Genomic DNA, 55,446 nt, shown 5'->3' with positions numbered 1-55,446 from the left:
CTGCCAGTTTGCTTTGTAACAATTCCTGCAAGTACATCTTCCCGACAGCCATCTCATTTCTCCCCAGTATTCTGGCTTACCGCACTGCTTGCAGATTACGATTTTGTCCATATCAATCACTCCAATTCTTCGATGAGGTTTCTGATTTCCACCTGCGCTTCTGGCGGAAGTTTTTCAGCGTAAATGTCATACCATCTATTGAATTTATCCTTTAAGGTCATAACACTGGCGCATGGTATTTCCATAAGTGTTTTAATACGCTTTTCCTTTTCCTCTTTAAGCAGCTTCGCTACTCCGGATGGAACTACTACCGGATTTCCACCATATGCTTTGACTTTTTTCACATCTTCCTGTGAGTCTACTGGGATGGAGTATGGCTGTGGATTTTGACTATCAAACGATTCTATTAGCATTTCCTGTACTTTTTTCACATCGTTTTTGTAAGTATTGAACTCAAAATGATATACATCATCCGCACGTTCCTCAATCATTTTCCTAACCTGCTCTATTGGAATGTCTCCCTTTACCATTGCTTCAGCAATCATAAGAGATGTAATTTCTTCAACATTCCAACTATCGCAAGTCTTTCGGTCACGCTCCAGTCGTATGTATTTAGGCTTGAAGTTGTACCCGTATTTCAAATCACTGTTGCAATCCACGAACAATCCATTGACATATACTTCTCCGGCATATTCTTCATCCAAGATAATTTCGCCGTACCCTGTCTCGGCTTTGCTATAATCGCAGTTCTCCAAATGAAGCCACACCTTGTATAAATTATTGAATTCCTCGTGTGTAACATTTCCAACTTCGATACATAAACCAGAGTTATCTGTATCATGCTTGTACACATAAAATGCGAGGATCTTTTCCAACCATTTTTCAGAGTTTTTAAATCTGGACTCCCAGATTTCCCCTTTTTCATTGTTGTAAATCGTGAAGGTTTTCCCAAGTCTGTTCAAAACAAGAGCAGCAATTTTATACCCTTCTCCAAACTGTCCAACTGTGTCCTCATTGTTTGCTTTGCTGCTTCGTCCTAAAAGCAGGGTATTTATCTTAAGGACAGATTTTTGATTTACAAGTCTGAGTGTTTTTTCTTTTCCGTTGTAAATGATCTGGAACTTATTCTCCTTATCCAGTACCTCTTGGTCTGTGCCATTCTGGATTAATTCTCTAAGCGCATCATTAAAAGTCCAATCTGACACATAATTTGGTGTCAGTGTTAATTCATAGCATTTTACATCTATATCTTTCTTCATTAAAAATAATCCCTCCATGTATCCACGACTGTTTTTGCCAGATCCTCTTTCTTTGCCAGTGCTTTCAGCACCACTTCGTCTATCGTTCCCTCTGTGATGAGGTGGATATAAGTGCAGGCATTCTTCTGCCCGATACGGTGGATTCTGGCAAGGCTCTGACTATATGCTGCATAGTTGAAGTTGACCGAATAATACACACAGGTGTCTGCGGCCGTGAGTGTGATTCCCAGTCCTGCAGTATCGATCTGTGCGAGGAATACCATCGTTTCCGGGTTCGTCTGGAAGTCCTTGACGATGTCGCCCCTGTCCTCCAGTTTCACATCTCCATAGATTTCTCCGTAGCGGAGTTTCTTCTTTTTCAGCATCTGCCCGATGATGTCTATCTCCGGTCTGAAACGTGCGAAGATTACCAGTTTCTTTCCTGCGTCCACCACATAATCGTCCACGATTTCTTCCAGTGCGTTCAGCTTGCCCTTGCTGACCAGTTCCGGCTTTTCCTCGCCGTCTGCCACTAAAAATCCGCCAGTGAATTGCTGAAGGCGAAGCAGCTTTGTCAGCACGGTCGTTGCGCTGATCTGCCCGCCGCTTTCCAGTTCTGCGAAACTCTCACGCTTGATGCGGTCGTAGATGTTTTTTTCCTTTGCCGACATCGTTATGTATCTCTGCAGGAATGTCTGCTCCGGCAGGTCGAGTGCTTCGTCCTTGGTCACTCGGTATGCGATGGAGTGCTCTTTCTGGATTAACTGGTCGAGGTCTTTGTATCCCACGATCTGGTGTCTGTTAAATCCGCCCATGATGGCATATCTGTTTCGGAACTGATAGAAGTTCGTTCCGAAGATTGTCGGGTCAAGGAAGCGGTACTGGCTATACAGGTCGATTGCATTATTCTGTACCGGAGTTCCGGACAGGATAAGTTTGTACTTTGCCTGGTCGCCCAGTTTGTGCATTGCCTTGGACTGCTCTGCATCGTGGCTCTTGATTCTCTGGCTCTCATCGCAGATGATCATGTCTGCGTTCCATTCATACAGTGCGTCAAAGATGCCTTCTCTCCATGTGGATTCATAATTGATAACGGCTACCTTTAATGCCTTGAATGGGAAGTTGTCGAGATCGTTTAACAGCTTCAGCCTGCGGTTCTTGTCTCCGAGCAGTACCTTGATGTTTGCCTTGAAGTCTGCAAATTCTGCGAAGTCCTTGGGCCATACGGAGCAGACGGAGGTCGGTGCTACCACCAGTACCTTTTCCACCTTACCCATCTGGTAAGCCGTGCCTGCTATCATGATTGCTGTTAGCGTCTTTCCGCATCCCATTTCAAAAAGCAGACCGAAGCCTTTATGCGTTTCTGCCATTGGTTTTTACCTCCTTCCTGTGATTTTCTTTTGCTTTGCGGTGCTCCAAATCTCGCACCATCCTGTTCCAACCTGCCTCCTGCTGCTTGGTTGCTGCGGGGTTGCGACAGGATATGTAATCTCTGTTATTTCTGCTCATCTGCATCCTCCTCGCTTAGTATCATGGCAATGCCTTCCATCACAAACATTGCACACGGAAGTGCTATGCCGTTGCCCCACATCTTATATTTGGCTGAGTCGCTCTCCGGGTCTTTCAGCCATTTGCAGATCTGGTTGTCTGTCTTTTCCTTTTTGCTCTCGCCCATGGCTTCCATCTGCGTTCGGAACACCTCTCGCCAGTGATCGATATCTTCCTGCGTTGGCTCTGTTATCCCCAGTTCCTCTGCCCAGTTATCTGGGAAGCCTTGCAGTCTACAGCATTCCAATGGTGTGAGCCTGCGGATGATGTACTCCCAGAGAATGAGGTCGGTGCTGTCCTTATAATCCCTGCGTTTCAGACAGGAGGCTTTCTCCGATTCCTCATATTCCCCGATTGCTTGTTGTGCGAAGCAGGCTACTCCGTGCCTGTCTGCGGCCGTGAGTGTGTTGGCAGGTGCTCCCGGTTCTCCGATGCCAAGTCCATTGGCAGAGCCGTCATTGTTTCTGGTATCTCCGCCGCCCTTGTATCGGGTCGCCTTGTCTGCTATTGGAATCGGGTCGAATAAGGTCTGCGTGTTGTGTGTACTGAGCGTTGCGCTCTTATCTGTCTGCATCAATGCTCCCTTACCTCCTCCCTCACATCCGCTTCTGATCTGCAATGTGATTGGCTGAGGATGAGTGGTACATTGCCCCCCCCCGGTGCCCATGCGACTGGTTAGCGTTGGTACATTACCGTCCTCTGCTATCGTCACTCTGCTGTCCTGTGGGTGGTTTTCTAATACGATGGGTACATTGTTACCGCCGGTCCCCATCTTTGTTGTGAGCGTGGGCGATACCTCGCTCTTATCAGCTACCCTGCGTCTGTCGCTGATGTCATAGCACTCGACATCATCTGTGCCTGTCTTATGAGTGCCAGTCTTAATATCTCCGGCAGTTCTTTGCCACGCTTCTCGGCTCTCCGTAAAATTCCCAGACAAGCCTTCTCGCTCAAATAATATTTTTGGTGCGGTGTTTCCTCCAAAATCTGCGACAAGGTAGATACGCTTTCTTCTTTGGGGCACTCCCCAGTATTGGGCATCAAGCACTCGCCAAGCGATGGTGAAATGGTCGCCCATGATGCATCCGGCTGTCTGCCATTTTCCCTTCGGAGGGAGAGGTACATTGGATTCTTCATCTGTGATGCTGACGATTTCTTGGAGGACTGCCTGGAAGTCTTTGCCCTTGTTGCTACTGAATGCTCCAGGCACGTTCTCCCAGACCATGTATCTCGGTCTGATCTGCGTTCCTGTTCTGCCTGCTGCTCTGTCACTTTCTCTCATCTCCTTTATGATCCGTATCTGCTCACGGAACAGATTGCTTCGTGAACCGTCCAGACCCTCACGCTTTCCGGCTATGCTCATGTCCTGGCATGGAGAGCCGCCTGCGATGATGGTCACTGGCTCTAAGTCTGCGCCGTTTAATTTATTGATGTCTCCGAGGTGTTTCATTTCCGGGAAGTTCTTTGTGGTTACCAGTATCGGGAATGGCTCTATCTCGCTTGCCCATATTGGTCTGATTCCGAATATCGATCCTGCCAGTTCAAAGCCACCGCTCCCGGAGAACAAAGACCCCATTGTTATTTCCTGCGTCATTTGTTATCCCTCCCCATTTGCCACAAAAATTGAAAGGACTTGCTTTCCGTCTGGTCGTGAACCATCGCTGACACGAGCATTGCTGCCATGCGGAGTGAAAGGTTGATATTGCCTTTTGTGTACTTCATTGCTCTTTCATACGCATCGAAGAACAACTGCAGTATCGTTTCCTCGGCTTCTATTAATTCTTTCTTTTCTCGATCTGTCATCTTTACCACCCCAGTTTCTTTCCGCACCAGTGGCAGTGCGTATGATTTCGGGAGGTTCTCTTTCCGCAGGCAGGGCAGCAGTAAAAGTCCATACCTCTTTTAATTACTGGTGCTTCTGTCTCATATTTTTCAACCATCCGCTTATACTCATCTGTAATGCTCTGGTAGTCGTACACGATGTCCATTGCCTGCGTGAGTGCTTCCTCTATTCTTTCTGCCATCTCCACATCTTTTGGGTCGCCCTCAGTTATCTTCTGCGAGTATTCTGTCTGCGCTTCCTTCAGAAGTGGGATGATTTCTGTTTCCTTGATATGTATCACTTCTCCGCCTCCTTTGGTTTCGGTGGGTCTACCAGTCCGAATGTCATGAGTGCCATGTTGTATCCTCGCACCTGGTGCGTGAATGGCGACACTTTGACTGGCGGTGGGATGAGCGGCTCTGGCTTCGGGTTCATGCGTTCCCGGTCGACTGCTGCCATTACTTCGTTCAGCTTCTTTCGCTCTGCTTCGATGGACGGCGGCAGGTTTACCAGTCCTGCCAGTCTGTTCAGTAGTTCGATGTCAGCCGGTCCGCTTAGCGTTTGCGTCTGCCTGCTCCACTTCATCTTTCCCCAACTCTTTATGATTGTGAACTGGACATTGTCTGCTTCTCTTATGAGTATCTGTCCGTCCTTCATTGCCATTTTCATTGTTGGTTACTTCCTTCCTGTTAGTCCGTGTTTTCTTCGTATTCGTCTCTGGATATCACTCTTACCTTTTCAACCGGGACGTGGCAGAACTGCGCCATGCCTTCCTTCTGGCTCTCTGCGTATTTCGTGAAATCAGCCTTCTGTAATCCGCTGAGTGAAATATCTACAATCGTTGCTGCATATCCGACTGTGCCTTCTCCGCCATATATCTCTGCGTCCTTTACCTCGAAGTAAATTCCGAGCGACATTGTTATATTGTCCATGCTTGCTTCCCCTTCCTGCGACCGTTCATTTACTCTTCCGTGTAGAATGTGTGGTTGCCGTGTGTGAATAATTTTTTCAGTGTGGTGTTGTGCCATGTGGTTTCATCCGTGGTTCTCTCGAAGTATGTCGCTCCCAGGCTCTCATTCCAGTGTTCTACCTGCACCATTTCCAGTGCCTGGTAGCAGTCTGCGTCCGGTTCTACTCTGTCGTATCTTCCATTTTCGTATGCTGCGAACTGGGTATCCTCTGTGATCACTCCCTCGATGGTATCCGGGAAGTCATCGCTCCATACTCGGTTCAGCACTACCAGTATGACCAGTGCCTTGCCCTCGGTGTCCTCGCCCTCTGCTTCTGCCATGGCGATTTTCGCTAATCTGTAGGAGTCATCTGCATCCCAGTCCAGACTGCCGATTGCTGCGGTCGTTGTCGGTACTGGTGTCTCAGTGCTCTGGAGGATTGCGTTGTAGTAGGATTGTTCCTCTGCCTGCTCTGCTGCCTTGTATGCGTCACGCTCTTTGCACATCTGTTCATATTCTTCCTGCGTCAGCCATGTGTCCGAGCCTTCCACCTGCACCATGCCTATGTGGTTTTCCTCTATGTACTCGCTCCAGTCCGGCATCGGTTCGTTTGCCCATGCGATAAACAATCCGACAAACATTCCTGCTCCCACTATTACCGCTACTACATCCCCTGCTATGCGCTTCAGCTTTCTTTTCAGAATTCGCTTCTGTCTCCTACCGAGTTTCAAATCGTCATGCACCTCCTGCTTACTTCTCGACTGCTTCCAGTCTCTTTTCCTTCCTGTTATAGAGAATCATCTCTTTCTCATCCTCTGAATGGAGCATATAGTCATCTGGGTTCATTCCCTTCTTGACCAGTATCTCTTTCTGATTCCTTGTCAGTTTCTTTGGCTGTTTCATATGCTCTCTCCTTTATACTTACTTGACTTTTACCAGTACCTCATTATGCTCTCTAGGCTTCTTGGGTCTGGCATGGAACAGGTTCTCCAAGGCTTTGAAGAGTAACTGTTCCGTTCATGCTCCCTGAGTATTCTTTGGGGTAGCTGTACTAGTCGCCTGCAGTGCGGTCTTTTTCATTCCCCGCTACCGAGTGTTAAATCGCACCCACGCATCCATGCTCTCGGTATTCTCTCTCTGCGTGTTTCTCATCTGCCTCCGAACCGTTGTTGTTTTACTTGGGTCTGCGTTCCCTACCCCAATTACGACAGCTATTCATGCAGGCTCATGTCCTGCTGCCGGAGCGATTTACTGCGGCGGCTCGCTCCTACCTATCGGTTTTTATCCTGGTCGATGCTTGCCAGTGTGTTTCTTCGGTATTCAGTTTTTAGGTGTGATGCATACGCATCGTTCTGTTTTTTTGGTATCTGTTGCCTGCACCGGGCAGGTGTAGTTGATTTTGCCATTGTCAGTGCTGCTTCGAAGCATTCCGCTTTCGTACAGGTGCTTCCTTGCGTATCTGGCACTCACTCCCTTTGTGCTACAGAAGTGATTAAACTCCGGAACTCTGATGCGGTATTCTCCGTCCTCTAGTTCCTTACCCTTGGTCAGTTCTGTTACAAAGGTATCTGTGTCAATCAGTGCGGCCTGCTTGTCCAGTGCTCTCCATTCTGCCAGTTCATCAAGTCCGTTGATGTCAACCTGTGCCTTGCTGAACACATCCAGTATCATGGGGATTCTTTCATCCGGGGCCGCTGCCAGTATCTTTGCTATCTGTATGGCAGTCTTGATATCCAGTTCTTCCATTCCACTTGCTCCTCTCTGTTAGATGGAATGCTGTGCGACCTCTGCCTTGTACGGTTCTCCACCTCTGGCGAGTTCACGGTACATGGTAGCCGAGTGGACACCGATTGCCATCGCCATCTCATCTACTGTTTTGCCCTGTGCGTTCAGTGCTTCGATTTTCTTTCTGTCCTCGAATCCGATGCGCTTGTACGCTTTTCTCGGTCGCTTATTGGTTGCCATTGCTCTCCACCTCCTCTGTTTTTAGGCAAAAAAATAAATGCGCCAGAGTGATTATTCACTCTGGCGCATTTATCAATTTCTTATAAAAATTAAAAATGCGAAGTGAGTTATATCACTCATTTCGCATTTATCTTATTACTTCACGAAGTTTTTTAAGATTTGTTTTTCATCTGCCGCTTCGAGGATATCCCCTCAGAAGTTCTCTGTTTTTCAGGACAGATGACTCTGCGTATGTCTTACGCTGGACTAAACTATACCACCGCAGGCAGAACTTGTCAAGGAAATTTGTATCATTTTTTTAAACAATTTTTGAGTTTTCTTTCCAACTACCATATATGCCCATTTTTTTGCTCTGCTTCTACATCTTGTGGTCCTGGAAAATAATTGAATTTAAAGGCTTTTCAGAATAATTGTATTAATTGAATATAAAATATATATTGTTTATTTAATTTTCTTTAGCCCTGTTCTGTACTTTAGCTGCCCTCCCTTCTCCATCAGGCATTGGAACCCTCCGATTCCATACAGCTATTATTCTCCTGCTCTTTTCCTTTTATTCACAGATTTTCCTTTTTAATTTGACTGTATCTGTCACCAGGATATGGTGCCTGCCAAAACTGCACGGCCTTGTACCGTCATGAAAAAGCTGCCTGCCTTGCAAGAACTTGGTTCCACGCAAAGCAGGCAGCTTTCTTCATTGCAACTTTTTTCATTACAGCTTTCTTCATCACAGTTTTTTTGCTTTCTGTGACAGCCTGTCACTTCCCCTGCCGCCTTAAAAGATTCCGGCGATCAGCGACATGACGAATTTGGCCAGCAGGTTATTGTCATACAGAAATGACAGCCAGGAGCTGGACTCTATCATCCGGTTCAGATTCATTCCCCACTCTGTCGTGGAAAAGGCGGTAATCAGCAGAAACGCAAGCCACAGGAAGATCAGTCCCTCCGCGCCGCCCAAAGCGGCGCCGGCCAGTTTGTTGACCCCCGACAGTATGGGCAGCCGGGCCACGATATCCAGACATTTCGCAATGATTTCCAGTGCGCCGAAAATGACAATGAACAGCAGAATATAGACGGCCAGATTCATGATCTGGCTGACCAGGTATCCTGTTACATATCTGGAAAAGGTGTCTACTCCCATCAGGCTGTAAACCTCATGATTGTTGTTTTCCAAAAGCTCTGCCTTAAACAGCCCAGGCAGCTCCAGCTCCTCGATTTTCTGTCTTTGGGCCGCCGGAGTGTCTGCATCAGCGCTCTCGTCCATGCCAATCGCCTGGCGCACCGCCTCCTCTACAGTCTGGTAAACCTCTGTGTTATTCCTGAGATAGGAGGTCACCTGGGGCACAGCCATATTGACAGCCACCAGCGTCACCACCAGGGCGACAGCAGAGACTGCCATCCGTATAAATCCTCTGTAATGTCCTATTAAAACCATGGCAGCAAGATAGACAGCTGCTGCAATCGATAACCAATTCTGCATATTTAAACTTCCTTTCAAGGGAAGGAACAGGCCTTATTTCCTTCCTTACAGCACCAGCCTTTCTATAATTTCCGCCACCCCATCTGCATCGTTAGACGGCGCAATGTATGATGCACATTCTTTTGCCAGAGGGCTTCCGTTCTCCATGGCCACACCGACCCCGGCCAGCTCCATCATACTTCTGTCATTTTCCCCGTCACCGAAAGCCATCGTCTGGCTTACCGGAATTTTAAGCCGATCGGCGAGAAGGCGAATGGCGTCCCCCTTTGTGGCCCCCTCCCCGTTAATCTCCAGATTGTTGGGCATAGACGAGGTCACAACGAGCCCCTCTATTTCGGCCAGCTCCCGGCGAACCCTCTGCTTCGTCTCCCTGTCACATCCCTTAAAGTAAATATTCATTTTATCGAGAAGAGGCTGCTTTTTTGCCAGGTAGTCCTTTAACGACGGCAGAGGATCTCTCGTCTCCCGGATCAGCCTGCAGATTTCCGGCCGGATCTCATAGTACTCCAGGGTGTCAAGAAACCGCCGGTCCGCCTTTCCTCGCCCCTCTATATAACAGTCGTACATAAGAGTAAAGTCCTCGATCCGGTCAATCACCTGCATTGCCTTCTCCCAGAAGAGTCCCCTCCGTTCCAGGATCTCTCCCGTCTCTGCATCCTGGATACACGCGCCGTTTGTCAGAATCGTATATTTTATCCCATCGAGCATACGGACAGGCTTCGGGATTCCCTCGAACGTACGCCCTGTGCACGGCACGATATATATTCCCCTCCGGATGCACTCCTCCAGCGCCCTCTTATTGCGCTCTGAAAGCCTCTTATCGGAGGTCAGAAGTGTTCCGTCCAGGTCAAGGGCAATCAGTCTGATGTTCATAGCTGTCCTCCATTTTTCTTCACAAAAGAGTTTCCTTATCAAATAAATGCCCCTCCCGGGCCGTACAGGCCGCAGATGGGGCATCTTCTGTATTCGATTCCTATTGTCCTTCTGTATCAGTCGAAGAAATGCTTCTCCTTTAAAATCAGAAGTCCGTCCTTGTCATATTTAGATGAGAAGAATCCTCCGAAGGAAGGCTTCTCTGCGCGGTCTGCAGCTTCCTCAATCAGATCTTCTGCGGTTTCTCTGGTCAGAGGAATGCCATCCTCCTCCATCATCTCCGCCCGCTCATACAGGGCCAGCATACTTTTTCCTGAGATGCTGCAGTCAATTTCAGATGCATATTTGCAGGCATACTGGGCAAATTCCTCCACATCCATCTGGCGGTCATCGCCCTCTTCCCCGTAGTCATCCTCATGTCCGTCCTTATCCCATTCATCCTCATAAGGCTCCTGATAGCCGTCCTCTTCATCCTCGTCCCGGTAATCGTCCTCATAATCAGAGCCAGGCCTTTCATCTGTATGGTAGCCCTCGCCGGGATAGTATCCATCTCCATTCTGATAGCCGTCATCGTCTCTGCGGTCTTCAGCCATGTCATACTCTTCTTCCCTGTAACCGCTTTCTTCTGTATAGTCTTCCTGTCGGAAGCCGTCATTAGAGCGGCTATACTCTCTGTCTGCCTCTCCGGATGTGCCTGCGGCCTGCTCCATTCTGGCAGTTTCAGCGGCATATTCTGCCAGGCGCTGTCTTTCGAGCTCAGCATCAATCTCCGCCTGGCGGCGTTCCTCCTCGCGCTGGCGCTCCTCTTCCCTGCGCTTTAATTCCTCCTGCTCTGCTCTCTTTCTGGCGGCCTCCGCTTCGTATTCCTCTCTCCTGCGCTCTTCTTCTGCCTGAGCTTCGGCAATCCGCCTTCTCTCCTGCTCTGCCTCATACTCTGCCTGACGGCGGGCAGCCTCTGCCGATGCAGCTGCCTGTCTTCTCTTTTCTTCCTGCTCCTCCTGATCCTCTGCTCTCTCAGAAGCGCGGCATCCGATATACTGGAATTTATCTGCCAGCTCCGGGTTTCCATTGTGCAGGCGCTCCATCCTGAGCGGCGTGTCAATCAGAACTACAATCATGCCGCTCTTGTCAGCCTCCATCAGCTCGCTGAGATCCCTGATGGAGAATTCATCCAGATCTGCGGCGTGCTCCACGATCAGATCCTTGCCCACCAGCCTGTCTGCCACCGAGAAAATCCCTCTTTTGTTCAGATTCTGGGCGCTGATTTTTGCAACCGGATTTTTTGTGCCCAGTTCTCTGTGAATTTTCTTTAAAGAATCAAGGGCCAGCGCCAGACCGCTCTGAGGATCATCCGCCTCAATCATCAGATGATTGCTCTCACTCTCCTCAGGCTCTAAATCCCAGTCCTCGATAATCGTCTCCTCTTCCTCCTCGTAGGCTCTGGCAATCTGTTCCATCTGCTTCTCCCTGGCTGCTGCACTCTCTGCCTGGTACGCATCAGTATCTTTCTGGGGCGCTGCGCTCTGCCCCTGAAGCTGGTCTCCTGCCCAGGCAGCTGCTCCTCCCTGGCCGGCTCTGAAGCCTTCCTGACGGCCTGTTTCCTCTTTGTCAGCACGGGCTGCCGCCTTATCCGCCTGAATTGTTCTTACAGCTCTGATCCCGGCTGTTGTTCCAGTCTCAGCCTGTGCTTCCCTGTCAGGGTCTCCGCCGCCCTGCTCCTGCATATCTGACGGCTGCCGGTTCATTCTTCTGATATCTCCCAGGACTCTCGTTTCTCCCACAGAATCTTCCTCATCCCGATACTCCTCCTTCGGGATCTTGGAGATCTCATTGGCCAGATCCTGCTCTGCCTGCGCCTCGTGAAGCTCTGCAGAGTCCAGACGGCGTCCGCCTCGTCTTCCGTGAGTCTGCTCCGCCTCGTCTTCCTCGGGCTCAAAATCCTGATCCAGATCGTCATCTCTGTCTATGCGGCGCCCTGAGCTGTACTCTTCCTCCACAGCCCTGAGCTTTTCCTCATACTTCTCACGGTTTTCCACCAGATCCATCTGGTACTTGGTCAGAGGCGCATACTTCTTTTTTAATTCCATGGCCTTGTCCACATATTTTCCCAGTCCGAAGAGAAGCATAATCTTGTCGCAGATACGAACGCAGTCCTCCTCGCGGCCGGCCTGCTGGTAAAGCTCTGCCAGCTTGTAAAGCCACTTCTCGTCTAATTCCTCCTGGCAGTAGCGCTCCAGCGACACAATCAGCTGATCCAGCGGCGCCTTCTTCGCCTCCAGAATCAGGTACCGCAGCAGATTCTGCCTCGGATCATCCCCGCACAGCTCGCAGAACTCTCTGTAGTACGCCTCGGCCTCAGGCACATTTCCCTCCCTGAGCGCAAGATCCGTCAGCTTAAACAGAAGTCCTCTTCCGCTTGGAGCCCGCTCAAAGGCAAGAAGCAGAATATCCTTGGCCTCCTGATACTCCTCATTTCTCTCATATACCTGTGAGATCGACGCCAGAAGACTGGTGCTGCGCACACGCCTCCAGTCAATTCCGTCGGCAATCTTCATCGCTGTCTCATAATCCCCTTTGTTTACCAGCTTTTTAATCTGTTCAACCTTTATGTTAAACTCGTACTTATCCATTTCTTTCGCATCTCCTAACGCCTGACAGGCAGGCTTTCCTACTTACAGCTCAGTTCTGCCTTCCAGCGCCCTGAGCAGAGTCACCTCGTCGATATACTCCAGATCGCCGCCTACGGGAACACCGCTGGCAATCCTAGTCACCTTGATCCCCGTAGGCTTTATCAGCTTGCTGATATACATGGCAGTCGTCTCTCCCTCAAGGCTTGAGTTGGTGGCAATGATTACCTCCCTCACCTCTTCCTTCTGCAGCCTGGTCATCAGCTCCTTCAGCTTAATATCGCCGGGTCCGATTCCCAGCATCGGAGATATAGCGCCGTGCAGAACGTGGTAAACTCCCTCATACTTTCCGGTCTTCTCATATGCGGCCAAATCCCTCGTATTCTCCACTACCATGATGATGCCGTGATCGCGCCTTGCGCTCTCGCAGATGGGACAAAGCTCCTTGTCTGTCAAAGTGAAGCACTCCCGGCAGTAACGGACATTTTTCTTGGCATCCGTGATAGCCGATGAAAGGCGTTCAACCTGCTCAGCCGGCATGTTTATGATGTGAAAGGCCAGGCGCTGAGCTGATTTGCTTCCGATTCCGGGCAGCTTTGACAGCTCCTCAATCAATTTTGTTATCTGACTGCTGTAGTAATCCATCTTAGAACGGGAAGCCTCCGCCGAGACCGCCTCCCAGGCCGCCAAGACCTCCTGTCAGCTTAGCCATAGCCTGAGAGCTGGCATCCTCCATCTGGCGGAATGCCTCATTCGTAGCAGCCACGATGAGATCCTCAAGCATCTCGATATCGTCCGGATCCACAACCTCCGGAGAGAGCTTCACAGAGAGCACTTCCTTTTTCCCGGAAACTGTAACCGTAACGGCTCCGCCCCCCGCAGACGCTGTGTACTCCTTCTCCTCCAGCTCCTTGGTTGTCTCCTCCATTTGGCGCTGCATCCTCTGCGCCTGCTTCATCAAATTTGTCATATTTCCGGGCATTCCTCCCGGGAAACCGCCACGCTTTGCCATGGTGTTTTTCCTCCTGATTTTTAATTTCTGTCTTTTATATTTTGTCTGTTTTATTTTATCTTCAGCATTTTGTTCAGCACTTTGCAGATTCAAAATGCTTTTCTCCCGTCTCTTCGTCAGCCTCTCTAAGGCTCCACCTCCACCTCGCAGTGGATTACAGCCAGATCCTCCTCGCTGACATAGGCTGTATTGACAGGGACCGACGTTTCCCTGAGATGAGCCTTAAACTCAATGCTCTTCTGATAGTTCTGCTCCACCAGAGTGCGAAGCTCAGCCAGAACATTCTCCCTGTTCACGATGGTATAGTAATTCACATCCGTGAATTCGAGGGAAAGGCAGCCTTCGCCGGACGGTCTTGGCACGGCCTCCTGAAGGGCCAGACGCACCGATCCCCCCATCTGCCTGGCTATTTTCCCAAGCTCCTTCTTTATCATCATCAGATCTTCATACTGGGCCTTGGGGAGAATCACCGTCTCAGCAGGCGGGCTGTCTGCTCCTGCTTTGCCGGATCCTGTACCGGCTCCGTCCCTGTCTGTGCCGGGGGCGCCTCCAAAGCCGGCTCCCATGGCGCCGTTCATCCTGTCTGCTGCACCAGCCTGACCGGCAGCTGCCAGAGCCGCCAGCTCCTGGGGAGACGGTATCTCCTTTATTCTGTTTTCCAGCTCTGCAATTCGCTGGAGCAAAGAGTCAAAATTCTGCTCCATGGAAGGCCTGGTCAGCTTAATAAAGGCAATCTCGAGAAGCACCCGTTTCTGGCTCGCATACCGCATCTGCCCTGAAAGCTCTGAAAAAATCCTGATATAGCGCATCAGCGTATCTGCGTCTGCCAGGGCTGCCTCCTCCTTCAAAAGGCGGATATTTTCCGCGGACATATCCAGCATATTCTCCGCATCGTCTGCCGACTGCACAATCAGAAGATTCCGCAGATACCAGACAAAGTCGTTTACAAACTGGGAAAGCTCTCTCCCCTGGATGATAATCTCCTCTATTCTGCAGATACAGTCCCTGGTTCGCCCCTCCACGGCGGCCCGGAACAGCTCTGAAAACACGCTGTTGTCCACAGCGCCCAAAACCTCCAGAACATTGTCATAGGTCAGGGTCTCCCCGAAATGAAAGGCCGCGCACTGGTCAAGAAGGCTAAGGGCGTCTCTCATGGAGCCGTCTGCCGCCTTCGCCACATACCGAAGGGCCCGTTCCTCCACTCCGATATGCTCTGCCTCTGTCAGTTCCCGGAGCCTGTCGGCAATCGTATCCAGAGAAATGCGCTTAAAGTCATATCTCTGGCACCTGGACAGGATCGTGATGGGAATTTTGTGCACCTCCGTGGTGGCAAGAATGAAAATCACATAGGACGGCGGCTCCTCCAGTGTCTTTAACAGAGCATTAAAGGCTCCTATGGACAGCATGTGCACCTCGTCGATGATATACACCCTGTATGTCCCCTCTGTGGGGGGATACTGTACCTGCTCCCGGATTTCGCGGATATTTTCCACGCCATTGTTAGACGCGGCGTCTATCTCCACCACATTTAAGGAGGAGCCCTCCATAATATGGCGGCAGGTCTCGCACTCGTTGCACGGGCTGCCGTCCACCGGATGTTCACAGTTCACCGCTCTGGCAAATATCTTCGCAATACTCGTCTTGCCCGTTCCCCTTGTGCCGCAGAACAGGTAGGCGTGGCCGATGCGGCCTGATGTTATCTGGTTTTTCAGTGTCTTTACAATGGGATCCTGCCCCTTTACATCCCCGAAGGATACAGGACGCCATTTTCGGTAAAGGGCTGTATAGGACATGGCCTTTCAACTCCTCACTTTTTCATGGATCTATTTATCGCCGAAGCTGATTCCCACCGCCTTCGCCTCCCGGATCATGTCGCAGGACGGATCGACAGTTTTCAACTTTCCTGCAGCTTCAGACAGCGGAACTTTGACGATTCCGTTGTTCTTTACCGCTACCATGTAGCCGTATTCTCCCTTCTCTATCAGCTGTGCGGCGGATGCGCCCAGGCGGGTGGACAGCACGCGGTCATAAGGACAGGGCTCGCCGCCTCTCTGCATATGCCCCGGAACCGTGACGCGCACCTCCTGGCCTGTCTTTTCTGTGATCTTTGCTCCCAGCTCATAGGCGACAGAGGGGTATACCGGTCCCGTCTTTCTCTTCTCTTTCAGCTCTTTCTTTGTGAGGGCCGCGTCTTCCTTTGAGATGGCGCCCTCGGCAACTGCCAGAATAGTGAAATTCTTGCCGGCCTTCGTCCTCTTCTTAATGGCATCCACCACTACATCCAAATCATACGGGATTTCAGGGATCAGGATAATGTCGGCTCCTCCGGCGATTCCCGCGTGGAGCGTCAGCCATCCGACCTTGTGGCCCATTACCTCTACGATAAAGACCCGCCCGTGGGATGCTGCAGTTGTATGAATGCAGTCAATAGCGTTTGTGGCTACATTGACTGCGCTCTGAAATCCGAAGGTCATGTCCGTTCCCCAGAGATCGTTGTCAATGGTTTTTGGAAGGTGGATGACGTTCAATCCTTCCTCCCTCAGCAGGTTTGCAGTCTTCTGGCTTCCGTTTCCTCCGAGCACCACAAGACATTCCAGCTTCAGTTTATAATAGGTGTGTTTCATGGAGGCCACTTTGTCAAGACCATTCTCATCCGGTGTTCTCATGAGCTTAAACGGCTGCCTGGAGGTTCCGAGGATGGTTCCCCCCTGTGTCAGAATTCCTGAAAAATCGGAAGGCTTCATAATCCGATAATCCGCATACATCAGTCCTTTATATCCGTCTTCAAATCCGATGATTTCTACCTCGTCGTCGTAAGTCTTATAAAGTGCCTTCGCCACGCCGCGCATGGTAGCATTTAAGCTCTGGCAGTCGCCGCCGCTGGTAAGCATACCAATTCGTTTCATAATGACACACCCTTTCTGCTCTCACTTCTATCCTTTTGTATGGGTATTTCAGGTTACACTATACCCATTTTGTAATTATAATACAATCTTTTTCCGCGGGCAAGGAAAAAATCTTTACGGAAAACTTACTGAAAACCTTAACAGGCCAGTCTTCTGCGCCGGCAGCTTTTCTTCTCTAGCAGGAAACCAGACAGAGCAGAAAACCAGACAGAATTTCCGGCAAAATAGGAAAAGCCTCCGCGGCAATCTGCCGCGAAGGCTTAATCTCTGCATTCTCAGATTCCAGAGCAGGCTCTCCCGCTCTTAAACAAAGCTGTCAATTATTTTAATCCGCACATTCTGCTTTGAATGCTCCTCACAGACGTTACCCTCGCAGTTAACTCGGCCCAGGCGCCCTCACGGCACACAGGAGTTTCCACTTAGTGCTGCTGCATTCCTGCCCTGACACGGTTCATGGATTCCCATTGCGTAAGACCCAAGCTTCAACGCCACTTACGGGGGGCAGCTCTGCAAAAAAGCACCCGAGGCAGAATATCACCCCTGCTATAGCGGATTGCAGGTACAGGACACCGCTAACTTCCCGGCTGTGCGGAATCTTTATGACACAGTTATGATTTATTAACCAGTTCAGTATACATGGAGGATGTATTTTTGTCAAGGGCGTGTTTTTTCCGGACTTGCAGCGCTTCCGGGAAGAGTTCAGCCCGCCGGCTCCTGTTTCTCCCGTCCCTCTGCTTCAGCGGCCTCCTCCCGGAGAAGCCGCTTTTTCTCCTTCCCTTTGACCCTCAGCTCCCTGAAAAATTCCTTCAGCATAGAGGAGCACTCCTCCCCCAGAGTTCCCACCTCTGTCTCTGCCTGGTGGTTAAACCCCTCCTCGTGGAGCAGATCCAGCACAGAACCGGCACAGCCGGCCTTGGGATTCATACAGCCGATCACCACCTTTGGAATCCTTGCCTGAACGATGGCTCCGGCACACATGGGACAGGGCTCCAGCGTCACATACATGGTGCATTCTTCCAGCCGCCAGTCGCCTATGATCCGGCACGCCTTTCGGATGGCCAGTATCTCTGCATGGGCCAGAACATTTCCGTCTGTGGTGCGGCGGTTATATCCCCTTCCGATTATCTTTCCTCTATGTACAATCACACATCCGATAGGCACCTCCCCGAGAGCCCAGGCCTTCTTTGCCTGCCGGACCGCCTCTCTCATATACCGCTCATCTTCTGTCAGCTTTCTCATCTTTCTCTCCTGTCTGTTTTGGTTCCCGGCCGCGATCTCATCCCAGTATGTCCAGCCTCTTTCGCAGACACATTTTCCCGGTCGGCCATGGAAAAAAGGGGGGTACATGGAAGAGCCCCGCCCTGGCGCATGGTACCAGTATATCACAGGCACAGCCTGTGATCGCCATTCGCCGCTCGCTTGCGCTCATTATATCCTATCCTTCGGATATGACAGCCTCCGGCGGAATTTAGCGCCCGGCTTTCAGCAGTAAATGCTGAAACCGGTATGCGCAGATATAATGACTGCTTCGCAGTCATTATATCCTATCCTCTGTTTCTCTGGCAAGCCCGAAGAGAAAACTGACAGAAAGCCTCTGACAGGCTTTTGACGCCTCACGCAGCCTGAAACTTGCAATCCCGGCTCTTCTTCTTTATACTTACAGGTAGGTTCTGCCCACCGCTCTCTCCAGACGGGCATTTGCCGGTGTGCTCAGCCATAACTTTCAAAATCAGCGAGGTATCTGCCATGATCATATCAGGTTTACAGAAAACGACTCTTCTCGACTATCCGGGCCATGTGGCCTCCACGATTTTTTTGGGGGGCTGCAATTTCCGCTGTCCATTCTGCCACAACGGAGATCTGGTGAACGGTCCGTGGGAGGATCCCTTTGACCCGGAGGATGTCCTGGCTTTTCTGAAAAAGCGCTCCGGGCTTCTGGAGGGAGTCTGCATTACAGGCGGAGAACCCACACTTCAGCCTGATCTCGAGAAGCTGATCCACAGCATACGAAGCCTCGGCCTGTCTGTCAAGCTGGATACAAACGGCTACCGCCCTGATGTTTTAAAGGATCTCTGCCGCAGAGGGCTGATCGACTATGTGGCCATGGACATCAAGGCCGGCCACGGCAATTACGCAGCCGCAGCCGGCCTTCCGGGCATCGATATGGGAAAGATAGAGGAGAGCGTCTCCTTTCTGCTCTCAGGTTCTGTCGCCTGTGAATTCCGCACCACCGTCGTAAAAGAACTTCACTCAGAAAGTGACTTTTACGATATCGGCAGATGGATTCAGGGCTGCAGAGCCTACTATCTGCAGAGCTACAAGGATTCAGAGCAGGTTCTCGTTCCAGGGTTTTCCGCCTGCAGCCGCGAGGAGCTTCTCCATTTTATGGACATTGTGCGCCCCTTTGTGGAAAATGTGGAGCTCAGAGGCGTTGACTATTAAAGCACCTTTTGCTCACTCACCTACACGGATATCCGTATACCAGTACCCGAAGCAGTCATCTCCGGATGGCTGCTTCTTCGACAGTACGAAATCAGGGAAGCCAAACATGGAGGCCATGTATTTTTCATTTGGATGGTAATGGCCGGGGACCCCCAGCAGATACCTCGGCTCTCCATCCGGATTTTCCAGCCTGGCCAGAATCAGATAACGGTAGCTGTAATAGCCGTGAAGCAGAAAGCTGTTGTTTCCAAACACCCATACCTCTCTCGGAAGCAGACCGATATCCTGAGGCTTAATGGTCAGGATTTCGCAGCCGTCATCGTAGTCAAAAGCCAGAATCTTCGGATACTTTCTGCGAAGTCTCGCCCACATTCTCTGGTGGCTCAGAATATCCGGCTCCTCCAGCTCAAGGGGCGTAAATTCTTCCGCCTCCTGGGTATGGCTTCCCTTTTCCTCCCTTTCTCTGCCTGTCTGTCCGGATTCCTGAGTCCGGTCTGCTCCCGCTCCGACTCCATATATCACTTTTCCATTCAGCTGTCTTGCCCATTCTCCCGCGCTCATACTCTCCTGGGGTCTTTTCCTGGAACGGGGCCTTCCATAGGCAGCCTGTTCCCTTTGTTCTGCCAAAGGCTCCCTGGCACTGTCCCTGCCTTTCCCGGAAGTTTTATTTATCACAGGAGCTCCACTGACCGGAGGCACGGATCTTCCAATCAGGCGGGCTCTGATCCCCCTCTGCAGCTCCCCCGCCGCCGGGCCGACGGCCCGGCGGCCCGGCATGACAACGAACTCCTCTGAATAGTTTCTGCTCTCTCTCCGCTCAGGCGCAGCCTCCATCTGCCTCACGATTTCACCGTCTTCTTTTCTTACGTCCTTCTCCCTGTCTGCTCCCTTTGCCGCGGCCGCTTCCTCATTCCGGATATGCTCCTGCTCCTCACACTTTTCATCTGGCCCGCCGGCTTCTGCTGTCTGTCCGCCGTCCTGGGTCCGCACACTCTCTGCCTTTTCCTCATCCTCCTCTGTCCCCCCTGGACTCACCGGCTCTCCCTCTGTCTCCTGTACGGTCTGATCTTCAGGCTCATCCGGACTGCCCCCGGCATCTTTCTCACCATTCACCGAATCCCGCTCACCTGCGGCGAAAGGATCTGTCTCCTCTCTTTGAACGCTTTCCTGAGTCCCGTCTCCCTCTTCCGGCCCCGGCTCTGCCCCCCTGCTCTCAGCGGCAGCCTCCCTGGCAAGCTCCTTTTCAATCTCCCCGGAAATCGGAAGAACCAGCTCCGGCAGCACCTTGGCGCTCTGGTTTTCCTCTTCTCTCCTGCTTTTCTGCACATTTTCAGCCGTCACTCCCGCCAGGTCCACAGCCGCAGCGTGAGCCACCGCATCCTCCCATACGGTTGTATAGGTCCGCCAGCCGCTCTCCACGTCATGTATCGTCAGCCCGTAAAATTCCTCCAGGGTTTTCTGGCTTCCCTCCACATTGCCGGCATCCAGAACAGCCCGGAATTCTCCTGCTCCGTTTCTGGCAAAAAGCGTTCCTATTCTGAGTTCTCCGTCCCCTGACAGAAGGTAAACGCCCAGCGGATTTCCGCCCACAAAGATTTTCTTTACATTGACTGTAAGGCGGCATTGGCCGTTTCTCGTCTCCAGCTTGGCGAACCCTGTGTTTTTCCCCTTGATTCCGCCTTCGTATGTATAAATATATGATATTAGCCGCTGATAATTAGACATGCCATCACTCCTTTGCTATCTATTGTATGCAAAGGGAAAAGCAATCTATGACTGATGTTTGAAATTTTGCTGCGCGGCGGGTCGCAAAAGCGGCATTTTCCTTTTCGCCGCAGTGCGATCCTCGCGGAGCGTTTTTATATAACAGAGAACGAAGTTTCCTGTTATATAAAAAAAAGAGCTCTGCCAAAGCAAAGCTCTCATCTCAATGCCGCAGACCGGAATCGAACCGGTACGAAGTTTAACCCTCGCAGGATTTTAAGTCCTGTGCGTCTGCCAGTTCCGCCACTGCGGCATCCCATATGGTATCCCGTTTTGGGAATCAGCATCCTTGTGCTGAAATGGATGGAGGTGGATTCGAACCACCGAAGCGTGTCGCAACAGATTTACAGTCTGCCCCCTTTGGCCACTCGGGAATCCATCCAGGCTGATTTGTAACCGTGTTAGATAATAACACAATTTTATCAAAAAATCAAGCACTTTTCAAAATAAAATAGTAACCGTTCAGCCATGGGGAAAGCTTGGGCAAATTTTTCTTTCTGCAGGAGGCTCCATCCATAGCTTACGCCTCATCCTCCTGTTTTCTCACTGCCACCAGGACTATACTTCCCCTGGCCGGGACAGAAATCCTTGCCATCCCGTCCTTCACCTCATAGATGATGCGGCCCACATTATAGCCCTCCTCATAGGTCAGCATCCGGCGGTGAAGCTCCATCTCGTCTGTAATTCCCGCCTGCCAGACAGGAATTTCCGCCACTTTTTCCTCCATGGCAGTATTGACAGCCACCACTGCCCGGCTCTCATTTTCCCGCCGCTCTCTGTTGAACTGCTCTGACAGATGCCCTGTATCCCCTGTCTCCAGACAGGAAAAGTCTGCTCTGGCAAAGCCCCTTCCCAGAGCCTGTGCATGACTTCCGGGCTTCCAGCCCTCCACCACCCGGGCATAGGCGATCAGATCCTGTTCTGCCAGCAGCTTCCTCACCGATCCCTTCCTGAAGGCTGGATACCGCTTATGGATTCCTGTCATATACCGGTGGAACTCGATCAGCTCCTGATCTTCTTTCCCCCAGGGGTAGGTCCTTCTGTTGTCCGGGTCCGTCCAGCCGCAGAGTCCCGTCTCGTCTCCGTAATAAATGGTGGGCGCTCCCGGCCAGGTCATCAGCATCACCACTCCCTGGCGGAATATGCCGTAGCTTATGCCCTCTGACGCCGCCTGGGCTCCGGCACTGGCAAGGCGTCCCACCCGGCGGTTTGTCCTGGTCATAAACCGGGAATGGTCATGGTTGGAGAGCTCATTCATAGCCGCCTGGATTGACTGAGGCTGCATCCTGCACATATGGTAGCGCATCATGTCGAAAAATGCCGCGCCGTTTCCAAAAAGGCTCTCATTCGCCTCATCGCTGTGCTTTTCCATCCCTGTCAGAAACCAGGAAACAGGCTCCATAAAGGCGTCGTAATTCATCACCGTGTCCCACTGGCTGCCATCCAGCCAGCTGGACGGATCGCCGTAGTGTTCTGCCAGGATCACAGCTTCCGGGTTAGCTTTCTTCACCGCATCCCTGAATCTTCTCCAGAACTTATGGTTGAACTCACTGCTCCTGCCCAGGTCTGCCGCCACATCAAGGCGCCAGCCGTCAGCGTTAAAGGGAGGAGACACCCACTTTCTGGCCACATTCATAATGGCCTCGCAGAGCTTCTCCGATTCTTCATAGTTGAGCTTGGGCAGGGTCGAAAAGCCCCACCAGCCGTCATAGCTGTCATTAAAGGGCCAGCCGTCCTTATTGTTGAATTTGAAATAGCTCCTGTACGGGCTGTCGGCCGAAACATAAGCGCCCGGCTCATAATTTCCCTCGTGCTGGTAAAGCAGCTCTGCATCCATCCACTTGTTAAAAGAACCGCAGTGGTTGAATACGCCGTCCACGATCACCCGGATCCCCTTTTCATGAGCAGCCTCCACAAAGGCGGCAAAAAAATCGTCGCTGGCCTTTAAGTTTGTCATGTCAGCCGTTCTGGTGGCATATTTGCCGGCCATGTCATTGTCCATGTCGTTGGGGTCCACCAGCAGATCCAGATCCTCCGCGATGACTCCGTAGTGAGGATCGATGTGCTCATAATCCTGGCAGTCATATTTGTGATTGGACGGGGAAACAAAAACCGGGTTCAGATAGATACACTCAACTCCCAGACTTTTCAGATAATCAAGTTTATTCCAGACTCCCTTCAGATCCCCTCCGTAGAACCGGCCCACATCAAGGTTCTCCGGAAGCTCCTCCCAGTCGGAGACTCTCTGAACAGGGCTTCCGATATAGATATATTCATTCGTTTCCACATCGTTGGTCGGATCACCGTTGCAGAAGCGATCCACATAGATCTGGTATATAACGGCGCCCTTCACCCACTCCGGCACGTGAAAACCGGGGATAATCTCAAAGGCATAGGAGGCATCCGCCCTGTCCTCCGGCCCCAGGCGGTTGTAATAACAGACTTCACTGCCCAGGCGGATCTCAAAGCAGTAGGAAACGGGACCTTCCCCCAGCTCCATCGTTATCTCATAGTAGTCAAACCGTCCTTCACTGAACACGCGTCTCATGCGCCTTCTCACCTTTGTATCAGGCTCTAAATAAAAAACAGAGTCTGCATTGTCCCGCCCTGTGCGCAGCCTGAAACACACGGTATCCCCCGTATCCGGCTCATAGGGACTCCTGTAGTCCTCCGTCTCATCACAGAACAGCGCTTCCCTGTTAATCTTCATCATCATCATTCCCTTACTCTCTTCCCTGCGCCTTCAGCCGTCCGGCCAGCTTCAGCTGCATCCGCCTGTCCGCCGCGCGCTCAGGTAAGCTGCTTTTTGTTATCTTTTTCTATATTTTATCCCATCCTATGCCAATACACAACAGAAAAGAAAGATTTAAAGAAAGTAAAAGCAGCCGTTCAGACTGCTGCCGCAGAGCGGGAGACTGAATGACTGCAAGTAAAAAGGCCAGCGGGGTAAGCTGGCCTTTTTAGGAGAAGGTATTTCGTTTTTATGGGGTGTAGCAAAAACTATATAATGTATTGGGGGGGTTACGTGTATTATAATAGCATAGGCGATAAAATAAGTCTGCACAAACATAAGAGAATTTCAAAGGCTTTTTTGTGCATATCGCGAACCGCTGCCAAAACCCCGGAAAATATCAGCCGCCATTTCGCACAAACGATCAAAGAGTCATCCGAAAACACCCTGTTTTCAGGCATTCTGCTCCGTCTTTTCACTGTTTTCCACAGTCTCGTCAAACAGCTCCTCAAACTCAGCCTGACCGATTTTTTCCTTTTCGAGAAGCAGGCTGCTGCACCGGTGAAGAACCTCCTCATGCTCCATGATAATCTCCTTCGCCTTCTTGTAGCACTCGTCAATGATGCGCTTGATCTCCTCGTCAATCTTTGTGGCGACCTCCTCGCCGTAGCTTCTGGCATGGGCCAGATCCCGTCCGATAAAGACCTCGCTGCTCTCATTTCCGTAATTGATCATACCAATCCGGTCAGACATACCGTACTCCGTCACCATGGCCCTGGCTATGGCCGTAGCCTGGCGGATATCCTGGGACGCCCCGGCAGTGATGTCGTCAAACATCAGCTCCTCGGCAATTCTTCCGCCCAGGGATACCATGATCTGCTGGAGCATCCTGCCCCTTGTAATATACTGCTCATCCTTCTCCGGCAGAGGCATGGTGTAGCCTCCTGCTCCCGTTCCTGTAGGGATAATGGAGACGGTGTGCACCGGGCCGACCTCCGGCAGCACGTGGAACAGAATTGCGTGGCCTGTCTCGTGGTAGGCTGTGATCTTCCTGTCCTTCTCCGACATAATCCGGCTCTTTTTCTCTGTTCCGATTCCCACCTTGATAAAGGCTCTGTCAATATCGGCCTGGACAAGATATTTCCGGTTCTCCTTCGCCGCATTGATAGCCGCCTCATTCATCAGGTTTTCCAGATCAGCACCTGTAAAGCCTGCCGTGGTCTGGGCCACCCGGTGCAGATCCACGTCATCTCCGAGAGGCTTTGACTTGGTGTGGACTGCCAGAATCTCCTCGCGGCCTCTGACATCCGGCCTTCCCACTGCCACCTTTCTGTCAAAGCGCCCCGGTCTCAGAATGGCCGGGTCAAGGATATCCACACGGTTCGTTGCAGCCATCACGATAATTCCCTCGTTCACTCCGAAGCCGTCCATCTCCACCAGAAGCTGGTTTAAGGTCTGCTCCCTCTCGTCATGGCCGCCGCCCATACCTGTTCCTCTCTGACGGGCCACTGCGTCAATCTCGTCAATAAACACAATACAGGGTGCATTTTTCTTCGCGTCTTCAAACAGATCGCGGACACGGGATGCGCCTACTCCCACAAACATCTCCACGAAGTCTGAACCGGAGATGGAGAAGAAGGGAACGCCGGCTTCCCCGGCAATGGCCTTGGCCAGAAGTGTCTTTCCCGTTCCAGGCGGGCCCACCAAAAGCACTCCCTTGGGGATCCGGGCGCCGACGCCTGTATATTTCTGGGGATTTTTAAGGAAATCCACAATCTCCTCAAGCTCCTCCTTCTCCTCATTGAGCCCCGCCACATTAGTAAAATTCACCTTGCTGTCTCGGGTCATCCTGGCTCTGCTTCTGCCGAAATTCATCATCTTGGCGTTGCTTCCGCCTGCATTTCTGGTATTCATAAACATAAAGAATGCCACCAGAATGGCAGCGGAAAGGAGAACCGGCAGGATGATGTTCAGCATACTGTTCTCTCTTGGGATATCGTTTACCTCATAGGGAATCCCCTCTTTCTGAAAATCCGAGGCAAACTGGCTTACACTCAGGACGTTTACCTCCTCCTGCTCCCCGGATTTCATCCAGAGCTTGAGCCGCCCAGTATCATTTTCCGCGTTCGGTAAAATCAAGGCTCTCTCTATGCTTCCGTTTTCAAGCGCCACCATCACATCCTGCTCTGTCATGGCCTCATTTCCCAGAAAGCTGTTCGGCGTCTTCATCCAGATCATACCGAGCATAAAAAATGCCAGTAAGAGGAGGAGAAATCCTCCAAATGGCTGTCTCTGTTTCAACGGTCTTCCTCCTTATACTTCCACCACGCCGATGTACGGCAGATTTCTATATTTCTGATCATAGTCCAGTCCGTAGCCTACGACGAACTCGTCCGGAATCGTAAAGCAGGTGTATTTTACCTGAACCTGTTTCTTCACTCGCCTCTCCGGTTTGTCAAGCAGCGTACACAGCTGGATGCTCTTTGGATTTCTCTGCTTCAGCACCTCGATCAGATACGCCAGTGTGCGTCCGGAGTCAATGATGTCCTCCACAATGAGCACATCCTTGCCCGCCAGAGGCTCATCCAGATCCTTGACAATCTTCACGATTCCGCTGGACTCTGTGCCGGAGCCATAGCTGGAAACAGACATGAAATCCAGGGACACCTCCAGGTCAAGGCGTTTTGCCAGCTCGCAGGTGAAGAATACTCCTCCCTTCAGAATACAGATCAGGTGAACCGGACGGCCCTTGTAATCACTGCTGATCTGAGCAGCCACTTCGCTGATTCTTTTATTTACCTCTTCTTCTGTCAATAAAACTCGGATTTTGTCAGCCACAGTTTGTACCTCCATCTAAATGTACTTTTAAGATTCTCTTAGTCTGTTCCGTTACCTTATAGTATTCGCTGATCCTTCCCCCTATCATCCACAGGACATGGTTTCCCTCAGCCAGGAGGGGAATGCTCCCTCTCATTTCCCGGGGAATTTTTTCATCGATAAACAGGGATTTCAGGCTCTTACGCCCCCCTCCCTTCAGGGTAATGTAATCTCCGGGAAGGCGGTATCTGACAGATAACGTATCTTTTATTTTATCATAGTCAAACCATTTCGTATACCTGTTTTTGGGAATTTCGGCCTGATTTTCCCGGGGGATTACTTCCATAGAAAGGCGGGGAAGACCGTCCTTTGCCGCTGCCCTCTCCTTTTTTTTCAGAACCAGATTTTCATAGACCCGCTCTGCCCTCACGCCTCCCGGCAGATCCGCCCCTGCCCCTGTTCTCCCGTCCAGCAGAGACAGGATGGACTCAATATGGGAGGCATCGATATTCCTGAGGGGCCAGCCAAGTTCTGAAAATGCTTCCCGGATCACATAGCCCTGTTCAATATGCGCCAGGCTCCCGAGGGCTGAAACAGGGACAGCCAGCATCCGGCTCTTCTCCAGACAGGATTCCTTCCAAATTCCCTCCTTCTTCAGAAACTTCCCGGCCCGTTCCCGAAAGAACTGATCCGCTTCCCCTATGATCTCCCCGGCCCTTAAAATATGCTCCACCGCCCCCCGGTTTATCTCCTGAACCGCCATGGGAAGAATCTGATTTCTGAGCCGGTTTCTCGTGTAATCGTTCAGAAGGTTTGTGGAATCCGTCACATAGGAGAGGCCTTCTTCCCTCAGATATTCCAGAATCTCCTGTCTGGAAACACATAAAAGGGGCCGGATCACCCGCCCCCGTACCGGCGCAATTCCGGCCAGCCCCCTGAGGCCGCTTCCGCGAAACAGATGGTAGAGTATGGTTTCCGCGCTGTCATCCCCGTGGTGGGCCACTGCTATGCGCACAGGAAGTGCCGCTCCTTCCTGCTCCCGCTCCTCCTCTTCCCACCTGGCCGCCTCCTGCTCAAAGGCCTCATACCTGAGAAGCCGGCCTGCTTCCTCCTCGGAGATCCGGCGATTTTGCGCCTCCTGATGCGCGTTTTCCATTTTTAAAATAAAGGGAATATCCAGTTTCCTGCACAGCTCCCGGGAAAAATCGGCATCTCTGTCTGCCTCCTGTCCTCTCAGGCCATGGTGGACATGCACGGCCCTCAGCCGTATGGAAAGGCTGCTTCTCATATCTGTAAGAAGGCTCAGAAGGCAGACAGAGTCCGCGCCTCCGGAAAGGCCCACCACCACCCGCTGCCCGGCTTTCAGCATGCCGTTTTTCTCCATGTATCTGGAAACCTTTTCTCTCATCCTATCCCTTCCTCTCTCCTCTTTCGTTCCGTCTCCTCGCTCATTCCGTCTCATCGTTCCGTCTGCGGCCCCTCATCGTTCCATCTGTTTACTGTGCCTACTTTCCGAACACACCGCCCACCAGCACTGTCATATCATCTGCCGGGACAGAGCAGAAGGACAGGGCAAACTGCAGAATTTCGTCTGCCATATCCTGGGGGTTCTGAACGTCCAGCCCGTTTAGGAACTCGCAGAACGTCTGCTCCTTGTCCTCCCCCGGCAGGGCCTCAAGGATTCCGTCGCTGACCATGATAATCCTGTCATTATCCCACAGCTTCCTGGACAGGAGAATTGGCTCCACCGTATTCATAATTCCCATGGGGACATTTCCCGACTCCAGAAGCTCCACTCCCTCCCGGCCCATAATAAAGGTACCCACTGCCCCCAGCTTCATGCTCTCTAAAACCCCCGTGCACAGATCAATGCAGCACAGGTCAAGCGTCGCCGGATTCTGCTCCATCCCTGCCAGCAGAAGTACGGTATTTACCAGCTTCAGGGCCGCCCTGGCGGAGAAGCCCGTTTCCAGAAGCTGCTCTGTCAGCTCTATGACACGGCTGCTGTCGGCTGAGGCCGCCGGCCCGCTCCCCATTCCGTCCGACAGGCTCATGATGACCTGATGAGGCAGATTTTCATTAAAGGTGAAGCTGTCGCCGGAGATCAGCTCTCCATTCCTTACCGCCCTGGCGACTCCGTGGATCATCTGGTATTTCCCCTCCTCCACAAAGCGGAAGGTGCCTGTCCTCTTTGTGATAATGCTCTTGCTGTCCCTTGCGATGCCGAATCTGCGTCCTCCCACCGCTCGGGTCAGAATGTCCGAGGCATCTCTGGAGGTCACACACCTGCCGCCCAGAGTTCTCACAGTCAGATACGCCTCCCTCTGCTCATTCTCATATTCCAGTATCAGCATATTCTCCACCTTCATGTGGTGGCGCCTGAACAGATACCGCACGCTGTCCTCATAGTTTCCTGTAATATCAGCCGCCTGCTCCATCTGGCCGGAAAACTCCTCGAGAATGGACGCCATCTCACGAAACTGCACAATCACCGCGTCCCTGCTCTCCAAGAATCGGTTTTTCCAGGTGAGATTCATGGTGGCCCGCCCCAGATTCCTGTTAAGCTGACTTAAGTACTCCTCCCTCCTGCGGCAGGTTTCATTGAACAGCCTGGGCATGTCCTCCTCGTCCACCTTCCCCTTCTGCTCAAACGCCCTCAGAAGGTAATACAGATAATAGCTGTCCTCCTTCTGTCCTGTCTCATACAGATTGCATTTGCTGCAGTCGCCGCACACCATGGCCCCCGCCGTCTGCATGGCCGCAAGGCCGTCCTCAAAGCTCAGCTGACGCTTTGCCCCCACCTCGTCCGTAAAGGCTCTGGCAAGGCCGCTCAGGGAGCAAGCCATCTCCCGAAGCCGCTTCGCCGTGTAGACATTCACATCAGCCATATCTCTATGTATTTTCTTTCCAAGCATAAAAATCCCCTCCTGACCTGCGTGAACCCTATTATATACAGGCCGGAGGGAAATATTTGTCAAATCTGCGGCGTCTTTTGAAAAATTTAGTGACAGGATTCTCTCCTGTTCTGCCTGGACTGCGCAATTTCTGCAATCCTCTTACTTTTCCGGCTTCAGAAGGATCTCGTCCTTATTGACCAGTCCCAGCTTTTCCTTCGCAACTTTTTCTATATATTCTTTTGTCTGGACGTAAACCCGGTACTCCTCCAGATCCTCCGCCCGCTTTTCCTCTGCAGCCTTCTCCTTTTCCAGCTGCTCCTCCCGGAGGCGGTACTGCAGATCCCTTTCCTTCAGGGAGATCCCGCTTAAATGCACTGTGATAGCCAGACTGAGCACAACCAGGGTGATGCCTGTAAGGGCAAGACGGTTGGCGGCTCTCTCCTTCTTCTTTCTTCTCGCTGTTCTGCTGTTTTTCTTCACTCAGGCCGCCTCCTTTACGTGTTCTGCTTGTCTGGGGAGCTGTAAGCTCCTGCATCTTCATCTTTTCTTCATTCTAAAATATTTCTTCACTTTTTTCAATAGGGCAGGCAGAATCCGGCTGAAGGTTTTGTCCCATAAAAGCATTCCGATGAGCACAGAGGCAATAATGTAGATTCTCACCTCTCCCCCGTTTTTTACACTCAGAAGCGCAAAGCAGGAAATGCCGGAAAACAGCCAATAGACTACATCCTCAAGGCCTGTCCAAAGGGGAGTATGAGAAACGAGGAACCGAAACAGCCTCAGTACATCGTAGACCGCCATCAAAAAAATCCCCAGAACGAATCCGGCCGCCGCAAGAGAAAGCTCCGTGTACATTGTATCCATACGGCCGCCTCTATTTAAACAGACGGGCAAACAGCGATTCCCCCTGTTTGCGGTAGCTGTCATTAGACGAATAGGTAAGGCTGTCGACCATCCCCTCTATATCCACCTCTCCCTTTTCCAGCGTCAGGCGGCTGACATGCAGTCCTTTTCCCTTGACCGTGAGAAGGCCCATGTCTGTGTCCAGAACAATCTGATTTTCGTCAAAAGCCACTACGTCCTGAATTCCCGTCACGCTGCCCTTGCCCCGGTTCATCAGATCCAGCCGGTGGGGACGTCGGTTTATCTTTTCTTCCATAACAAAAACCTCCTGACATATTTAACTATTGTTAAATATATTAGGAGGTCTGTCTCTTTATGTTATAAATAACGGTAAAGTTCCTTCGCGTCATCCTTTTTCACCGTCTCGGCCACATCGAGGACTTCCACCTTCACAGATTTCACCCCAAACTGAATCTCTATGATGTCCCCTGTTTTCACCGCATAGGATGCCTTGACTGCCTTGTCATTGACCAGCACTCGCCCTGCATCGCAGGCCTCGTTGGCCACTGTTCTGCGCTTGATCAGACGCGATACCTTTAAAAACTTATCTAATCTCATTTAATTATGCGTTTACCATATCCTTTAACGCTTTTCCAGCTTTGAACTTTGGTGTCTTGGAAGCTGCGATCGGCATTGTCTCGCCTGTCTTCGGGTTTCTTCCCTCTCTTGCTGCTCTCTCAGAAACTTCAAAGGTTCCAAAACCAACTAACTGAATCTTTCCGCCCTTAACTAACTCCTCAGAAACTGTATCTGTGAAAGCCTTGATTGCCTTCTCTGCGTCCTTCTTGGAAAGCTCTGCCTTCTCAGCTACAGCTGCGATTAACTCTGTCTTATTCATGATTGATTCCTCCTACATCTTCTTGCGAATGAGTCCTGGCTGCCCTGAAGCCCGAAGGCCAAAACAGCAGTATTACTCCTGCTAAACCGCTAAACACTTTACCTTACATTTATATACATTTATACCTGCTTTGTCAAGGTTTTTTATGCTTTTTTAGCTTTTTGGGCACGGGCTTTTTCAGCTTTTTCAGCCCTTTTTATCTGCTCCCACTGGCTGCCTTCTTTTTCGTCTGTTTCCGGCACTCTTCCTCCAAAAACCTTCGGATGTCTGCGGACCATTTTGGCACTGATCCCGTCCACCACCTGCTCAAAAGTAAAGAGGCCCTGCTCCTGCGCCATCTGGCTGTAAAATACCACCTGAAACAGCAGATCTCCCAGCTCCTCGCAGAGATTGTCCATATCCTGCTGCTTTACAGCCTGAACCACCTCCTTGGCCTCCTCTGTCACACAGGAGACCATACTCTCAAAGGTCTGCCTTCTGTCCCACGGGCAGCCCTCCTCTGATCGGAGGATCCTCATAATGTTTCTCAGATCCTCAAGACTGTACGGAGCCTTCCTCTCCTCTGAATATTCTCTCTTCTTTTCTCTCAGATATTCTTCCACAGCCGCTTCCCCCTTTCAGCATAATGCCTATCCTTCGGATTTCTTTACCTATGGATTGTAACACATCCTCTCCCGGAAAGGGAAGAACAAGGTCTCTCCTGCAGAACAAAAAAGGCATCCTTCGCAGCATGGGACTGAACTGCCGCAGCCAGCCCTGCCTGAAGGACGCCCTGGACATCCGCTCTTAAAATCTCCTTAGCCCTCCATCTGACGTCCCAGAAAACCGGCGGCTGTGGAGACCAGCTTCAGCTCCGGCTCTCCGAATTTTATTCTGGACTCCCGGCTCAGGAGCGCCACAGCGCCGATGGCATCTCCCTCACAGATAATGGGGGCAATCACCTGTGCCGTTACGCCCTCCGGCTCTTCGGAGATAATGGGAATAAAATTTCTGTCGTCCTTTCCCGCCGTCACAATCTGGCGTTCCCCGATGAGGGTTTCCAGCTGCCTGCTGACAGGCTTCTGAAGATAATCTTTTTTGGGTCCTCCTGACACTGCAATCACCTGATCCCTGTCTGTGATGCACACTAAAAGGCCCGTGCTCTGGGCCATAGCCTCGGCGTACTGGGAGGCGAAGGCAGTCAGCTCTACCATAGGGGAATATTTTTTCAGGATAATTTCCCCCTCCCGGTCTGTAAAGATCTCCAGAGGGGTTCCCTCCCGAAGCCTAAGGGTGCGCCTGATCTCCTTGGGGATTACAACGCGGCCCAGGTCATCCCTTTATGTCAAGTAGGTGCAAAAAAATTTTACAAACTATCCGAAAAGCCTTTAATATCAATGACTCTGGGCTTTCCGGACGGCGCTACGATGCACCTACGAGGTTTCGATAGATTATGTTATTTTAGGAGCAAATTCGACAGATTTGCCCCGAAATGAAACACCGGAGTCAATTCGCAACTCCGATGTTTTCATCGGTGTCGATTTTTGATTCGTTGAACTTCCAGACAATCTCGATTGTCTCAGTGTCATAAACAAGTACACGTTCAACTGCATCATACAGATGCTCTCTAAGTTTGTCATCAGACAAGCCGGTCATCCGGCTTGCTGCTTCATGCCGTTCTTCTGCATCGAGACTTTGCTGATGGAAGACCTCAAGCTGGGTTTCACAGGATTCAAGCTGCTCTTTCAGGGCGGCTTGTTTTTGTGCAAGGGCGTCTTTGCCGGACAGATACTCTTCCGGAGTCAGCTTCCCTTCACGGTAGTTTTCATAAATCGTAAACTTCTCACGATCACAGGCATCATACTGAGCTTTCAGCAGGACGAGCTGTCTTTCCAGACTTTCACCTTTGCTTTTCGCTGCCTTTCTGACGGCTGCGGATTCAACACTGACGATCTCGATCTGTCTTTTCAGTGCTTCAAAGACGATTTCTTCAAGTGCGCTTTTCCGCCAGCGGACGTTTTCACACGGGCTTCCATCGTGATACCGATGGGATGGACAGGCAAATACGGTTCCATTGGCTTTCTCAAGTTTTCCGCCGCAATGGGCGCAGAAGTAAACTCGGTCTGACTGGTCATGGGAGCTTCGGACAAACTTTCTACGCCTCTGGATTGCCTCTTGTGCCTGTTCGTATTCATCCTTTGTCACAATCGCCTCATGCGCATTTTCGCGGATATACCATTCTTCTTTGGGAACGCGCCGCTGGTTTTTGTCACGGATGAATCTGCTTTCGCGGATATGGTTGACCATTGTTCCAGTGTACTTCACGCTCTCTATCATAGTCAGAATACCGCGATGTGTCCACTGGGGCTTCTTGGAAGACGCCTTTCTGGACACGGCTTTATGCTGGGCGGGTGTTGGAATGCCCTCCGTATTCAGTTCCTTTGCAATCTGTGTGCAAGACTTGCCACCAATCACTTCCATGAAAATACGGTGGACTATCGGAGCGGTTTCCACGTCGATGATAAGGTGATGCTTGTCAGCAGGATCGGCTTTATACCCGTATGGGACTGTGTTCACAAACTTTGCCTTCTCCTGTTTCATTCCCATTGCAGACTTGACCTTCTTGGACAGGTCTTTGCTGTAATAGTCGTAGATGAGGTTTTTGAAGGCAATATCCATACCGATAGTCTTGCCTTCATGTTTCGCACTGTCATAGTGGTCATTGATAGACTTGAAGCGGATGCCGAGAAACGGGAAGATATGCTCCAAATAGTCACCAACTTCAAGATAGTCTCGCCCAAAACGGGAAAGGTCTTTCACTACAATGCAGCTAATTTCCCCATGCTTCGCATACTCTATCATCTTTGCAAAGTCAGGGCGATCAAAGTTTGTACCGGAGAAGCCATCATCACAGAACTCTATACGAGGCAGATCGCAGAGAAGCGGATTCTGATCCAGATGACGATTGATGAGCATACGCTGTGATGCGATGCTGTTGCTCTCGTCCTTGATTTTGTTTGTGCGCTTGTCAACGTCTTCAAGCGACAAGCGCAGATAAATTGCGATTTGCTGCTTCATCAAGCAACCTCCTTCCTGATTTTCTCGCAAGTCTTCGTAAGTGCTGCAAACTCGTCCATATAGCTGAGTTTGATTTCCAATGTGCCGTCCTCATGAATTTTCATGGTCTCGATGAAAGCGTCTGCCATTTCTTCGGAGATTTCCGTCGCGTCGTGGAAACGGCGGATCATCTGTTTCCACTTCATTTCGCCGGTAATCTGTTCCTCTGTCTGATTCTTTGGCGCTTCCAGCTCAGATAGGTTTCTCTCAATCGCCCGGATGTCCTCCATGACGATCTCTTTATGATGGCTGTATTCGGCATCAGAGAGCAATCCTTCCTTGAGATCAACATACATACCGCTAAGGAGGGACTGCTTTTGCGCAAGTTTTTGACGCAGTGTCCGTATCTCCTGAACGGTATTGTCTTGCTTAACCATGACTTTTTTCATTGCCAGCAGAGAATGAAGCGTCTTCTCCATATCGAGGAATACTTCCATCTGAGACTTGATGAAGGAAAAAACTGCATCGTCAAGATCCTGCTTCCGTATTTTCACGTCGGAACAACCTCTTGTTCCATGCTCGGCGTAGGTCGGGCATTTGAAGGTGAAATACACCTTGTCCTTCTTCGTGCTGATGGAACGCTGCAATTTCATAATTGCTCCGCACTCGGCACATACAAACTTCTTCCCATAGATATTTTTCGCTTTGGGTAGATGATCGTACTTGCCTGAATTGGCTCTCGTGCGTTCTACGGCTGCACGGTTGATCTCCTGCACCTTTTCAAACAGTTCTTCACTGAGAAGTGGTTCATGGGTGTTTTTTGCGATGATCCATTCGTCTTCGGACGTGATGTGATAAGGGATGCCTCCATAGAGACACTGACTGCCTTTCTTCTGAGCTAAATGCCCGATATAGACGATGTTTTGAAGGATTTCGGTTATCATGTGCTTGTTCCACAGAATGACCCGATCCTTCTTATTGAAGTTCGTTTCCACCCCACGCTCCCGTTTGAGCTGACTGGGGGAAAGAATACCGGCGTCGTTGAGCTTTTTGTTGATGCCCATGTAGCTGACACCTTCGGCTCTCCATTGAAATATCTGGACAACAATCGGCGCAGTCTCAGGGTCGATCAGAAGATGGTTCTTGTTCTCAGGGTCTTTACGATAACCATACGGTGCATAGTTTCCGATATAATCCCCGCGCTCCATCTTCGCTTGAAGGGCTGTTGTGACCTTGCGCGAGATGTCCTTCGCATAAAAATCATTGACGATGTTCGACAGGGAGGCGGATAAATGCCCCTCGCTTGTTACCGTCGCAGTATCAAAGGAGTCATTGACGGAGATAAAGCGCAGATCGAAGAACGGGCAGACCTTTTCAATGAACTGAGATGTTTCGATATAGTTTCTGCCGAGACGGGATAAGTCCTTCACCACGATGCAATCTACAATGCCCATCTTGACGGCTTCCATCATCCGGTTAAACTCTGGACGGAGAAAATCGGTTCCGGTATAGCCGTTGTCAACGAACAGCGCCGTCTTCTCAAGATACGAACGTGACGCAATATAGTCTTCAAGGAGCGTGGTCTGGTTCTCAATTGAGTCCGAACCTTTTCCGTTATCCTCGACGGAGAGGCGGACATATAGAGCGGTTTTCCAGCGGCGGATAGGAGTATCAACTGCTGGGGTAGGGAGATTTTGCTTTTTCCGCGATACTCGTGCCATTAGACCACCTTCCTTTCAAAGCGAATGACTTTATTCGCGTCCTCCTTTTCCTGACGTTCGCGCAGGAACTCGACGATAGATGCAAAGCGGTCACAGTGCATGAGACCGACATCAATGTCTTTGTTCTCTCGAATATGAATATAGTCGATTAGGTTGACCACGGTGCTTCGAGTGAGTTCCTTGATATTTGCGTATTTTCTGAATTGCTCAAGCCAGCTTTGTTGCTCTGCCAGCCCACCCATCACGCTGTTTCGCTCACTGGTGAGCCGCATAATGGTGTCGCTTGCCTCCTTGATCTGTTGGTCGAACTGAGCTGTGAAGGCTTTGTATTCCTCACGGCTGATAAAATCGCTCTTGAAGTCTTCATAAGCACCGGTTTTCAAGCGGCGGTTCTTATCAATGATTTCTTCTTGAAACGAAATTTTTGCTTTGATCTTCTCAATCTCACGGTTTTCCCAAGCCATATCATCAATCCGCTTCAACGCATCTGCCATGTTCATAGCGGCATCAATATGTCCCTGAACAACAGCGAGAACGGCGTCATATACAACAGATTCTTTGATGCTGTGAGCCGAGCAGGAGGTCTTGTCGCTCTTGTTGCCACCGCAGATGAAATAGGCATATTCCTTTTCTCCGCAGCGTGATACTCTGCGTACCATCGGGCTTCCGCAGTCAGCACAATAAATCTTCCCGGAAAACGGATGGACGCCGGTTGCACCGGACGGGCTTCTTGTATCATCAAGCATGAGCTTCTGAACAAGATCGAATTGAGCATGAGCAATGATAGGCTCATGGGCATTTTCTGTCCGCGCCCACTCGCTTTGCGGCTTCACTATGGTCTTTTTGACCTTGTGGTTCGGAGAAGTGGTTTTGCCCTGTACCAGTGTTCCGGTATAAATCTCGTTCTTGAGAATGCGATATATCGCAACGGCACTCCACAGAGCGACCTTCTTCGTCTGGAAACAGGTGCGTTGCTTTGAGCCATTCGCCTTCTTGTACTCAATCGGAGAAGGGACATTGGCGTCATTAAGCCGGTCTGCGATCTGAGCCGGAGACAGCCCCTCTATCTTCCACTTGAAAATGTCCTGCACAACCGGCGCGGCAACCGGGTCAATCACCAACTGGTTCTTGTTGTCCGGTGATCTCAGATACCCGAAAACCACACGAGAGCCGACAAACTGTCCGTTCCGTCGCTTCGCATCAAGGTTTGATCTGACCTTGATGGAGATGTCACGGCAATAGGAATCGTTCATCAGGTTCTTGAACGGAAGGACAAGCTCGTTGTCTGCCGCTCCGGGCTGTGCGCTGTCATAGTTGTCGTTGATTGCAATAAAGCGAATACCGAGGCGGGGGAATATCTTCTGGATGTAGTCACCAGCCTCAATATACTCACGACCAAAACGCGAAAGGTCTTTCACCACGATGCAGTCAACCAAGCCAGCGCGGACAGCCTCCATCATTCTGTTGAAGTCAGGACGCTCAAAGTTTGCGCCGGTAAAGCCGTCATCGCAGTATTCTTTTACTACGGTAATTTCCGGGTGCTTCTTGAGGTATTCCTTGATGAGCATTCTCTGGTTTGAAATGCTGTCACTCTCAAGTTTTTCGCCGGAAATAGAAAAGTCGCCATCTTCCTTTGATAATCTCAGGTAGATGGCGGCTTTATAATCTTTATCCAAAGATAATTTCAGCATAAAACGCCACTCCTTACTTTATTCCGGTCTGATAACCCGAAAACTAAAGTAGCAGTGGTGTTTCGCTGATTTTGTCCATGCTTATTATAGCACAGTCCAAAGCAATTATCCAGCCTTTTCAGATTTGTTCACAAAAAAGATTCTTTTGGGGTTATCCGACGGCTTTCTCACATACTTGCAAGCAGATTTACGAAATTGTCATTGATCGTAGCCTGAGTATTTGCGTAGGAAACCCTAACTACCGTGTTGCCGACCTTAAACATATAGGGATTTTTGATCTGCTCCACATAGGATTTCATCCGATCTTCTACCGACATGGAACGGTCAATTTTGACGTCCCGAATATCCACCAAGGAGTCGAGAAGTTCTTTTCTGCTTCTCTCATTCTCCATAACATCACCGCCTTTTCACGAGTATTCTTACCCAATATTTACCTTCTTATGCGTTAAGCCGCGAGAACACTTTATCAGCAAATTGATAGGCAGCAGTCATGAGGACCGCTGCCCATAGTATTCACTGATAAGTCCTTTCGGACGTTTTCACAGTGTTCTACTTCCGGCATATTTGCAGCTCGCGCCCCTGCCGAATTGGGAATGCTGCGGACTACCAATGGTCAATCGGTATCATGGGACTCTCACCCCTCCGAGGATCGCTCCGAGCCGCCCCTTCAAAGAAAAGACGGAAGTATCATTATACCCGGCATCTGCATCGTCGCAAGCAGCCGCACCACACGGCTGTTATAGCTCTCCGGAGGTCGCTCGTTCCCTTTCGGGAGGTCTTGGCGTCGGAAGCTGTGTTGCTTCGCAAAAGCGGAAGGATCCGCAGCACTGAACTATTCAGTTTTCAAGGATCAGTGAAGCGGTCTGATTGACCCCTTCACTTTACAACGGACATTTTTTTAGAAAAAAACAGGGGTCGCATCAAAATTTCTTGAAAAATTTTTTTGCTTTCCGCTTGACGTACTTTGCGGTTTCCTGAACGCTTTGAGCGCGGATGCCATTTTCTTCTGCGTATTCCTTGTAGCTCTGCCCTTTCAAGAAGCACTCAATGAACACCCTCTGTTGATTCGCTGTGAGATACTTCAAGAAATCTGACACACCAGCGTTGAACGCGGTCTCCTTGGTAAAGTCACTTGGATCCATGAGCCATGCAGATGCCTCACGCTCTTCGCTGGGAATCGCATCAAGTGAGAGCAACGTCGGAGTAGAATCGGACGGTTCATCCGCATAGACATCATCTGTCCCGTAGCTACGACGAACTCGCTTTTCTTCAACACGAAGGATTTTCATGACCTCACGGTCAACCTCCGTTACTTCGCCGGTGATTTTCACGCGCACCATGCACTTTCCGTCCTCCGTGGTCCAGAGGTCGTAGTCGAACTCGACAGGGGTTTTAGGGATTCGTTTCATTGCTTGTCCTTTCCGCTGGCGCGGAGCAGCGGATGGACAAGCCTAAAAAAGAGCCGCATGACGGTGAGTTGTGATCCCATGCCGATAAAACAGAGTGCGAACACTCTGTTCATGCGGCATTAGGAAGACTCACCAGTCAGCGGCTCCACAGCACAGCTATCAAATATTTATTTGTTAAACTCCTTATCCTCTGTTGAGGTGGAGATATAACCTTCTCATACTGAGAACATTGAAGACGGTTTCTCTTCCGCAGAGCTTACACTTTGCCTGAACGTGACCTCTTGTGTCCTCAAAAACGATGATGGTATTGTGATGACAGTACGGGCATTCCATCGTTCGCCTCTTCTGGCTGGCGATGGCGATACGCGCCCGTCTGATCTTCATCTGCATTTCAGCAGACGGTTCAGTAACACGGATATTCTTTTTCATGCCCATACCTCCGTCGGATCATCGAACTCTGAATATGGGCGGTCTTCGAGATAACCAAGCTGGCGCAGACGGATGACGGCTGCGGACTGGGAAACACCAAGTTGAGCGCATATCGCTCTGAGCGACAGGCGATCCCGGTATGTAAAGTAGCCGCCATAGGACGTCAGCTTCTTCTCAGGGATGAAATACCACGCGGCAAGGTCAACTTCTTTCTGCGGCATCAGGATTGCCGCTCCGAGGACGTTTGCTTGCCATTCATTCCAGTCCTCATGTGTTTTGAGATCACGCAGCGAATAGGCTGTTCGTGCGGAATACTGCCGGTTGCAGCGTTGCTTGACTTCATCGGATTCCATCTGATAGAGAATCTGATGAGCGCATTCGTGGGCAAGCGTGAAGCGCCGCTTCCCGCAGAGCTTCTTTATCTGCCCTTGACGGATGAAGCTCTCATCGAGCAACACCTGATTACATCTGAGCGGAAGTGTTCGCCTGACACCCTTTTCCTCAACGATGTACTCTGTATCAGTATAGGCAGTCAAGCCGCAGATACTTCCATCAGAGGAAAGTCGGGCAAAAGACACTTGCAAGCCGAGATAGTCTCTTGCGAACTGATCAATCGGCGTGGCACGAGCCATACGGACTTCCTCGGACTCCGTGCCGAAGAAAAACTTGTTGAAGTCTTCCGTGACGGCTGCTGCAATTTCTTCGATTTGCTTCTGAGATAAGATCACCGGGCATTCTCCTTTGCTTCGACAAACCACTTGTCTCCTTCATGAAAAAGGAACGACTCCTTTCCTTTAATCATGACTGTGTAACGGATGCCGCCACCACCAACCTTCTTGGATGTGGCGCGGCATTTGTAAAGAATCTGGTCGATCTGAAAAATCAAACCGTCCTTCCAACGGATGAGCCGGGGCTGAATTGCACCTTCCTCATCGACATCGAGATTTACCGAAACATACGCTTTTCGGCACTTCGAGCAGTTCATGAGCTACCTCCGTTCATAAAAAAGTTACCTGTTTTTCGACACGAAATTCCTCAACATTATTGACACACACATCGTTCGTGTGGTATCATAATTACGAACAGAGATTTCGTGTAAATATAGTATAGCACGAACATCATGTTCGCGTCAATAAGATAGACGAAAGTTTTGTTCGTGTTCACGGAAAATTTAAGAAAGAGGTGCCTTATGGGATTCAAAGACAGGCTTAAAGAGAAGAGAGTGGAGGCAAACCTGACGCAAGCCGCTCTCGCAGAAAAAGTCTCTGTTACTGCAAGGACAATTCAAAATTATGAGCTTGGCACTCGAAAACCGACAAAATACGACATTGTAAAAAAACTTGCCGAAGCTCTGAACACAACGCCGGAGTATCTTCTCGGCAACGGCGGAATGCTCGTTCTCGCAGCACAGGAACAAGGCGGAGCAAAAGCGGCGCGTGAAATAGACGAACTGGTGAGTGAAGTCACCGGTATGTTCGCGGGAGGTAAGCTCAGTGAGGATGCGCTTGACGGCGCGATGCAAGCACTCACCAGAGCCTATTGGATTGCAAAGGAAAAGAACAAGAAGTACACGCCAAAAAAATATCGGAAAGAGCAGCCGGAGGAATAAGTCCGGATTTTTGTACAGGGTGTTCTTTATAATTGATCATGATGATCCACGAATGGAGGTGGCGCGATGAATGCCGAACAGCTATCAAAAGTTGGCAGCGATCTTGTACGACGCTGCGGCACACGAGATCCTTTTCAGATAGCAAAAGAGCTGGGCATCATTGTTCTGGATGATTGCGAAAACTTCGGGCAACTCAAAGGAATGTATCGCGTTGTCAAGAAAAATCGCTTTATTTTCTTGAATCAGGATTTAAGTCCGCAAACGAAGCGTATTGTATGCGCTCATGAGATCGGTCACGACCGACTGCACCGCGCACTTGCAAAAGGTGATGGATTGCAGGAGTTTGTGCTTTACAAGATGAACTCTATCCCTGAGTACGAGGCGAACATTGTTGCGGCTGAGATATTACTTAATTCCGACGAGGTGCTTGAGTATATTTACGATTATGGGTACACTTCGGCGCAGATTGCACAGGCAATGCACACAGACATCAACTTGATTGCCTTGAAGATTGCGCATCTGGCAGAGACAGGGCATGACCTACGCCGGATAGATTACCGAAGTGATTTTTTGAAATAAAGAGGTGGCGTATGACAAGAAGCGAAGTTATGAAAGACTTCATGAAGAAGACCGTGGTTCCGGTCGCTGTTGCACTCCTGCTGTTTTCTGTTTTCAGCCGCATATTCGTTGAGAACGGAACGCCGGATTATTTCCTGATTTGGCTTGCTTGCGGAGTGCCGTTCGGCATCGGAAAGATGTTCACGCTTATCCCGATTGGCTTTGGTATTTCCGGGACAGTAGGTGTTGTCGCACTCAACCTTGTCCTCGGCGGTCTGATCGGCGGCGTAATTCTGATCTGGAAGCTGGCAGTTGCTATCTGGTATCTGCCGCTGAGTGTAGTTCGTTTTGTGAAGGCGTAAGGGAGGCTATGTGTATTATGGAGAAGAATGCAAGCAAAACTTCTGCTGTGACACCGAGCGAAGATACGCCCATGTTTGAGTTAGAATACATACAAAGAACGAAATCCGTACTTAATCGAATTGAGCATGAACTTGGACTCGACCGCACTACGGCATATCGGGTCGCTCTCTATGAGGTTATGGCAATGGACAAAGAAAGGCAGACACTTGACGCAATTACAGACTGTCTGGAAAAGCTGCTGCCTTCAAATTTCTGCAAAGACATCAGATAAACTGCTGTGATTGCAGGTCTTGAAAGGATATTCTCAGGATGGAATACAACGAATATAAAGAGGCTCTTCTCTGTGCGGCTGAAACCCTCAACGAACGCATGGGAACGGAGTTCAGCGAGGACAACCTTGTGCTGCGCTGCTTTCAGACGGAAAACCAGCAGGAAGTCTTTGAGCAGTTCTGCAAGCAGTATTTCCCGGATCGCCTGACAGATCAATATAAAGAGGACGGCTACTTTGACTTTCATGCTTCCGCCTTTGTTGGTGAAGGCGAGAACAGTGTGGACGGAATCCTTCTGCGCACAGATGTTGAAAGATCCCCCGCAACGCTCTATCACATCCTGTTGCATGAGCTGGCGCATATCTTCTGTACCCGCAATGAGCTTGGCGGAGATAACTTCTACAAACGCTACTGCATGGATGATACTCTGAGCAGTGAAGAAGACGGCGCGATCAACGCCGGATATGCGGTCTGGCGAGAACTGATTGCGGAACTGATTGCCTCTGAAAAGGATGACAACTGTGCTTTTCTCTCGCTTGAAGACAAGGAGGACATCCTGCGCTACTACATGAAAGAGCTTGAAGACGGTGATCGGAAATTGGCTGTCAGTATGCTTTTCTGCGAAGCACTGACAAGTCGTGAGGGTGAACCGGCTCCGACGTGGGGTGATACCAAAAAGAGGTTTGAAAAATACGCGCCCTTTGATGAGCCGTTGTTTATAGACTTGCTTGAGCTTGTAGTCCGGAAGCTAAAAAAGAACTTCGTGGAAATTGATCGAGACTTCATTCTTGAACTGGGTTCTCTCTACTTGTTCCTCGTCACGCAGTCGGATGTCAAGAAGCTGCAAAAGGTGCTTTCAGAAGAACACTAACCACGATACATAGAGAAAGGACGTGCATGATGAAGTACAAACTGTTCCGTTCCCCCGGTAATCTGGACAAGGCAGTCCGGAACCACGAACTGGTTGCCGTGGAAACCGGCAAGAGCATTGATGATGTGGCAAACGCGCTTATCCGTGCCGTTCGGGATGATCTTGCGGAAATGCCGGAGTATACGCACTGCGAAACCGCTGCGTATGCACCGGAACCAATTCAGGAGCATCGCCGCGTAAGACGTTATCAGTATGAGATGATGGGTGTTGTTTACCCGCAGTATGCGGAGAAGAACATCCTGATTGATTATGGCGTGATTGAAGAGGCGGAGTAATGTCAAAGAGATATGCCAGACAACTACATAGTGCAGATGGTTTGATTGCCGCCGTCGAGCAATACGGCTTTCTGCCCTTCTTTCGGAACGAGATTCACGGCTTCTCCATCGAGGAACTTTGCCCACCTGAGTTATGGTTTGCGGATGATGTAGATGGTCCGTGGGAATGGAAAGGACCGGCTGCGCGGAGCGGCAAATGTCTTTACGGCAAACTTTTCAACAAGAAGGCTGGATTTGTGAGTCGGGAGTGGATTCCGGACTTTGCGAACTTCCGGCGTGACGGCTATAACTTTGACGCCCGTTGGGATGACGGCTTGGCGTCCTACAAGGACAAGGAGCTTTATGAAGCCATAGCCGGTGAAGGCAGGATGCTTTCCAAACGGCTGAAAGAGGCTCTGAACTACCGCAAGGGCGGCAACACCGGTTTTGAGACGTGCATCACGCGGCTGCAAATGCAGAGCTATGTCTGCATCGCGGATTTCGTCTATATGCAGGACAGATACGGAAGACCTTATGGCTGGGGTGTCGCAGAGTATGCGACGCCGGAAGAACTTTTCGGGTACGACCTTATCACATCTGCCTATCAGCGAGACCCGCAGGAATCCAAAGAACGCATTCTAAAACATCTGCAATCACGTCTGCCTAACGCGACCGAAATGCAGCTTGAGAAAATCATAAAGGGGTAACGCAATGGACGATATTATCTTTGAGAAGGATTACCGGGAAACCGAGTCTGCCGAATACGATAAATGGTGCGATGAGGTGTTTGACCGCGCAGTTAATTGTGGTATGCTGAAAGCGTACTCCGAAGCAATGGACAAGATACCAAAGATCATTGTACCGGAGGACAAGAAGAACTACGAGTATCTTCTGGAACGCTGTGATGCGTTTGTCAAGCAACACCGCGGGTATATCAAGGGAATCGTGGACTATCATCGTTGGCACGCGGAAATCAATATGTTTCTCCCGTTTGCGGAGTTCGATGACTCAGAAGACCTTGCATTTTTGAAAGAAATTGCAGAAAAATCGCAAACCGTCTGCTTCTCCCCGGACGAAGAAGGTGGCATTCGCGTTCATATTTTTATCAACTACTTTGAAGAATTGATGTCAGCCGAACACAAGTCATACATCGAATACGATGCTATTATGCAGGACAAGAAACTATCTGAGTTACTTGGCATACCGGAGCTTTCTGACGAGGAAAAAGAACTCGCCCTGAAAATGAAGGGCATACTTGACCGCATTGATGAGGAAACAAGGATTGACCGTACCACGGCTTTTCGAGCCGCGCTTGATAAGATGACAAAAGAGCCGGAAGAAAACTGGTCGCTTCATTATATGGCAACATTGCTGGAAGCTCTGCTATACTTCATGCTGAATGAAGGAAATGAAAAGATTGATGAGGAAGAACACAATGAGTAATAAACTTGTAGCATATTTTTCTGCGTCCGGCGTGACCGCAAAGGTTGCCGAGACGCTGGCAGAGGCAATCGGCGCGGACATCTTTGAGATTGAGCCGAAGGTGCCTTATACGGAAGCTGATCTGAACTGGATGAACAAGAACGCCCGCAGCACGATTGAGATGAACGATCCTGCCTCCCGTCCTGAGATTGCCGCGAAGCGGGACAACATGGCGGACTACGACACAATTTTTGTGGGCTTCCCGATCTGGTGGTACGTTGCGCCGACGATTATCAATACGTTTCTTGAGAGTTATGATCTGACCGGCAAGACGATCATCCCGTTTGCAACCTCCGGCGGAAGCGGCATTGGCAAGACGAACGAACGCCTTGCGCCGAGCTGCAAAGGCGCAAAGCTGATGGACGGCAAGGTTTTCAAGGGCAGCGTCGGGCATCAGGAGTTTGCGGCGTGGGTTGAAGAACTTGGACTTTAAGGGGCAGACAAATCAGATTTATAGGGGGAAATTAGACACATGGCTGTCGGATTCAAAGTTGCGTTCTTTTGCTATCAAATAGGAAATGGAGATTTTCTACACTCCTTTTTCTCAACAGTTTCTTATAATTTAGAAAACGGGAAATGGGGTAGCAGATTCCCAACGCTTATGAATGAGCTATATCAAGGAACATTGGATAAAGATAACGTCGAAACAGCCATAGTGGAACTGAAAAAGATTCAGTTAGAACTCCAAGCGTTTAGTCCGGATAAGGTGGTTTGGGATATTGACGATTTGTCTAAGCAACCGCCTTGGGGCAAAAATATCAGCAATGATATTACCAACCTATCTAATTACTTTGTGACAAGCGATGGAGAAGACTTCATCACGATATTTTTCAACGCCTTGGAAAAAGCAAAAAAATTGCAAATGGATTTGACTATTGAGAGCGTATAAGGAGAGCGCAGATAGATTCCAGTTTAACGAACAGGAGATGATGAACGCATGAAAATCCTACATGAACTTTCTTGGCTATGGGAAACGCTGGGCATTGCACTTGTGGCTGCGGCTGTCTGCATGGCTTGCGCTGCGCTGATTGGCAAGGCAGCGAAGAAGAAGCTCGACAAAAAGGTGTTGGCGGTCGTAGGGGCAGCGGCATTTGTGGGCGCGATTCTGGCGGTCATTCTGATCGCCCGGACACCGATGCCGCTTTGATAGGACGGAGGATAGAATAATGCCGCTTCAAATTGTCAGAAATGACATCACAAAAATGAATGTGGACGCCATCGTCAACGCTGCCAACGAGTCGCTGCTGGGTGGCGGCGGTGTGGACGGCTGCATTCATCGTGCCGCAGGACCGGAGCTGCTGGTGGAATGTGAAACGCTCCACGGCTGCAAAACCGGGAGCGCAAAAATCACGAAGGGCTATAAGCTGCCCTGCAAATATGTCATTCATGCTGTCGGTCCGCGCTGGTATGACGGGCGGCATGGTGAGCGCGAACGGCTGATCTCATGCTATCGGACTTCGCTCATGCTGGCGAAAGAATACGGCTGCGAATCGGTTGCGTTCCCTCTGATTTCCTCCGGCATTTTCGGCTATCCGAAGGATCAGGCTCTCAATGTGGCGATTGACACCATTAGCAGTTTCCTTCTCGAAAACGAAATGACGGTGTACATCGTCATTTTTGACCGCAAAGCCTATCAGATCAGCGGCAAGCTGTTTGCCGATATTGCAGCGTACATAGATGACCGCTATGTGGACGAGCATACTGATAATCGTTCCGAGCGTCTGCGCAGGATGAACGCCTTCCGGATGGAAGAACCCATGCCTTGCGAGGCATCCGTTTGTGAAGAGGCAATCGAACAGCTCATGCCTCCCGTCTCTGCGGCGGCTGCCCCCAAAAAGGCGGCAACCCTTGATGACGCGCTGGGACAGATCGACGAGAGTTTTTCCGAGATGCTTCTGCGAAAGATTGATGAGCGCGGCATGACGGACGCGCAGTGCTATAAGAAGGCGAATATTGACCGGAAGCTCTTCTCGAAGATCCGCTCGGACAAGTCTTATAAGCCTTCCAAGCCCACGGTCATTGCGTTTGCCATTGCCCTTGAGCTGCCGCTTGTTGAAATGAAGGATATGCTCATGAAGGCTGGCTTTGCGCTCTCCCACTCCAACAAGTTTGACATCATCGTGGAGTATTTCGTGGAGCATGGGAACTATAATGTCTTTGAGATCAACGAGGCTCTGTTTGCCTTCGACCAAAGTTTAATAGGAGCATAAGGTCTATGGATAAAGTGTTTCAGAAATTTTTGCGAAGTGGTATTGACCTTTCGCCCGTAGGGGTGGAGCGTCGTGAAGATAACAACCCGTACTTTTGCACGCCAAAAGGTGCATCTATTTTTGGCTGGGCGGGTGTGGACGGCATCCACTTCTGCTTTGTTCGAGACTTTGGCGGTATGGTATTTTCCGTCAGTCCCATGAACTCGGCTCCGGATTTTGTTCATCCGCTGGCAAACGATTTTGAAGACTTTCTGAGGTTGCTCCTTGCTTGCAGTGATTCGGCAGCGCTGGAACAGGCGTGGATGTGGGATAAAGCCCAGTTTGAAGCCTTTTTGCAGGACAACCCTCCAACGCAGGATCAGCAAAGAACGCTATCAGAGCTTGCTGAGAAAATGAAATTGACGCCTATGGAACAGCCGTGGGTATACATCAAAAAGCTGCAAGCATCTTTTGATTATAGTAAGATCAAGTACACCGAGGACTATTATGATGTTGATATGAACCCAGAAGCAGAACCGACCATGCCTGAGTGGAAGGTCTACTTTGAGGGAAACTTCTGGGGACATTCGGGAAAAGACCATGCCGGAACGGAAATCCGGTTGAATAAGCAATTTGACTGGGCGAGGCATCATTGGGTTATTCCTGCGGCGTATTCTTGCAGCAAGGGACTCGTCATGGACTTTTGTATGCGTACCCCGGAAGAAGACATTCGCAAGTTCATAACTAAATGGGATTTACACCCCGAAAACGACTCCTGCGAATACTTCACGCAGGAGCAGCAAATGCAGATAGATTTAGACAATCCACTTTGCCTTGACTTTATTCCTCGTTTGGAATTGAACGGGAAAACAATGCTGACCTCCCACGGCTGTTCCGTGGTCTTTAATCCATGTTTGCCAGACGGGGTGATCAATGAAGCGGAAGCAAAGTGGGCATTGGAACACTATGATTTGGATACATCCTATGGATGGATGATTTTTCGGGCAGCTTTTCCGTGGACAAGCAAACGCCGTCCTGAAATAAAAGCCCTCTCCCTTACAATGGAGCAGCAGTCGTGTCGTGTCCCGGGACCACATTTCAAGGCACACGCTCCCGGTGATTCGTTTTCTTTCCTCCATCCGGTCAGTGGAAAAAAATACACATTGACTGTACAGGAATTAGAGCAGCAGACAATTTCCGAAAAGCGTTACGGTTCTGACCGCTGGTTTTATCCTACGCATTTTACTGCTATGAGCTATACACTTTCTCCTGAACCTGACAGCGATGTTACGATCTGTGATTGCGCTGAGGGGGACAAGCCTTTGGAAATTGCGCCATGCTCTGACCGCTATGCACCAGAGGCACGAAACGATATTGCTTGTATCGGCATTATCGGCGGAGCGGACGGTCCAATCGCAATCGTGTGTGGAGACAGCTCAAAAGAAAAACTTCATGCAGTTTGTTCCTCTCTACACTTTGAGCCGGTGGAGGGTGATATTGAATGGCGTATCGTATTCAACATTAAAAGCTCCAATGAAATGTCATTAGGGCTGATCTAAGAAGAAAGCGGAGGCAAAGAAGGTGAAACAACACACTTACATCGCAATCGACCTGAAATCCTTCTACGCCTCCGTGGAGTGCCGGGAGCGCGGCTTAGATCCTCTGGACACAAATCTCGTCGTTGCGGATGAGAGCCGGACGGACAAGACCATCTGCCTTGCCGTCACGCCCTCCCTCAAAAGCTACGGCATTTCCGGACGCGGGCGGCTGTTTGAAGTCAAGCAGCGCGTGAAGGAAGCAAATGCCGGACGGCAGCACGACGCACCGGGACGCAGACTGGAAGGCTCGTCGCACTTCTTCTCAGAGCTGCAAGCAGATCCGTCTCTGGCGATTGACTTCATCATCGCGCCGCCTCGGATGGCGTACTACATGGAGTACAGCACCCGCATCTATCAGGTCTACCTCAAGTATATCGCGCCGGAGGACATCGTAGTCTACTCCATCGACGAGGTGTTCATGGACGTGACGGACTACCTGAATACTTACAAGCTCTCGGCACATGACCTCGCCATGAAGATCATCCTCGATGTGCTTGAAACAACCGGCATCACAGCAACCGCAGGAATTGGCACGAACCTCTTTCTCTGCAAAGTGGCAATGGACATTGTAGCGAAGCACATCCCCGCCGACAAAAACGGCGTCCGAATAGCCGAACTGGATGAAATGAAGTTCCGGCGTGAGCTTTGGGCGCACCAGCCTCTCACGGATTTCTGGCGCGTGGGTCGAGGTATTGCCAAGAAACTTGAGCAGAATGGGATGTTCACAATGGGCGATGTTGCCCTCTGTTCAGAGCGGAACGAGGACTTGCTTTACAAGCTGTTCGGCAAGAATGCGGAATTGCTCATCGACCATGCGTGGGGCTGGGAGCCCACGACCATTGAAGCGATCAAGGCATACCGTCCCAGCTCCAACAGCCTCAGTTCCGGTCAGGTATTGCACTGTCCCTATGAGCCGCAGAAGGCGAAGCTGGTTGTCCGGGAAATGACGGACTTGCTTGTGCTGGACTTGGTGGACAAGGGGCTTGTCACCGATCAGATGGTTCTCACAGTTGGCTACGACATTGAGAACCTGACCGATCCTGCACGACGGGCAAAGTATCACGGCGCGGTGGAGAAAGACCCCTACGGTCGGGAGATTCCCAAACAGGCGCACGGCTCTATTAACCTCGACGGTCACACATCCTCTACCCGCAAAATAATGTGTGCTGTGTCAGAGCTGTTTGACCGGATCGTGGACAAGAATCTGCTTGTCCGCCGTATGTATGTTGTAGCAAATCATGTCCTGCCGGAAGCGGACGCGCCGAAGAAAAATGACGGTGCTGTCCAGCTTGACCTTTTCACTGACTATGCTGCCGAAGAGGAAAAACAGAAAGCCGAGGACGCCGCCTTGGAACGTGAGCGGAAAATACAAGCCGCCACGCTTGCAATCAAAAAGAAGTACGGAAAGAACGCCATCCTCAAGGCGATGAATCTTGAAGAAGGCGCAACCGCGAAAGACCGCAATGCGCAGATTGGAGGGCATAAGGCGTGAACGGAAAATACGACGAGATCATGGGACTTCCTCATCACGTTTCCAAAACGCGACCACAAATGCCGATGTCAGATCGTGCAGCGCAGTTTGCGCCCTTTGCCGCCCTCACCGGCTATGATTCTGCAATCAAGGAAACCGGACGTCTGACCGACGAAAGGATTGAGCTTGATGAGGGAGCCTTGACCGCTTTGAACATGAGGTATCAGCTTCTCATGGATGCCCTTGATGAAGAGCCGGAGGTTGAAATAACCTACTTCAAACCTGATGAGCGCAAAGCTGGCGGTGCGTATGTAACTGCAACCGGCGCAGTCATAAAGGTTGATGACTTTGAGCGCCTAATTACCATGCAGGACGGCACGAAGATTCCGATGGATGACATCCTAAGCATTGACGGAGAGCTGTTCTTATCCTTAGAATAATGTCGCTTGCCATGCGACCAAATGAAGTGAATACCGAAGTACAATATGACTGTAAGGTGAGACACCAAGCAGTCATTTTTTTATATACGGAGGTACAAAACATGAGAAAGAACATGACGGAGATCGTATTCATCCTTGATCGCAGCGGCTCTATGAGCGGACTGGAAACAGACACCATCGGAGGATTCAACTCCATGATTGAAAAGCAGAAAAAAGAGAATGGCGAGGCATTGATCTCTACCGTTCTCTTTGACAACGTGAGCGAGGTTATCCATGACCGTGTGCCGGTTCAGAAGGTGGAGCCGATGACCGACAGGGACTATTCCGTTCGCGGATGTACTGCCCTTCTGGATGCTATCGGCGGAGCAATTCATCACATTGGGAATGTCCACAAGTACGCAAGAAATGAGGATGTCCCTGAACATACGCTGTTCGTCATCACAACGGACGGCATGGAGAATGCAAGCCGCCGTTATGACAGCGAGACAGTTAAGAAAATGATCGAGCGGCAGAAGGAAAAGTACGGCTGGGAGTTTCTATTCCTCGGCGCAAATATTGACGCAGTTGAAACGGCAAAGCACTTCGGTATTGGAGCAGACCGAGCGGTCAATTATCACTCTGACCATAAGGGAACGCAGCTCAACTATGAGGTTCTGAGTGAAGCGGTTTCTGCTGTCCGTTGCAGCGTACCTCTGGGTACGAATTGGAAAAAGCGTATCGACGAGGACTACGAGTCAAGGAAATAAGAGATTTCTTCTCATAGACCCCTGTTTTTTTCTCAAAGAATGTCCGTTGTAAAGTGAAGGGGTATTTTACGAGGAGTCTCTACGAGGGAATACGATTTTAGAGAATAGCAAGCACAGCCGGTGTATATACACACGGCGATTTCCGATTAAGGAAACCCTCCCCTTAATCGAAAAAATGCTTGTTGGGAAGTCTCCCAAACCCTCTTCCTTTGCGAAAGGACGGAACGCCTATGGCAAACAGGACGCGACCAAATCAGATACTCTTCTTCGTCTCCGACGATGAGAAAAGAATTATCAAGGCAAAGATGGCGCAGCTTGGAACAAAGAACATGGGAGCATATCTCCGGAAGATGGCGATTGACGGCTATATCATCAAGGTGGACTACACGCAGCAGAAGAAACTTGCCGCCGCAGTCAGCCGTGTTGCCTCAAACATCAATCAGATTTGCCGCCGCATCAACTCCACCGGGCACTTTTATGCGGACGATATTACAGAGCTGAAAGAAAGGCAGGGTGAGATATGGCAGTTACTAAAATCAAGCCAATCCGAGGAACTGTAAACAAGGCTATTGCCTACATTCTCGACCCGCAGAAAACCGACGATGCTTTCTATGTTTCGTCCTATGGATGCGCTGCAAGCGACGCAGCGGCGAAGGAATTTGAGTGGACGAGAAACCTTGCAGTGCAGCAAGGAATGCAGATGCCGAAGGTGCTTGCCCGTCATTTGATCCAGTCCTTTGACATCGGTGAAGTGACGCCGGAAGAAGCTCACGAAGTCGGGAAACAGCTTGCGGACGAATGGCTCAAGGGCAAGTACGAGTATGTGATTGCTACCCACATCGACAAGGGGCATTGTCATAATCACATCATCTTCAATGCCGTAAATTATGTGGACTATCATGCCTACCGGAGCAACAAGAGAACCTATCGGGAACTGCGTCAGCTCAGTGATGAGATATGCAAGGAACACGGGCTGTCTGTGATCCCTCCGTCGCAGAACAAGGGCATGGACTACAAGGAATATACCGAAGCCAAACGCGGCACGAGCTGGAAGCAAAAACTCAAGCAGACCATCGACCGGCTTGTTATCACAGCAAAGGACTACGATGACTTTCTGCGGCTCATGCAGGAAGCCGGTTATGAAATTAAGACCGGCAAATACATCTCCTTCCGCGCTGAAGGTCAGGAGCGGTTTACCCGTTCTAAGACCATCGGAGAAAACTACACCGAGGAACGCATTAAGGAACGAATTGCTGGACGGACGCCCCGAAGAAGTCAGAGACAGACCGTACCGAAAAGCATCTCTCTCATCGGAGATATTCAGGAGCGGATCAGGCTCATCGACAGCAAGGGCTATGAGTATAAAGCCAAGCTCACGATCCTCAAGGAAGCGGCACGGACACTCAACTATCTCACGGAAAACAACTTGCTCCAATACGCCGATCTTGAGAAGAAGGTCGAGGATGTTCATAGCTCCTATGACCGCACCGGCAAGGAACTGAAAGGCGTTGAAGCGCGACTGCGGGAAGTCCAGCCGCTTATCAAAAACATCTCCAATTATCAGCGTCTCAAGCCTGTCTATAACGCCTTCCAGAAGGAAAAAGATAAGACTGGTTTCAAGGCAAAGCACGAAGCCGAGCTTGTGATCTTTGAGGCGGCGCGGAGTACACTGCTTGCCATGCAAGGCGATGAAAAACTGCCGAGCTTAAAGACGCTGCAAGCAGAACAGCAGCGTCTTCTCGATGAGCAGCAGCGGCTCTACGATGAACGCGCAAAGCTCAAAAAGGAAGCAAGGATGATCGACACATTGAAGGCAAACGTGGATGATTTCCTCAAGCCAAACGCAGAGCGCGACCAAGAGTATCAACGCAATTCACAGCGCGAATAAAGAGAAACGGCAAGGCAGCTTTCATGAATAACTGCCTTGCCCTTTTTGAAAATCAAAACCATCAAGAACTTGCATCTTTTTTGTGAACTTGTGCATGAGATAATTGCATTCAAAGAGGTTTTCGTGTATAATAGAATGGAAGTCATGATTAGCGGATGAGTAAAGGGGTGCGTATCATGGGAATCAGCTACAAAAAACTTTGGATGCTCCTGTTAGAGCGGGACATAAAGAAGTCCACCTTCCGGCAAGAGCTTAACCTTGCATCCGGAACATGGACGAAACTGAATAAGGGGGAAGAAGTGTCCCTCTCTATTTTGCTGCGCATCTGCGGCTATTTGAATTGCGACATCGGAGATATTTGTGAGGCTGTGCGGACGGACAACTGATAGGTCCTTTTTCCGTGCGGCTTTTTTATATACCAGTGGAGACGAATTAAATGTTTGTGCGTAGCAGGACTGTTACAAAAAAAGGAGGATAACAGATGGACATTGGCGTAACGATAAGCAAAGTCCGAAAAGAATACAGAGAATACTTACGGGAAACTCACCCGGACTGGGCTGACCCGACTATCAGCACCCATGTTTCCGATGCGTTCTATCTGTATCAAAACACTATTGCGCTGTCCTTCTGGAAGTGTTTTGAAAGTGATGCCTCTATGGAGAAAGCGAAGGGCGAAATCTTCGACTACCTAAAACAAGAAGTAATGTCTGATCGAGCAGACGAACGCACTGCACAGTATTATAGAGATTTGAAGCGGCTGAAAGAATTTATTGATTCTAAGGGCGGCGTCAAGACGTATATCGGTTATGAATATGACTGCGAAGTCATTGTCTACAAATATGCTAAGATGGTTTATGATGGCACAATGGAGATGGACGCTGCTGTAAAAGCCATGTGTCAGGAGGTCCCGTGCTTTGGAGAAACCTCGCACAAGCTGACGATCATGCTCTTTGCGTCCATGATGAAGGGCATAAAATACACTCGCAGGTCCAACACTGAAACTACGGTTTACTTCATCGTCCACATTGGGAAAGACTACGGACAGGAGCAAATGGTCAATGCTCTAAAAGCCACTCAGGAGAACATTAAATATTACTACGAGCAAACCGGCAACAAGTCTAACAGCATTCGTAGAGGATGCAAAAAGATCGTCGAAGAGAACAACATTGATATATCCTTCGACGATGAAATCTTTGATGGAATCATTCCGAAGGAGAACACAGATACAGCTCTTTCATCCGACGCTACTGCAACACACTATTGGCTGTACGCAGCGGGTGATGGCTCCGCAAATTGGGAGAATGATTATGCCGAAGGGATTATGGCTATCGGCTGGTCTGACCTTGGCGATCTAATGGAATATAGCTCCAAGGAAGAAATGCGGGCAAAGATGAAAGAGGTCTACGGGGATACTGGCTCATATAAGAATCAGGTTCTTGCTACATGGCAATTTGCAAACGAGCTGAAACCCGGTGATGTTGTCTTTGTTAAAAAAGGCAGAAAACAGATCCTCGGTCGCGGGTTGGTCGAAGGCGAATATATTTTTGATCCTGAACGCGGTCAATATGCCAATACCCGAAAGGTACGCTGGACAGATAAGGGCGAGTGGGAATTATCAGATCAGGGTGCAATCAAAACGTTGACGGATATTACGTCCTACACAGATTACGTCAAGAAGCTGCAAAACATGATTGACGGAGACAAGCACGAAGATACCTTCGACGATGCTGCTGATGAGGAAATCACTTTCGAGCCATACACCGCCGATGATTTTCTGACCGATGTGTATATGGACGAAGATCGGTATAAGGTTCTCAAGTCGCTGCTTTTAACCAAAAAGAATGTAATTCTGCAAGGCGCACCGGGCGTGGGAAAAACCTTCGCAGCAAAAAGACTGGCATTTTCTATCATGGGAGAAAAGGACACCAACCGTGTGAAAATGGTTCAGTTTCATCAGAGTTATAGCTATGAAGATTTCATCATGGGTTTCCGCCCGACGGAGACAGGATTTGAACTGCGAAAGGGCGTATTCTACGAGTTTTGCAGGCAAGCTGCTGAGGATGATCGTCCATACTTTTTCATTATCGACGAGATCAACAGAGGCAATCTCAGCAAGATTTTTGGCGAACTCTTCATGTTGATTGAGAGTGATAAACGCGGTGTCGAATTGCAGCTTCTATATGCAGATGAGCAGTTCTCCATTCCGAGTAACGTCTATATCATTGGCATGATGAACACTGCTGACCGTAGCCTCGCCATGCTGGACTATGCACTTAGACGTCGTTTTGCTTTCTTTGAGCTTACTCCGGCATTTTCGTCTGCTGGATTCAGAGCATACAGAACGAAAGTCAATAATCCGAAGTTTGACCGGCTCATTGCAACAGTTGAGCAGCTTAACGACGTAATTGCAAACGATGACTCGCTTGGTGAGGGGTTCTGTATCGGACATAGCTATTTCTGTACAAACGCAACCATCAACGATGAATGGATGCGGTCTGTTGTCGAATATGAACTGATACCTCTTTTGAAAGAATACTGGTTTGACGAGGCAGTTA

General features: G+C 50.1%; 62 protein-coding genes, 2 tRNA genes and 1 other RNA gene (1 of these 65 cut by a window edge). 21 read left to right on the top strand and 44 right to left on the bottom strand.

From position 1 onward, the window contains the following. Positions 1–116: 116 nt before the first annotated feature. From LK436_RS03725 to tadA, 21 genes are all read right to left on the bottom strand, one after another. A complete protein-coding gene (locus LK436_RS03725; protein WP_008396716.1) occupies positions 117–1,259 on the bottom strand; it encodes a hypothetical protein in 1,143 nt (380 codons plus the stop codon). Then, positions 1,259–2,608 carry a DEAD/DEAH box helicase gene (locus LK436_RS03720; protein ID WP_008396717.1) on the bottom strand — a complete coding sequence of 450 codons (1,350 nt, stop codon included), beginning with the start codon at positions 2,606–2,608 and terminating at the stop codon, positions 1,259–1,261. Before LK436_RS03720 ends, LK436_RS03725 begins: the two co-directional genes overlap by 1 nt. After that, the gene (locus tag LK436_RS03715) at positions 2,592–2,747 is read right to left on the bottom strand and encodes a hypothetical protein (protein ID WP_008396718.1); all 156 of its coding nucleotides are present in this window, start codon (positions 2,745–2,747) and stop codon (positions 2,592–2,594) included. Before LK436_RS03715 ends, LK436_RS03720 begins: the two co-directional genes overlap by 17 nt. Beyond that, positions 2,734–4,377, bottom strand: coding sequence for a DNA cytosine methyltransferase (locus LK436_RS03710; RefSeq protein WP_008396719.1), 1,644 nt, complete (start codon positions 4,375–4,377; stop codon positions 2,734–2,736). The genes LK436_RS03715 and LK436_RS03710 overlap by 14 nt, the downstream gene beginning before the upstream one ends. Further along, positions 4,374–4,586, bottom strand: a complete 213-nt coding sequence (locus LK436_RS03705) for a hypothetical protein (protein ID WP_044930855.1) — start codon at positions 4,584–4,586, stop codon at positions 4,374–4,376. Before LK436_RS03705 ends, LK436_RS03710 begins: the two co-directional genes overlap by 4 nt. Positions 4,587–4,588: 2 nt before the next feature. Further along, entirely contained in the window at positions 4,589–4,906 is a 318-nt protein-coding gene (locus tag LK436_RS03700) for an adenylate kinase (RefSeq protein WP_008396722.1), read from the bottom strand. Beyond that, a complete protein-coding gene (locus LK436_RS03695; RefSeq protein ID WP_008396723.1) occupies positions 4,903–5,274 on the bottom strand; it encodes a hypothetical protein in 372 nt (123 codons plus the stop codon). The genes LK436_RS03700 and LK436_RS03695 overlap by 4 nt, the downstream gene beginning before the upstream one ends. A gap of 20 nt (positions 5,275–5,294) precedes the next feature. Beyond that, positions 5,295–5,537 carry a hypothetical protein gene (locus tag LK436_RS03690; RefSeq protein ID WP_008396725.1) on the bottom strand — a complete coding sequence of 81 codons (243 nt, stop codon included), beginning with the start codon at positions 5,535–5,537 and terminating at the stop codon, positions 5,295–5,297. Positions 5,538–5,566: 29 nt separating this feature from the next. Then, positions 5,567–6,286, bottom strand: a complete 720-nt coding sequence (locus LK436_RS03685) for a cell wall hydrolase (RefSeq protein WP_227910168.1) — start codon at positions 6,284–6,286, stop codon at positions 5,567–5,569. A 19-nt stretch (positions 6,287–6,305) separates the two neighbouring features. Further along, entirely contained in the window at positions 6,306–6,458 is a 153-nt protein-coding gene (locus tag LK436_RS03680) for a DUF6906 family protein (protein ID WP_008396729.1), read from the bottom strand. A gap of 417 nt (positions 6,459–6,875) precedes the next feature. After that, on the bottom strand, positions 6,876–7,301 hold the full coding sequence (locus LK436_RS03675) for a hypothetical protein (protein ID WP_008396730.1): 426 nt from the start codon (positions 7,299–7,301) through the stop codon (positions 6,876–6,878). Positions 7,302–7,319: 18 nt separating this feature from the next. After that, a complete protein-coding gene (locus LK436_RS03670; RefSeq protein ID WP_008396733.1) occupies positions 7,320–7,520 on the bottom strand; it encodes a helix-turn-helix domain-containing protein in 201 nt (66 codons plus the stop codon). A 772-nt stretch (positions 7,521–8,292) separates the two neighbouring features. After that, positions 8,293–8,997: a CvpA family protein gene (locus LK436_RS03665; protein WP_008396734.1), complete on the bottom strand. Its 705-nt coding sequence runs from the start codon at positions 8,995–8,997 to the stop codon at positions 8,293–8,295. A 45-nt stretch (positions 8,998–9,042) separates the two neighbouring features. Further along, positions 9,043–9,870, bottom strand: coding sequence for a Cof-type HAD-IIB family hydrolase (locus tag LK436_RS03660; protein ID WP_021965757.1), 828 nt, complete (start codon positions 9,868–9,870; stop codon positions 9,043–9,045). 116 nt (positions 9,871–9,986) lie between these two features. Beyond that, a complete protein-coding gene (locus LK436_RS03655; protein ID WP_008396736.1) occupies positions 9,987–12,500 on the bottom strand; it encodes a tetratricopeptide repeat protein in 2,514 nt (837 codons plus the stop codon). A gap of 42 nt (positions 12,501–12,542) precedes the next feature. Continuing rightward, complete coding sequence (recR, locus tag LK436_RS03650; RefSeq protein WP_008396738.1) at positions 12,543–13,142, bottom strand: recombination mediator RecR; 600 nt, start codon at positions 13,140–13,142, stop codon at positions 12,543–12,545. A gap of 1 nt (position 13,143) precedes the next feature. Next, entirely contained in the window at positions 13,144–13,509 is a 366-nt protein-coding gene (locus LK436_RS03645) for a YbaB/EbfC family nucleoid-associated protein (protein ID WP_021965759.1), read from the bottom strand. A gap of 125 nt (positions 13,510–13,634) precedes the next feature. Continuing rightward, the gene (gene dnaX / locus LK436_RS03640; RefSeq protein ID WP_008396741.1) at positions 13,635–15,302 is read right to left on the bottom strand and encodes a DNA polymerase III subunit gamma/tau; all 1,668 of its coding nucleotides are present in this window, start codon (positions 15,300–15,302) and stop codon (positions 13,635–13,637) included. Positions 15,303–15,332: 30 nt separating this feature from the next. Continuing rightward, positions 15,333–16,415, bottom strand: coding sequence for a 6-phosphofructokinase (locus LK436_RS03635; RefSeq protein ID WP_008396742.1), 1,083 nt, complete (start codon positions 16,413–16,415; stop codon positions 15,333–15,335). 330 nt (positions 16,416–16,745) lie between these two features. Further along, positions 16,746–17,007, bottom strand: an RNA gene (gene ffs, locus LK436_RS03630) — signal recognition particle sRNA large type. Positions 17,008–17,114: 107 nt separating this feature from the next. After that, entirely contained in the window at positions 17,115–17,654 is a 540-nt protein-coding gene (tadA, locus tag LK436_RS03625; RefSeq protein ID WP_021965765.1) for a tRNA adenosine(34) deaminase TadA, read from the bottom strand. A 507-nt stretch (positions 17,655–18,161) separates the two neighbouring features. Between tadA and LK436_RS03620 the strand changes: the two genes are divergently transcribed. After that, entirely contained in the window at positions 18,162–18,857 is a 696-nt protein-coding gene (locus tag LK436_RS03620; RefSeq protein ID WP_008396750.1) for an anaerobic ribonucleoside-triphosphate reductase activating protein, read from the top strand. Positions 18,858–18,869: 12 nt separating this feature from the next. Here the strand turns inward: LK436_RS03620 and LK436_RS03615 are convergent, their stop codons facing one another. The 23 genes from LK436_RS03615 to LK436_RS03505 all read right to left on the bottom strand — a co-directional run bounded on the left by LK436_RS03615 (position 18,870) and on the right by LK436_RS03505 (position 40,078). Continuing rightward, positions 18,870–20,582: a hypothetical protein gene (locus tag LK436_RS03615; protein ID WP_008396752.1), complete on the bottom strand. Its 1,713-nt coding sequence runs from the start codon at positions 20,580–20,582 to the stop codon at positions 18,870–18,872. A 206-nt stretch (positions 20,583–20,788) separates the two neighbouring features. Further along, a tRNA-Leu gene (locus tag LK436_RS03610) sits at positions 20,789–20,874 on the bottom strand. 47 nt (positions 20,875–20,921) lie between these two features. Beyond that, a tRNA-Tyr gene (locus LK436_RS03605) sits at positions 20,922–21,003 on the bottom strand. A gap of 138 nt (positions 21,004–21,141) precedes the next feature. Next, entirely contained in the window at positions 21,142–23,340 is a 2,199-nt protein-coding gene (locus tag LK436_RS03600; protein ID WP_008396754.1) for a glycoside hydrolase family 13 protein, read from the bottom strand. Between the two features lie 465 nt (positions 23,341–23,805). After that, positions 23,806–25,599 carry an ATP-dependent zinc metalloprotease FtsH gene (gene ftsH, locus LK436_RS03595; RefSeq protein ID WP_008396756.1) on the bottom strand — a complete coding sequence of 598 codons (1,794 nt, stop codon included), beginning with the start codon at positions 25,597–25,599 and terminating at the stop codon, positions 23,806–23,808. A gap of 66 nt (positions 25,600–25,665) precedes the next feature. Beyond that, positions 25,666–26,205, bottom strand: a complete 540-nt coding sequence (hpt, locus tag LK436_RS03590) for a hypoxanthine phosphoribosyltransferase (RefSeq protein ID WP_008396757.1) — start codon at positions 26,203–26,205, stop codon at positions 25,666–25,668. Next, complete coding sequence (gene tilS / locus LK436_RS03585) at positions 26,183–27,577, bottom strand: tRNA lysidine(34) synthetase TilS (protein ID WP_227910167.1); 1,395 nt, start codon at positions 27,575–27,577, stop codon at positions 26,183–26,185. The genes hpt and tilS overlap by 23 nt, the downstream gene beginning before the upstream one ends. 97 nt (positions 27,578–27,674) lie before the next feature. Continuing rightward, on the bottom strand, positions 27,675–29,084 hold the full coding sequence (locus LK436_RS03580) for a SpoIIE family protein phosphatase (RefSeq protein WP_008396759.1): 1,410 nt from the start codon (positions 29,082–29,084) through the stop codon (positions 27,675–27,677). 141 nt (positions 29,085–29,225) lie between these two features. Next, positions 29,226–29,546, bottom strand: a complete 321-nt coding sequence (locus LK436_RS03575; protein ID WP_008396761.1) for a septum formation initiator — start codon at positions 29,544–29,546, stop codon at positions 29,226–29,228. A gap of 57 nt (positions 29,547–29,603) precedes the next feature. Continuing rightward, complete coding sequence (gene yabQ / locus LK436_RS03570) at positions 29,604–29,930, bottom strand: spore cortex biosynthesis protein YabQ (RefSeq protein ID WP_008396763.1); 327 nt, start codon at positions 29,928–29,930, stop codon at positions 29,604–29,606. 10 nt (positions 29,931–29,940) lie between these two features. After that, positions 29,941–30,225: a sporulation protein YabP gene (yabP, locus tag LK436_RS03565; protein ID WP_008396765.1), complete on the bottom strand. Its 285-nt coding sequence runs from the start codon at positions 30,223–30,225 to the stop codon at positions 29,941–29,943. Between the two features lie 62 nt (positions 30,226–30,287). After that, complete coding sequence (locus tag LK436_RS03560) at positions 30,288–30,527, bottom strand: RNA-binding S4 domain-containing protein (RefSeq protein WP_008396766.1); 240 nt, start codon at positions 30,525–30,527, stop codon at positions 30,288–30,290. Between the two features lie 4 nt (positions 30,528–30,531). Further along, positions 30,532–30,807, bottom strand: coding sequence for an HU family DNA-binding protein (locus LK436_RS03555; RefSeq protein WP_008396767.1), 276 nt, complete (start codon positions 30,805–30,807; stop codon positions 30,532–30,534). 143 nt (positions 30,808–30,950) lie between these two features. Beyond that, positions 30,951–31,409: a MazG family protein gene (locus LK436_RS03550; RefSeq protein ID WP_008396768.1), complete on the bottom strand. Its 459-nt coding sequence runs from the start codon at positions 31,407–31,409 to the stop codon at positions 30,951–30,953. Between the two features lie 195 nt (positions 31,410–31,604). Further along, positions 31,605–32,117: a stage V sporulation T C-terminal domain-containing protein gene (locus LK436_RS03545; protein WP_044930859.1), complete on the bottom strand. Its 513-nt coding sequence runs from the start codon at positions 32,115–32,117 to the stop codon at positions 31,605–31,607. A 175-nt stretch (positions 32,118–32,292) separates the two neighbouring features. Next, positions 32,293–33,864 (bottom strand): recombinase family protein, encoded by a 1,572-nt coding sequence (locus tag LK436_RS03540; RefSeq protein ID WP_008396771.1) that lies wholly within the window; start codon positions 33,862–33,864, stop codon positions 32,293–32,295. Further along, positions 33,864–35,564 (bottom strand): recombinase family protein, encoded by a 1,701-nt coding sequence (locus tag LK436_RS03535; RefSeq protein WP_008396772.1) that lies wholly within the window; start codon positions 35,562–35,564, stop codon positions 33,864–33,866. The genes LK436_RS03540 and LK436_RS03535 overlap by 1 nt, the downstream gene beginning before the upstream one ends. Then, a complete protein-coding gene (locus LK436_RS03530; protein ID WP_008396773.1) occupies positions 35,564–37,255 on the bottom strand; it encodes a recombinase family protein in 1,692 nt (563 codons plus the stop codon). The genes LK436_RS03535 and LK436_RS03530 overlap by 1 nt, the downstream gene beginning before the upstream one ends. Positions 37,256–37,422: 167 nt before the next feature. Continuing rightward, positions 37,423–37,647 (bottom strand): DUF6870 family protein, encoded by a 225-nt coding sequence (locus LK436_RS03525; protein ID WP_008396774.1) that lies wholly within the window; start codon positions 37,645–37,647, stop codon positions 37,423–37,425. Between the two features lie 528 nt (positions 37,648–38,175). Further along, positions 38,176–38,664 carry a sigma-70 family RNA polymerase sigma factor gene (locus LK436_RS03520; RefSeq protein WP_008396775.1) on the bottom strand — a complete coding sequence of 163 codons (489 nt, stop codon included), beginning with the start codon at positions 38,662–38,664 and terminating at the stop codon, positions 38,176–38,178. A gap of 183 nt (positions 38,665–38,847) precedes the next feature. After that, positions 38,848–39,093 carry a hypothetical protein gene (locus LK436_RS03515; RefSeq protein ID WP_044930861.1) on the bottom strand — a complete coding sequence of 82 codons (246 nt, stop codon included), beginning with the start codon at positions 39,091–39,093 and terminating at the stop codon, positions 38,848–38,850. After that, positions 39,090–39,821, bottom strand: a complete 732-nt coding sequence (locus LK436_RS03510) for an ImmA/IrrE family metallo-endopeptidase (protein WP_008396777.1) — start codon at positions 39,819–39,821, stop codon at positions 39,090–39,092. Before LK436_RS03510 ends, LK436_RS03515 begins: the two co-directional genes overlap by 4 nt. Then, positions 39,818–40,078 (bottom strand): hypothetical protein, encoded by a 261-nt coding sequence (locus LK436_RS03505; RefSeq protein ID WP_008396779.1) that lies wholly within the window; start codon positions 40,076–40,078, stop codon positions 39,818–39,820. The genes LK436_RS03510 and LK436_RS03505 overlap by 4 nt, the downstream gene beginning before the upstream one ends. A 204-nt stretch (positions 40,079–40,282) precedes the next feature. Between LK436_RS03505 and LK436_RS03500 the strand changes: the two genes are divergently transcribed. The 20 genes from LK436_RS03500 to LK436_RS03405 all read left to right on the top strand — a co-directional run. Beyond that, positions 40,283–40,702: a helix-turn-helix domain-containing protein gene (locus LK436_RS03500; protein ID WP_008396781.1), complete on the top strand. Its 420-nt coding sequence runs from the start codon at positions 40,283–40,285 to the stop codon at positions 40,700–40,702. Positions 40,703–40,768: 66 nt separating this feature from the next. Further along, entirely contained in the window at positions 40,769–41,281 is a 513-nt protein-coding gene (locus tag LK436_RS03495) for an ImmA/IrrE family metallo-endopeptidase (RefSeq protein ID WP_008396783.1), read from the top strand. Positions 41,282–41,292: 11 nt separating this feature from the next. Next, positions 41,293–41,622, top strand: coding sequence for a DUF6050 family protein (locus LK436_RS03490; protein WP_008396785.1), 330 nt, complete (start codon positions 41,293–41,295; stop codon positions 41,620–41,622). 17 nt (positions 41,623–41,639) lie between these two features. After that, entirely contained in the window at positions 41,640–41,894 is a 255-nt protein-coding gene (locus LK436_RS03485; RefSeq protein ID WP_008396786.1) for a hypothetical protein, read from the top strand. A gap of 38 nt (positions 41,895–41,932) precedes the next feature. Beyond that, positions 41,933–42,763 carry a hypothetical protein gene (locus LK436_RS03480; protein WP_008396787.1) on the top strand — a complete coding sequence of 277 codons (831 nt, stop codon included), beginning with the start codon at positions 41,933–41,935 and terminating at the stop codon, positions 42,761–42,763. Between the two features lie 29 nt (positions 42,764–42,792). Further along, positions 42,793–43,098 carry a hypothetical protein gene (locus LK436_RS03475; RefSeq protein ID WP_044930953.1) on the top strand — a complete coding sequence of 102 codons (306 nt, stop codon included), beginning with the start codon at positions 42,793–42,795 and terminating at the stop codon, positions 43,096–43,098. Then, positions 43,098–43,784 carry a hypothetical protein gene (locus LK436_RS03470; RefSeq protein WP_008396789.1) on the top strand — a complete coding sequence of 229 codons (687 nt, stop codon included), beginning with the start codon at positions 43,098–43,100 and terminating at the stop codon, positions 43,782–43,784. Before LK436_RS03475 ends, LK436_RS03470 begins: the two co-directional genes overlap by 1 nt. A gap of 4 nt (positions 43,785–43,788) precedes the next feature. Then, entirely contained in the window at positions 43,789–44,520 is a 732-nt protein-coding gene (locus tag LK436_RS03465; protein ID WP_008396790.1) for a hypothetical protein, read from the top strand. Further along, positions 44,513–44,992, top strand: a complete 480-nt coding sequence (locus tag LK436_RS03460; RefSeq protein WP_008396791.1) for a flavodoxin — start codon at positions 44,513–44,515, stop codon at positions 44,990–44,992. Before LK436_RS03465 ends, LK436_RS03460 begins: the two co-directional genes overlap by 8 nt. A gap of 39 nt (positions 44,993–45,031) precedes the next feature. Further along, positions 45,032–45,448, top strand: coding sequence for an immunity 70 family protein (locus LK436_RS03455; protein WP_008396792.1), 417 nt, complete (start codon positions 45,032–45,034; stop codon positions 45,446–45,448). A gap of 48 nt (positions 45,449–45,496) precedes the next feature. Continuing rightward, entirely contained in the window at positions 45,497–45,706 is a 210-nt protein-coding gene (locus tag LK436_RS03450; RefSeq protein ID WP_006573505.1) for a hypothetical protein, read from the top strand. Between the two features lie 19 nt (positions 45,707–45,725). Then, entirely contained in the window at positions 45,726–46,769 is a 1,044-nt protein-coding gene (locus LK436_RS03445; RefSeq protein WP_008396795.1) for an O-acetyl-ADP-ribose deacetylase, read from the top strand. A 5-nt stretch (positions 46,770–46,774) separates the two neighbouring features. Further along, the gene (locus LK436_RS03440; protein WP_008396796.1) at positions 46,775–48,307 is read left to right on the top strand and encodes a hypothetical protein; all 1,533 of its coding nucleotides are present in this window, start codon (positions 46,775–46,777) and stop codon (positions 48,305–48,307) included. 22 nt (positions 48,308–48,329) lie between these two features. Then, positions 48,330–49,838: a DNA methylase gene (locus LK436_RS03435; protein ID WP_008396797.1), complete on the top strand. Its 1,509-nt coding sequence runs from the start codon at positions 48,330–48,332 to the stop codon at positions 49,836–49,838. Then, positions 49,835–50,257 (top strand): hypothetical protein, encoded by a 423-nt coding sequence (locus LK436_RS03430; protein WP_008396798.1) that lies wholly within the window; start codon positions 49,835–49,837, stop codon positions 50,255–50,257. The genes LK436_RS03435 and LK436_RS03430 overlap by 4 nt, the downstream gene beginning before the upstream one ends. A gap of 101 nt (positions 50,258–50,358) precedes the next feature. Beyond that, positions 50,359–51,003 (top strand): VWA domain-containing protein, encoded by a 645-nt coding sequence (locus tag LK436_RS03425; protein WP_044930867.1) that lies wholly within the window; start codon positions 50,359–50,361, stop codon positions 51,001–51,003. A gap of 230 nt (positions 51,004–51,233) precedes the next feature. Then, positions 51,234–51,563 carry a plasmid mobilization protein gene (locus LK436_RS03420; protein WP_008396802.1) on the top strand — a complete coding sequence of 110 codons (330 nt, stop codon included), beginning with the start codon at positions 51,234–51,236 and terminating at the stop codon, positions 51,561–51,563. Next, positions 51,524–52,891 (top strand): relaxase/mobilization nuclease domain-containing protein, encoded by a 1,368-nt coding sequence (locus tag LK436_RS03415; RefSeq protein ID WP_008396803.1) that lies wholly within the window; start codon positions 51,524–51,526, stop codon positions 52,889–52,891. The genes LK436_RS03420 and LK436_RS03415 overlap by 40 nt, the downstream gene beginning before the upstream one ends. Positions 52,892–53,046: 155 nt before the next feature. Beyond that, on the top strand, positions 53,047–53,277 hold the full coding sequence (locus LK436_RS03410) for a helix-turn-helix domain-containing protein (RefSeq protein ID WP_008396804.1): 231 nt from the start codon (positions 53,047–53,049) through the stop codon (positions 53,275–53,277). A gap of 95 nt (positions 53,278–53,372) precedes the next feature. Further along, a protein-coding gene (locus LK436_RS03405; RefSeq protein ID WP_008396805.1) for an AAA family ATPase crosses the window boundary here: on the top strand, positions 53,373–55,446 show its 5' portion. The gene runs 44 nt beyond the window's last position; the window shows 2,074 of its 2,118 coding nt (coding positions 1–2,074); its start codon is at positions 53,373–53,375; its stop codon lies off the right edge, out of view.

The organism is Clostridium sp. M62/1, assembly GCF_020736365.1.
Classification (GTDB): domain Bacteria; phylum Bacillota; class Clostridia; order Lachnospirales; family Lachnospiraceae; genus Otoolea; species Otoolea saccharolyticum_A.
The sequence above is the reverse complement of the archived record's forward strand: the minus strand, read 5'-3'. Positions and strand labels throughout refer to the sequence as shown.

What these genes read in the sequence shown, in the direction of transcription:
- LK436_RS03495 (WP_008396783.1), top strand. Translation starts at nt 40,769, where the DNA reads ATGAATGCCGAACAGCTATCAAAAGTTGGCAGCGATCTTGTACGACGC.
- LK436_RS03580 (WP_008396759.1), bottom strand. Translation starts at nt 29,084, where the DNA reads ATGCTTGGAAAGAAAATACATAGAGATATGGCTGATGTGAATGTCTAC.
- LK436_RS03450 (WP_006573505.1), top strand. Translation starts at nt 45,497, where the DNA reads ATGAAAATCCTACATGAACTTTCTTGGCTATGGGAAACGCTGGGCATT.
- yabQ (WP_008396763.1), bottom strand. Translation starts at nt 29,930, where the DNA reads ATGGATACAATGTACACGGAGCTTTCTCTTGCGGCGGCCGGATTCGTT.
- LK436_RS03710 (WP_008396719.1), bottom strand. Translation starts at nt 4,377, where the DNA reads ATGACGCAGGAAATAACAATGGGGTCTTTGTTCTCCGGGAGCGGTGGC.
- LK436_RS03690 (WP_008396725.1), bottom strand. Translation starts at nt 5,537, where the DNA reads ATGGACAATATAACAATGTCGCTCGGAATTTACTTCGAGGTAAAGGAC.
- LK436_RS03515 (WP_044930861.1), bottom strand. Translation starts at nt 39,093, where the DNA reads ATGAAAAAGAATATCCGTGTTACTGAACCGTCTGCTGAAATGCAGATG.
- LK436_RS03525 (WP_008396774.1), bottom strand. Translation starts at nt 37,647, where the DNA reads ATGGAGAATGAGAGAAGCAGAAAAGAACTTCTCGACTCCTTGGTGGAT.
- LK436_RS03680 (WP_008396729.1), bottom strand. Translation starts at nt 6,458, where the DNA reads ATGAAACAGCCAAAGAAACTGACAAGGAATCAGAAAGAGATACTGGTC.
- LK436_RS03695 (WP_008396723.1), bottom strand. Translation starts at nt 5,274, where the DNA reads ATGAAAATGGCAATGAAGGACGGACAGATACTCATAAGAGAAGCAGAC.
- LK436_RS03470 (WP_008396789.1), top strand. Translation starts at nt 43,098, where the DNA reads ATGTCAAAGAGATATGCCAGACAACTACATAGTGCAGATGGTTTGATT.
- LK436_RS03540 (WP_008396771.1), bottom strand. Translation starts at nt 33,864, where the DNA reads ATGAAGCAGCAAATCGCAATTTATCTGCGCTTGTCGCTTGAAGACGTT.
- tadA (WP_021965765.1), bottom strand. Translation starts at nt 17,654, where the DNA reads ATGAGAAAGCTGACAGAAGATGAGCGGTATATGAGAGAGGCGGTCCGG.
- LK436_RS03440 (WP_008396796.1), top strand. Translation starts at nt 46,775, where the DNA reads ATGGATAAAGTGTTTCAGAAATTTTTGCGAAGTGGTATTGACCTTTCG.
- LK436_RS03520 (WP_008396775.1), bottom strand. Translation starts at nt 38,664, where the DNA reads ATGAAACGAATCCCTAAAACCCCTGTCGAGTTCGACTACGACCTCTGG.
- LK436_RS03615 (WP_008396752.1), bottom strand. Translation starts at nt 20,582, where the DNA reads ATGTCTAATTATCAGCGGCTAATATCATATATTTATACATACGAAGGC.
- LK436_RS03465 (WP_008396790.1), top strand. Translation starts at nt 43,789, where the DNA reads ATGGACGATATTATCTTTGAGAAGGATTACCGGGAAACCGAGTCTGCC.
- recR (WP_008396738.1), bottom strand. Translation starts at nt 13,142, where the DNA reads ATGGATTACTACAGCAGTCAGATAACAAAATTGATTGAGGAGCTGTCA.
- LK436_RS03660 (WP_021965757.1), bottom strand. Translation starts at nt 9,870, where the DNA reads ATGAACATCAGACTGATTGCCCTTGACCTGGACGGAACACTTCTGACC.
- LK436_RS03535 (WP_008396772.1), bottom strand. Translation starts at nt 35,564, where the DNA reads ATGGCACGAGTATCGCGGAAAAAGCAAAATCTCCCTACCCCAGCAGTT.
- LK436_RS03655 (WP_008396736.1), bottom strand. Translation starts at nt 12,500, where the DNA reads ATGGATAAGTACGAGTTTAACATAAAGGTTGAACAGATTAAAAAGCTG.
- hpt (WP_008396757.1), bottom strand. Translation starts at nt 26,205, where the DNA reads ATGGAGGTACAAACTGTGGCTGACAAAATCCGAGTTTTATTGACAGAA.
- LK436_RS03705 (WP_044930855.1), bottom strand. Translation starts at nt 4,586, where the DNA reads ATGACAGATCGAGAAAAGAAAGAATTAATAGAAGCCGAGGAAACGATA.
- LK436_RS03410 (WP_008396804.1), top strand. Translation starts at nt 53,047, where the DNA reads ATGAGTAAAGGGGTGCGTATCATGGGAATCAGCTACAAAAAACTTTGG.
- LK436_RS03670 (WP_008396733.1), bottom strand. Translation starts at nt 7,520, where the DNA reads ATGGCAACCAATAAGCGACCGAGAAAAGCGTACAAGCGCATCGGATTC.
- LK436_RS03600 (WP_008396754.1), bottom strand. Translation starts at nt 23,340, where the DNA reads ATGATGATGATGAAGATTAACAGGGAAGCGCTGTTCTGTGATGAGACG.
- dnaX (WP_008396741.1), bottom strand. Translation starts at nt 15,302, where the DNA reads ATGTCCTATACAGCCCTTTACCGAAAATGGCGTCCTGTATCCTTCGGG.
- ftsH (WP_008396756.1), bottom strand. Translation starts at nt 25,599, where the DNA reads ATGCTCGGTATGATCTGGATGAAGACGCCGAACAGCTTTCTGGGAAAT.
- LK436_RS03490 (WP_008396785.1), top strand. Translation starts at nt 41,293, where the DNA reads ATGACAAGAAGCGAAGTTATGAAAGACTTCATGAAGAAGACCGTGGTT.
- LK436_RS03645 (WP_021965759.1), bottom strand. Translation starts at nt 13,509, where the DNA reads ATGGCAAAGCGTGGCGGTTTCCCGGGAGGAATGCCCGGAAATATGACA.
- LK436_RS03715 (WP_008396718.1), bottom strand. Translation starts at nt 2,747, where the DNA reads ATGAGCAGAAATAACAGAGATTACATATCCTGTCGCAACCCCGCAGCA.
- LK436_RS03725 (WP_008396716.1), bottom strand. Translation starts at nt 1,259, where the DNA reads ATGAAGAAAGATATAGATGTAAAATGCTATGAATTAACACTGACACCA.
- tilS (WP_227910167.1), bottom strand. Translation starts at nt 27,577, where the DNA reads ATGAGAGAAAAGGTTTCCAGATACATGGAGAAAAACGGCATGCTGAAA.
- LK436_RS03665 (WP_008396734.1), bottom strand. Translation starts at nt 8,997, where the DNA reads ATGCAGAATTGGTTATCGATTGCAGCAGCTGTCTATCTTGCTGCCATG.
- LK436_RS03445 (WP_008396795.1), top strand. Translation starts at nt 45,726, where the DNA reads ATGCCGCTTCAAATTGTCAGAAATGACATCACAAAAATGAATGTGGAC.
- LK436_RS03420 (WP_008396802.1), top strand. Translation starts at nt 51,234, where the DNA reads ATGGCAAACAGGACGCGACCAAATCAGATACTCTTCTTCGTCTCCGAC.
- LK436_RS03635 (WP_008396742.1), bottom strand. Translation starts at nt 16,415, where the DNA reads ATGAAACGAATTGGTATGCTTACCAGCGGCGGCGACTGCCAGAGCTTA.
- LK436_RS03455 (WP_008396792.1), top strand. Translation starts at nt 45,032, where the DNA reads ATGGCTGTCGGATTCAAAGTTGCGTTCTTTTGCTATCAAATAGGAAAT.
- LK436_RS03425 (WP_044930867.1), top strand. Translation starts at nt 50,359, where the DNA reads ATGAGAAAGAACATGACGGAGATCGTATTCATCCTTGATCGCAGCGGC.
- yabP (WP_008396765.1), bottom strand. Translation starts at nt 30,225, where the DNA reads ATGGAAGAAAAGATAAACCGACGTCCCCACCGGCTGGATCTGATGAAC.
- LK436_RS03500 (WP_008396781.1), top strand. Translation starts at nt 40,283, where the DNA reads ATGGGATTCAAAGACAGGCTTAAAGAGAAGAGAGTGGAGGCAAACCTG.
- LK436_RS03415 (WP_008396803.1), top strand. Translation starts at nt 51,524, where the DNA reads ATGGCAGTTACTAAAATCAAGCCAATCCGAGGAACTGTAAACAAGGCT.
- LK436_RS03485 (WP_008396786.1), top strand. Translation starts at nt 41,640, where the DNA reads ATGGAGAAGAATGCAAGCAAAACTTCTGCTGTGACACCGAGCGAAGAT.
- LK436_RS03675 (WP_008396730.1), bottom strand. Translation starts at nt 7,301, where the DNA reads ATGGAAGAACTGGATATCAAGACTGCCATACAGATAGCAAAGATACTG.
- LK436_RS03560 (WP_008396766.1), bottom strand. Translation starts at nt 30,527, where the DNA reads ATGAGATTAGATAAGTTTTTAAAGGTATCGCGTCTGATCAAGCGCAGA.
- LK436_RS03505 (WP_008396779.1), bottom strand. Translation starts at nt 40,078, where the DNA reads ATGAACTGCTCGAAGTGCCGAAAAGCGTATGTTTCGGTAAATCTCGAT.
- LK436_RS03720 (WP_008396717.1), bottom strand. Translation starts at nt 2,608, where the DNA reads ATGGCAGAAACGCATAAAGGCTTCGGTCTGCTTTTTGAAATGGGATGC.
- LK436_RS03480 (WP_008396787.1), top strand. Translation starts at nt 41,933, where the DNA reads ATGGAATACAACGAATATAAAGAGGCTCTTCTCTGTGCGGCTGAAACC.
- LK436_RS03555 (WP_008396767.1), bottom strand. Translation starts at nt 30,807, where the DNA reads ATGAATAAGACAGAGTTAATCGCAGCTGTAGCTGAGAAGGCAGAGCTT.
- LK436_RS03620 (WP_008396750.1), top strand. Translation starts at nt 18,162, where the DNA reads ATGATCATATCAGGTTTACAGAAAACGACTCTTCTCGACTATCCGGGC.
- LK436_RS03530 (WP_008396773.1), bottom strand. Translation starts at nt 37,255, where the DNA reads ATGCTGAAATTATCTTTGGATAAAGATTATAAAGCCGCCATCTACCTG.
- LK436_RS03475 (WP_044930953.1), top strand. Translation starts at nt 42,793, where the DNA reads ATGAAGTACAAACTGTTCCGTTCCCCCGGTAATCTGGACAAGGCAGTC.
- LK436_RS03460 (WP_008396791.1), top strand. Translation starts at nt 44,513, where the DNA reads ATGAGTAATAAACTTGTAGCATATTTTTCTGCGTCCGGCGTGACCGCA.